Origin of the sequence: Methanoregula sp. (assembly GCF_041663825.1) — an archaeon.
In the GTDB taxonomy this organism is placed as follows: Archaea; Halobacteriota; Methanomicrobia; order Methanomicrobiales; family Methanospirillaceae; genus Methanoregula.
The window spans coordinates 1-52082 of record NZ_JBAYLY010000020.1 but is presented as its reverse complement, the minus strand read 5'-3'; the positions used below and the strand labels follow the sequence as shown (position 1 = coordinate 52082).

At 50.8% G+C, this 52082-nt stretch carries 42 protein-coding genes and 2 pseudogenes; 28 read left to right on the top strand and 16 right to left on the bottom strand.

What is annotated here, in order from left to right:
* Positions 1-149: 149 nt before the first annotated feature.
* Positions 150-1484: pseudogene (locus tag WCX19_RS09835) on the top strand (lectin like domain-containing protein); the annotation flags it as partial.
* A gap of 58 nt (positions 1485-1542) precedes the next feature.
* On the opposite strand, the gene WCX19_RS09830 reads toward WCX19_RS09835, so the two are convergent.
* The 5 genes from WCX19_RS09830 to WCX19_RS09810 form a co-directional block, all read right to left on the bottom strand.
* Positions 1543-2028 carry a Rid family detoxifying hydrolase gene (locus tag WCX19_RS09830; RefSeq protein ID WP_373007609.1) on the bottom strand — a complete coding sequence of 162 codons (486 nt, stop codon included), beginning with the start codon at positions 2026-2028 and terminating at the stop codon, positions 1543-1545.
* A gap of 356 nt (positions 2029-2384) precedes the next feature.
* Positions 2385-3467 carry a sensor histidine kinase gene (locus tag WCX19_RS09825; protein ID WP_373007607.1) on the bottom strand — a complete coding sequence of 361 codons (1083 nt, stop codon included), beginning with the start codon at positions 3465-3467 and terminating at the stop codon, positions 2385-2387.
* A gap of 375 nt (positions 3468-3842) precedes the next feature.
* The gene (locus WCX19_RS09820; protein ID WP_373007605.1) at positions 3843-4190 is read right to left on the bottom strand and encodes a hypothetical protein; all 348 of its coding nucleotides are present in this window, start codon (positions 4188-4190) and stop codon (positions 3843-3845) included.
* 102 nt (positions 4191-4292) lie between these two features.
* Positions 4293-4943 (bottom strand): flavodoxin family protein, encoded by a 651-nt coding sequence (locus WCX19_RS09815; RefSeq protein WP_373007603.1) that lies wholly within the window; start codon positions 4941-4943, stop codon positions 4293-4295.
* A gap of 402 nt (positions 4944-5345) precedes the next feature.
* Positions 5346-5657: a winged helix-turn-helix transcriptional regulator gene (locus WCX19_RS09810; RefSeq protein WP_373007601.1), complete on the bottom strand. Its 312-nt coding sequence runs from the start codon at positions 5655-5657 to the stop codon at positions 5346-5348.
* Positions 5658-5774: 117 nt separating this feature from the next.
* On the opposite strand from WCX19_RS09810, the gene WCX19_RS09805 reads away from it, so the two are divergent.
* Positions 5775-6452 carry a DUF1847 domain-containing protein gene (locus tag WCX19_RS09805; RefSeq protein WP_373007599.1) on the top strand — a complete coding sequence of 226 codons (678 nt, stop codon included), beginning with the start codon at positions 5775-5777 and terminating at the stop codon, positions 6450-6452.
* A gap of 52 nt (positions 6453-6504) precedes the next feature.
* Here the strand turns inward: WCX19_RS09805 and WCX19_RS09800 are convergent, their stop codons facing one another.
* Positions 6505-6927 (bottom strand): flavodoxin family protein, encoded by a 423-nt coding sequence (locus WCX19_RS09800; RefSeq protein ID WP_373007597.1) that lies wholly within the window; start codon positions 6925-6927, stop codon positions 6505-6507.
* A 259-nt stretch (positions 6928-7186) separates the two neighbouring features.
* Between WCX19_RS09800 and WCX19_RS09795 the strand changes: the two genes are divergently transcribed.
* The 5 genes from WCX19_RS09795 to WCX19_RS09775 all read left to right on the top strand — a co-directional run bounded on the left by WCX19_RS09795 (position 7187) and on the right by WCX19_RS09775 (position 12363).
* Positions 7187-8326: a hypothetical protein gene (locus tag WCX19_RS09795; RefSeq protein WP_373007595.1), complete on the top strand. Its 1140-nt coding sequence runs from the start codon at positions 7187-7189 to the stop codon at positions 8324-8326.
* Between the two features lie 224 nt (positions 8327-8550).
* Entirely contained in the window at positions 8551-9804 is a 1254-nt protein-coding gene (locus tag WCX19_RS09790) for a hypothetical protein (RefSeq protein ID WP_373007593.1), read from the top strand.
* A complete protein-coding gene (locus WCX19_RS09785; RefSeq protein ID WP_373007591.1) occupies positions 9801-10379 on the top strand; it encodes a DUF2178 domain-containing protein in 579 nt (192 codons plus the stop codon). The genes WCX19_RS09790 and WCX19_RS09785 overlap by 4 nt, the downstream gene beginning before the upstream one ends.
* 14 nt (positions 10380-10393) lie before the next feature.
* Entirely contained in the window at positions 10394-10618 is a 225-nt protein-coding gene (locus tag WCX19_RS09780; RefSeq protein ID WP_373007589.1) for a helix-turn-helix transcriptional regulator, read from the top strand.
* A gap of 329 nt (positions 10619-10947) precedes the next feature.
* Positions 10948-12363: a DUF1254 domain-containing protein gene (locus WCX19_RS09775; RefSeq protein WP_373007587.1), complete on the top strand. Its 1416-nt coding sequence runs from the start codon at positions 10948-10950 to the stop codon at positions 12361-12363.
* Between the two features lie 688 nt (positions 12364-13051).
* On the opposite strand, the gene WCX19_RS09770 is transcribed toward WCX19_RS09775, so the two are convergent.
* On the bottom strand, positions 13052-16066 hold the full coding sequence (locus WCX19_RS09770; protein WP_373007585.1) for a tetratricopeptide repeat protein: 3015 nt from the start codon (positions 16064-16066) through the stop codon (positions 13052-13054).
* Positions 16067-16563: 497 nt separating this feature from the next.
* Between WCX19_RS09770 and WCX19_RS09765 the strand changes: the two genes are divergently transcribed.
* The 9 genes from WCX19_RS09765 (at position 16564) to WCX19_RS09725 (ending at position 24959) form a co-directional block, all read left to right on the top strand.
* Positions 16564-17355, top strand: coding sequence for a 2-amino-3,7-dideoxy-D-threo-hept-6-ulosonate synthase (locus WCX19_RS09765; protein WP_373007583.1), 792 nt, complete (start codon positions 16564-16566; stop codon positions 17353-17355).
* Between the two features lie 10 nt (positions 17356-17365).
* Positions 17366-18151 carry a 2-amino-3,7-dideoxy-D-threo-hept-6-ulosonate synthase gene (locus WCX19_RS09760; RefSeq protein ID WP_373007581.1) on the top strand — a complete coding sequence of 262 codons (786 nt, stop codon included), beginning with the start codon at positions 17366-17368 and terminating at the stop codon, positions 18149-18151.
* Positions 18148-19140 (top strand): 3-dehydroquinate synthase II, encoded by a 993-nt coding sequence (locus tag WCX19_RS09755; protein ID WP_373007579.1) that lies wholly within the window; start codon positions 18148-18150, stop codon positions 19138-19140. The genes WCX19_RS09760 and WCX19_RS09755 overlap by 4 nt, the downstream gene beginning before the upstream one ends.
* A gap of 2 nt (positions 19141-19142) precedes the next feature.
* Positions 19143-19967, top strand: a complete 825-nt coding sequence (locus tag WCX19_RS09750; protein ID WP_373007577.1) for a prephenate dehydrogenase/arogenate dehydrogenase family protein — start codon at positions 19143-19145, stop codon at positions 19965-19967.
* Positions 19964-20755: a prephenate dehydratase gene (locus WCX19_RS09745; protein ID WP_373007575.1), complete on the top strand. Its 792-nt coding sequence runs from the start codon at positions 19964-19966 to the stop codon at positions 20753-20755. The genes WCX19_RS09750 and WCX19_RS09745 overlap by 4 nt, the downstream gene beginning before the upstream one ends.
* Entirely contained in the window at positions 20752-22017 is a 1266-nt protein-coding gene (gene aroA, locus WCX19_RS09740; protein WP_373007573.1) for a 3-phosphoshikimate 1-carboxyvinyltransferase, read from the top strand. Before WCX19_RS09745 ends, aroA begins: the two co-directional genes overlap by 4 nt.
* Entirely contained in the window at positions 22014-23402 is a 1389-nt protein-coding gene (aroE, locus tag WCX19_RS09735) for a shikimate dehydrogenase (RefSeq protein ID WP_373007571.1), read from the top strand. Before aroA ends, aroE begins: the two co-directional genes overlap by 4 nt.
* Positions 23399-24385: a chorismate synthase gene (aroC, locus tag WCX19_RS09730; protein WP_373007569.1), complete on the top strand. Its 987-nt coding sequence runs from the start codon at positions 23399-23401 to the stop codon at positions 24383-24385. The genes aroE and aroC overlap by 4 nt, the downstream gene beginning before the upstream one ends.
* 76 nt (positions 24386-24461) lie before the next feature.
* Positions 24462-24959: a hypothetical protein gene (locus tag WCX19_RS09725; protein ID WP_373007567.1), complete on the top strand. Its 498-nt coding sequence runs from the start codon at positions 24462-24464 to the stop codon at positions 24957-24959.
* A gap of 116 nt (positions 24960-25075) precedes the next feature.
* Here WCX19_RS09725 and WCX19_RS09720 read toward each other — a convergent pair whose 3' ends face one another.
* Positions 25076-27076: a cation:proton antiporter gene (locus WCX19_RS09720; protein WP_373007565.1), complete on the bottom strand. Its 2001-nt coding sequence runs from the start codon at positions 27074-27076 to the stop codon at positions 25076-25078.
* A gap of 355 nt (positions 27077-27431) precedes the next feature.
* Positions 27432-28115, bottom strand: a complete 684-nt coding sequence (locus WCX19_RS09715) for a type I 3-dehydroquinate dehydratase (RefSeq protein ID WP_373007563.1) — start codon at positions 28113-28115, stop codon at positions 27432-27434.
* Between the two features lie 65 nt (positions 28116-28180).
* Here WCX19_RS09715 and WCX19_RS09710 point away from each other — a divergent pair, with 65 nt between their 5' ends.
* The 3 genes from WCX19_RS09710 (at position 28181) to tpiA (ending at position 32157) form a co-directional block, all read left to right on the top strand.
* Positions 28181-28717 (top strand): small multi-drug export protein, encoded by a 537-nt coding sequence (locus WCX19_RS09710; protein ID WP_373007561.1) that lies wholly within the window; start codon positions 28181-28183, stop codon positions 28715-28717.
* A gap of 18 nt (positions 28718-28735) precedes the next feature.
* The gene (locus WCX19_RS09705) at positions 28736-31402 is read left to right on the top strand and encodes a DUF3656 domain-containing protein (RefSeq protein WP_373007559.1); all 2667 of its coding nucleotides are present in this window, start codon (positions 28736-28738) and stop codon (positions 31400-31402) included.
* Between the two features lie 86 nt (positions 31403-31488).
* On the top strand, positions 31489-32157 hold the full coding sequence (gene tpiA, locus WCX19_RS09700; protein ID WP_373007557.1) for a triose-phosphate isomerase: 669 nt from the start codon (positions 31489-31491) through the stop codon (positions 32155-32157).
* Between the two features lie 304 nt (positions 32158-32461).
* Here tpiA and WCX19_RS09695 read toward each other — a convergent pair whose 3' ends face one another.
* The 4 genes from WCX19_RS09695 to WCX19_RS09680 all read right to left on the bottom strand — a co-directional run bounded on the left by WCX19_RS09695 (position 32462) and on the right by WCX19_RS09680 (position 36055).
* Complete coding sequence (locus tag WCX19_RS09695; RefSeq protein ID WP_373007555.1) at positions 32462-33016, bottom strand: CBS domain-containing protein; 555 nt, start codon at positions 33014-33016, stop codon at positions 32462-32464.
* Between the two features lie 178 nt (positions 33017-33194).
* Positions 33195-33887, bottom strand: a complete 693-nt coding sequence (locus WCX19_RS09690; RefSeq protein WP_373007553.1) for a DUF2202 domain-containing protein — start codon at positions 33885-33887, stop codon at positions 33195-33197.
* Between the two features lie 126 nt (positions 33888-34013).
* The gene (gene ade / locus WCX19_RS09685; protein ID WP_373007551.1) at positions 34014-35702 is read right to left on the bottom strand and encodes an adenine deaminase; all 1689 of its coding nucleotides are present in this window, start codon (positions 35700-35702) and stop codon (positions 34014-34016) included.
* 2 nt (positions 35703-35704) lie between these two features.
* Entirely contained in the window at positions 35705-36055 is a 351-nt protein-coding gene (locus WCX19_RS09680) for a hypothetical protein (RefSeq protein ID WP_373007549.1), read from the bottom strand.
* Between the two features lie 314 nt (positions 36056-36369).
* Between WCX19_RS09680 and WCX19_RS09675 the strand changes: the two genes are divergently transcribed.
* The 4 genes from WCX19_RS09675 (at position 36370) to WCX19_RS09660 (ending at position 41719) form a co-directional block, all read left to right on the top strand.
* Positions 36370-37266, top strand: coding sequence for a ParA family protein (locus WCX19_RS09675; protein WP_373007613.1), 897 nt, complete (start codon positions 36370-36372; stop codon positions 37264-37266).
* Between the two features lie 103 nt (positions 37267-37369).
* Positions 37370-37882 (top strand): chemotaxis protein CheW, encoded by a 513-nt coding sequence (locus WCX19_RS09670; RefSeq protein WP_373007547.1) that lies wholly within the window; start codon positions 37370-37372, stop codon positions 37880-37882.
* A 34-nt stretch (positions 37883-37916) separates the two neighbouring features.
* The gene (locus WCX19_RS09665; protein ID WP_373007545.1) at positions 37917-40817 is read left to right on the top strand and encodes a methyl-accepting chemotaxis protein; all 2901 of its coding nucleotides are present in this window, start codon (positions 37917-37919) and stop codon (positions 40815-40817) included.
* A gap of 92 nt (positions 40818-40909) precedes the next feature.
* Positions 40910-41719: a protein-glutamate O-methyltransferase CheR gene (locus tag WCX19_RS09660; RefSeq protein ID WP_373007543.1), complete on the top strand. Its 810-nt coding sequence runs from the start codon at positions 40910-40912 to the stop codon at positions 41717-41719.
* Between the two features lie 21 nt (positions 41720-41740).
* Here WCX19_RS09660 and WCX19_RS09655 read toward each other — a convergent pair whose 3' ends face one another.
* A complete protein-coding gene (locus WCX19_RS09655) occupies positions 41741-42019 on the bottom strand; it encodes a hypothetical protein (protein ID WP_373007541.1) in 279 nt (92 codons plus the stop codon).
* Positions 42020-42318: 299 nt separating this feature from the next.
* Here WCX19_RS09655 and WCX19_RS09650 point away from each other — a divergent pair, with 299 nt between their 5' ends.
* Positions 42319-42972 (top strand): hypothetical protein, encoded by a 654-nt coding sequence (locus WCX19_RS09650; protein WP_373007539.1) that lies wholly within the window; start codon positions 42319-42321, stop codon positions 42970-42972.
* A gap of 284 nt (positions 42973-43256) precedes the next feature.
* On the opposite strand, the gene WCX19_RS09645 is transcribed toward WCX19_RS09650, so the two are convergent.
* Both WCX19_RS09645 and WCX19_RS09640 read right to left on the bottom strand, forming a co-directional pair.
* Entirely contained in the window at positions 43257-43508 is a 252-nt protein-coding gene (locus WCX19_RS09645) for a hypothetical protein (RefSeq protein ID WP_373007611.1), read from the bottom strand.
* 223 nt (positions 43509-43731) lie between these two features.
* Positions 43732-45573: a DHH family phosphoesterase gene (locus tag WCX19_RS09640; protein WP_373007537.1), complete on the bottom strand. Its 1842-nt coding sequence runs from the start codon at positions 45571-45573 to the stop codon at positions 43732-43734.
* 1795 nt (positions 45574-47368) lie between these two features.
* Here WCX19_RS09640 and WCX19_RS09635 point away from each other — a divergent pair.
* The 4 genes and pseudogenes from WCX19_RS09635 to WCX19_RS09620 form a co-directional block, all read left to right on the top strand.
* Positions 47369-48832: a radical SAM protein gene (locus tag WCX19_RS09635; RefSeq protein ID WP_373007535.1), complete on the top strand. Its 1464-nt coding sequence runs from the start codon at positions 47369-47371 to the stop codon at positions 48830-48832.
* On the top strand, positions 48801-49973 hold the full coding sequence (locus WCX19_RS09630) for an SPASM domain-containing protein (RefSeq protein WP_373007533.1): 1173 nt from the start codon (positions 48801-48803) through the stop codon (positions 49971-49973). Before WCX19_RS09635 ends, WCX19_RS09630 begins: the two co-directional genes overlap by 32 nt.
* Positions 49924-51639 (top strand): ABC transporter ATP-binding protein, encoded by a 1716-nt coding sequence (locus WCX19_RS09625; RefSeq protein ID WP_373007531.1) that lies wholly within the window; start codon positions 49924-49926, stop codon positions 51637-51639. Before WCX19_RS09630 ends, WCX19_RS09625 begins: the two co-directional genes overlap by 50 nt.
* Positions 51640-51869: 230 nt before the next feature.
* Positions 51870-52082: pseudogene (locus WCX19_RS09620) on the top strand (S26 family signal peptidase); the annotation flags it as partial.

Here is a 52082-nt window from a genome sequence, read left to right as displayed (position 1 = left end):
TAGTTTTTTGCGTTCGTCTTCGGAAAGGGTTACGATGTATTTCGTCATATCCAACTTCCTCATGTGGAATATGAAACTAATGCATCAAATATTTTACGACATTACATTATTGACATGACACTACCAATTATGATACGGTATATTCCTACGATAAACTGGGAGAAGTGAACGATTATTACTTTGGGACCGCAAAAACCGGGTCGTTTGCCAACGTCTTTACCGCCAATTCTTCGGAAACCATAAAAGCGGTCGGATTCTATACGACCGATCTGAATGTTCCCTGTACTATCAGCATTTATAAAAATCCGACCTCGGGACCGGTTGGCGGAACCCCAGTAGTCACAGTCAGTAAGACTCTAACCTACATGGGATACAATACGGTCGTAATTCCCTCTGGTCAGCAGGTTCCTGTGACGAAGGGTGACAAATTCTCAGTTGTTGTTACGGTTACCAACCCGACGAATAAATGGTATGTCCCGATTGAACAGAATCTTGCCAATTATACCAGCGGAATTATCTCACAATCCGGTCAGGGGTATGTGCTTGGAACCGATGGATGGACAGACCTTAAAACACAAGTGACAGTGGATCCCCTTCTCCTTAACAGTCACATTTGTGTAAAGGCGTATACAAGTGGAACGACTCCTTCTGTAACTACAGAAATTGGTGTATTCCGTCCCTCGACGGGCACCTGGTATCTGGATACCAATGTCGATGGAAACGTTGACAAAACAGTTAAGTTAGGCCAGACTGGCGACGTACCCGTAGTCGGGGACTGGAAAGGAACCGGGAAATCCGGGATCGGTGTATTCCGTCCCTCGACCGGGTACTGGTACCTCGATTCCACGAACAGTGTTACTCCCGATATAACGGTAAAGTTCGGCAAGAGTGGCGACATACCCCTGGTGGGTGACTGGAACAAGACCGGTCATAAAGTGATCGGCGTATTCCGTCCCTCGACGGGCACCTGGTATCTGGACTATGACCTCGACGGGAAATTCGACAAACAGGTGCAGTTCGGCAAGAGTGGCGACATACCTGTCGTAGGCAACTGGAGCAGCTCCGTTAACACCGAGATCGGCGTATTCCGTCCATCAACGGGCACCTGGTATCTGGACTATAACCTCGATGGGAAATTCGACAAACAGGTAAAGTTCGGTAAGAGTGGCGACACGCCGGTCGTGGGCGACTGGAACAAGGCCGGTCACTCAGAGATTGGTGTGTTCCGGTCATCGACCGGAACCTGGAACATTAACTATAACTTCGACGGGAAAGTCGACAAACAGGTGCAGTTCGGCAAGAGTGGCGACACGCCCGTCGTGAGCGACTGGAACAAGGCCGGTCAATCAGAGATTGGTGTGTTCCGGCCATCGACCGGATACTGGGACCTTAATTATAACTTCGACGGGAAAGTCGACAAACAGGTAAAGTTCGGCATGAATGGCGACACCGCTGTAGTGCCAGACCTGGGAAAATGGGCTTAACGGTGCCCGGTCAGAATCCCTTTTTTTTGTAGTTTTTAAAAAAAGTATACTCGTGCCCTTACCGTTTCTGTGCGATCATCTCAATTTCGACTTTGGCACCGGCAGGTAAGCCGGCAACCTGCACAGCAGACCGGGCCGGGTAAGTGTCGTTAAAGCAGGAGGCATAGATCCTGTTTATCGTTGCCCAGTCGCTCATGTTTGTAAAATATATCCGGGTCTGGACAACGTCCCCAAAGCCGAGGCCGGATGCATCGAGCACAGCCTCGATATTTTTCATCGCCTGTGTGGTCTGCCCATCAACGCTGCTACCCGTGAGGTTCCCGGTTGCGGGATTGATCCCGATCTGCCCTGACAGGAATACGAAGTTACCGGATTGCACGGCCTGATTATACGGCCCTATCGGTGTGGGCGCATTTTTGGTAACTACTGCCTGTTTTGCGGGATGTACCGGTTGGGGCAGGAGAAGTCCGGCAAGTACAGCGCCGGAAACGATCCCGCAGACAAACACCAGCACGATGATTACACTATTCTTATCAACGGTCATTAGGGTGCTTCCTTTGGTTTTAGTAAAAAAAGCACCTTGTGAATCATATAACTGCCGAAACCGGGGGTCTAAAAAAGGGAGCAACCCCTCCTTTTTGTGATTGTGGGTGGTGCCACATCAGGCTTTGAGGGGGGGACAGGTATCCGCATTTCGGGTAATTTCCGATACCGGAATGATTTTAAAAAAGGGCGAAGCGATCAGTATGCCGCATCATGATCTGCATAGTCGGGTAAGGACTATCAACTGCTTTTTTTTTGATCCGGTTTATAGATGAGAACATAAGGCCTGTGTGCAGGTATCGGCTGCCTTTTTCGTTGATTCCAAAGGTTATTTTGGATCCTGATTTTCCCCAGCAGTTATAAAGTTTTGATAAACCTGTACACCCCTTTTGGCACCGTAATTTCAAACCGGGCACCTTTGCCGGGAGCACCGTTCTCCGTAATCATCATGCCGGTAAGGGATAGTAACTCCCGCGAGAGATACAACCCGAGCCCGGTATTTTTCCCAAAACCCCGCGTAAAGAGATGTTTTTTATCTTCATCCGAAATTCCTGCGCCATCGTCTTCACAGACAATGGTGCATGTATTTTCAGATTCATGAAATGAGAATCGGATCGTGACCATACGGTCACCCCCATAGCGGAGTGCGTTATCGATGAGGTTATAGAAAACTTTCTTTAAGAGGGGGTCGGCAAATAGTTCGAGATCGTCGCAGTTGACGATAACATGAATATCACTCCTCGGGTGATCCGCCACCGCATCCCGTATTACCCTGCTCGTGTTTTGCCACAAGGGGGGGTTCAGACCCATATCCTCAAATTCACTGGTGATGGTGATCTGGCTGTTGATGATATCGACGATTTCCTTCTGTTTGCCGATATATTCTGCCAGTTCTTTTGGATTATCAAGAGAGTCTTTGCAGAGTTCGAGATAGGCCATGAGTGCCATAACCTGGTTCTTGATATCGTGCCGGGTAATACTCGAGATGAGTTTTAACTTTTTATTTGCCTCGTAGAGGACCGTTTCAGCCTGTTTGCGCTCGGTAATATCCGTATAGAAGTTCAGGGTCGCAGGAACCCCGTTCCATGAGATTGTTGCCGATTTTATGTCGATCCATCGGATATCGCCGGATTTTGTGGACAGCCTGATAATGTAGGGTACCGGAATTTTCATTCTTTTTAATTGGAGCTGATGGTTCGTACGGACTTTTTTACGGTCCTCCGGGTGGACAAATCCGGTAATCAAACCTGCGGTCAGCTCTTCTGCAGAATATCCGCTGATCTGAGAAAGTCTAGGATTAAAGAATACGAACTTTAAGTCCTGCACGATCGCTATTGCTTCATTGACATTTTCCAATATGAGATGATATATTTCAGCATCTCTTCCTGGAGCTGTCTCGTGTGTCTGCTTTTTAGCACCAGCAGGTTTTTTCTGTCTCACTACACATCAGTCCGATTCTAATCGGTCACTATGCATTATCTGTGGCATTATTTATATTCAATATAAATACTTATCTTATTGTTTTTAAAATGACAGGATTTATCCGGTCAGAATCCTATTTTCGAGCGAGATGTTGACCGGTTCATTCAGGATGCGGACCACGTTACGGTAGATCGCATTAAAAAAATTACGGGACCGGTATATGTAAAATATTTTCACGGGCCAATATTCCCCTGCCGCAAACAGCCGGGTATCTCCACGTAACCGTATCATCTGTCAGTTTGCCGCCGGGATTTCCGGAGTTTCTGGTCCCGTCCGGTTAAAAAAAGTCGCGGGAAAACCTGTTTGCTGTCCCGACGAGATTGGTATTCCGGTTTACTTTTTGAGGTCTGCGGTTTTTCCCGCCTTAACCTGAGACATTTCCATATCCGCCTTTGCCTTATCCACTTCCACCTTTGCCCGGGCGAGGATATCGTCAAAGGACTTCCGGACATTATCTGTTGTCTCTTTTACGGCATTCTCGATATGCTTCCTTCCCTCATCCGTTGCCACGAGATCGCGGGTGACCTTTGCAAGATCGTCCATCGCGGAGATGACCGATTTGGTGGCGGCGGCAAGGCGGGTATCGATCGGGTTCTCTTCTTTTACAGGAGCTGCAGCGGGGGCTATAACCGGGTCTTCCACCCAGATCCCCTTCTCAAAGTGCCCTTTCTTTTCGGTCATGGTTATCACGTAATCTCAATTTTTATTTTTCTGCCCTGATACTACAAAAGGTTTCCATACGGCCGGGATGGCATGTCCCCATGGTGGCACGACCGGGAAATTTCACGCCGCCTTTTGGACCAGTCTTACCCCGAGATCGTAGGCCTTTTTGCAGTCCTTCGGGAACTGCTCGTCCCGGTGTTTCTTCTTCTCTTCCGGGTCAAAGAGCGTGGAGACATATCCTGAATAATCATCGAACTGGAGCGTATCGGTGACGAATATCGATTCGCATGACCCGAAGATCCGGGCCATCGCCATCTCCGTCAGCTGCGTATTCCGGTCAAAGCCCATCTCCCGCACCATCTCCTCCTTTGCACCGGCCGTGTAGATGAAACCGGTCCGGATCTTCGTCCCAAAGAGTGTCGACCGCTCTTTGTCATAGACCGAGTACTGGAACATCAGCCGTTCGAGGAAGCACCGCGTTTCACCGGTCGTTACCGAATAGTAAATCGGGGAGCCGATCAGGATCGCGTCGGCCGCCTCAATTTTTTTAAAAACCGTCATAAGATCGTCTTTCTGTGCACAGTGCCCGTAGCTCTTCCCGCCGATCCGTTTGCAGGAGAAGCAGCTGATGCAGCCCTTGTAATCGAGATCGTACAGGTGGATGAGTTCGGTATCTGCACCTTTAGTCCCGGCACCTTTACAGGCATGTTCGAGCAGCGTCGCGGTGTTCCACTTTTTCCGGGGGCTCCCGTTGAATGCGAGGAGTTTCATAGGTTTCACAGGATTGTGTCGGGGGGCTTGGGATAAATATTGCGTGCGGCAAATCCGTTCATTGCATCGTCTGCGGCACGTCCGATTGTCCTTCTAAAAATTCAGAGGCCATATATCCATCAGTTTTCCAAAATAAGCCAAAATTGAACTTCATATAATATCTTTCAGAGCCCCATGGAAGCCCTGCAACGGTTTTTTTTACCATTAATAAAAAACACATCCGGGCCTCAAAACTGCCCTTAAAACACTTCTATGAGATCGTTGTATCTCGTCCGTTTCAAAAAATACGGCTGGTTTGGGGTTATTTTAAATCGGGGCCCGATTTGGGCTCCATTTGGTATAGTCAGACACCAATCGGAGGCTGCATTGAACCCGGATTAGAGGGGGGGATCACCTCCCAGCCTAGCAGCTCTTCGCCGTTATTCCCTCACATTCCAGGTAATGTAAACCCCATATCCGCATTGCATCAAATAGCGGGAAAAGGTCTTTACCATAATTGGTCAGGGAATACTCAACACGGGGAGGTACCTCAGGAAACACAACCCTTGAAATGATCTTGAGGTTCTCAAGTTCCCGGAGATGCGTCGTTATGGTCTTCGAGTTCACATGGTGCATCTTTTTCTGGAGATCCGAGAACCGGAGCGTACGATCCTTAAGGTTCCAGATGATGAGAATTTTCCACTTGCTTCCCATGACCTCAATAAATAATTCCACAGGACATTTGGATGTTATTTTTGATTCGGACATAATTCCTCCAATAGTTATTTTTTTGTAACAATGTTACTTTTTTCCTTCTGCATAGTATTTGTAACTATACGGGTAAACTGATGGATGTTAGTAAAGAGGCTACCAATGGCAAAGCAATGTCCGCAATGTGTAAAATGTACCATTCTTCGGTGCAGTTCCCATGAAAAGAATAAAAAAGTGCCGCCATCCTGCCCTACGGAAAAGTACCTGGATTTGGTCAGGGAAACAACAGAAAAATACAAGATCCCTGAAAACCATGCCGTAATCCAGGGGTGGCTTGGTCTGATGAAAAAAGTGCTTGATCCGCAAAAACAAAACGAAAAGTACTCCTGGACAAGAATTCATGAAATTATTGAATACGCTAAGATCCGGGGAATGAAACGGCTGGGCATTGCCACGTGTTATGCGCTGATGCCGGAATCGAAGTTGTTGTCTGACATTCTTGAAAACAATGGGTTTGACGTAGTCTCCGTGTCCTGTCTCTGTGGGGAAGTAAACCCTCAGGATCTCGGCATGCCCGGGGATATATTCTGCAACCCGATATTGCAGGCGGAGATACTCAACCATGAAAAAACGGAGCTGAACCTCATGGTGGGACTTTGTGTCGGGCACGACATTCTCTTCCTGCGACATTGTAAAGCAGAGACAACGCCACTCATTGTAAAAGACCGTGCCCTCGGGCATAACCCTGTGGCCGCTTTGTACCAGAGCCAGGGGTTTTTCCGGGACCGGTTCGCGATGAAAATGAGCATGGACCCGTGATGTATCCGGGAACCGATGGGGAGGGGGAAATGTTTTTTTGCGAAGTGCCGGCTCAGCTTACCGTGAGCATCTCCCGTGCAAATTTTTTTGCATTATCCAGATCTTCTTTGCCGGGCCGGTCCCGGTTAAAGAACATGAATTTACCCGGGCAATGATACCTCCCAAGGACCGTGGCACTCTTCTTTGTTACGGCATCCTCCATTACCGCGATCATCTTCTCTGCCCCCTCGGGTTTCATGGACGTGCCGAACAGGGCGACCCTGCGACCGGCAAAATCATTGTCCGCAACGAATTTTGTCATCTCTTTTCCCGGTAAAGCGCCATAGGTCCCGCTCCCGAGGAACAGTATCTTTGCATCGGCCGGGAGGGGTATCTTGAGGTCTCCCACGCCGACGCCCAGCTCTCCTGCTATGGCGTCTGCCACTTTCCTTGTATTCCCACCTTTTGAATCAACGAATACAGCAATTTCGGTCATATTTCCTGATATATGACGATCCGCATAATAAAGGGTCCTGCATCACCGGGCCGGATGCTAAAGGGGAGTGTCAGGATCCGGAGAAAGAAATCCAGACTTAATTTTCCATATTTTTCCTGTATCCACGAGACACTTCTCCATAGGGCGTCGGCTGATAGGGAACGTGTTTATGCCCGATCCGGGTTAAATATGCCAACATATTTTTGCAAAATGCCAAAAAGTTTATACACAATGCACAGTACATTGTGCATGTGGTCTTATGAAACACCAGACCCTTGTCATGGGCAGCATCCTTGCTGTCTGCGTTGTTGCCATCGTCATCTGCGTTGGCATGGTCAGCGGATATTCGGTATTCAAACCGTTTATCTCCGTTAACCCGGTGAGCGATAAGAATGCAGGCGATGTATTTACTGTTTCCGGTAACACGAACCTTCCTGTGGGAACGAACCTCATGGTACAGATCTATGCGACCTCCTTTGAGAACCATGCGAGCGATACCGGTGAGTTCAGTGGTGCTATGGGCACCGCGGACGTCAGGTCTGGTATAGGCGGGCTCAACACATGGTCAATGGAGCTGAATACCTCGGTATTCGTCCCGATGGAATATCTCGTGAATGTATCGGTCATCACCGGGGATATACGCGAAGGAAGTTCTGCCACGGGCGCTCCGTTTGGTACGACCACGTTTACTGTGCACCCCTCTTTGGTATCCGCTGCATCAGGGCAGTACATTCTGGTCGATCCTATTGCCGGAAAGACGACCGGCGATCTCCTGATAGTCACCGGTTCAACCAACCTGGCCGCAGGAACAAGCCTGATGATTGATACAGGGAATTTCGGGGGAAATACGGTTGTCCTTACAGGCACTGGTGGAATTAACCGGTACTCCATGCCGGTTGATACCTCCACATTAAAACCCGGTATACTGACGGTTAACGTCACCGAAATGACCGGTGATCCGGCAAAAGGGAATTATGCGCCAGGTCCTGTCCTGGGATCGACCACCTTCACCCTTGGTGGTACCTACCTGGGATCGGATACGCCGGTACAGGTAACCCCTGCCGCCAGCGATTATATTGCCGTAAACCCGATAGGTGCCCGGTCGACAGGAGACCAGTTCCTGATTACCGGGACCACCAGCCTTCCCGTAGGCACCAGCCTGATCTGGCAGATCATGCCGGATACGGGAACTGCTCCCATAAGTGTCAACAAGACCGCAATGGGTCTCGGGGGAAGTAACATGGTCGCTAAAGGCAGCGGGGCTTTAAACCGGGTTTCGTTTGCCGCAGACATGAACCAGATGCCTGCAGGAAAATGGGTGGTCCTCGTGGGTGTGATGAAAAGTGGCGACTTCGAGGTGGAGAACCCGATTGCAACCGCGTCCTTTACCCTGAATTAAATGAGGGGCATGCACACCCCAAAACCCCTCTCTTTTTGTGGCAGATTGCGATGGCAGTAACCTCTCTCTGTCGCAAAGGTCACAATGATAAAAGCGGATTGCCCTGACTGTAGTATCAGATCAGGGCAATCCACCTTTCAATGAATGTCAGGAATCCGGCTTAAGACCGGATAAAAGATAAAAGTTTTTGTCTTAATGCACAACATACTTTGCATGGAGCCTCTATGAAAAAGAAATATCTCACGTACGCGGGAATCGTCGCCGCCCTGCTCCTCGTGGGAATGTTTATTGCCATCTGCTTGAGTTCATTCCCCTTCCCGTTCCTGCCACCCTCTGCTGCCATAGATCCTGTCACCAACGCCAGCGTGGACGAGAACAACATGCTGGTCCTCTCCGGGACGACAACGCTTCCCTGGTACGCTAATATGTCTGTCACGATCTCCACCTGTCCCTCACCGGGCAACTGCACCGGTGGGACAAATACCTGGAACGAGGCCACGATCATCCCGGCGGCGGACGGGGGGCGGAACCGCTGGAGGAGCGAATTCGACCTCTCCCTCCTTATCCCGGGAGACTACCAGATCACCGTGGCAACGTATTCGTTTGGCAAAAATTATTCCCTGATACAAGGTGCGCCCATTGCAACCGGGCACTTCACGCTCGGGGATGACACTGCCGGCTCCGGTGCGATCCATAAACGGAGTCCTGCCGTGCAGCCGTATATCCGGATTAATCCCTTAAAGCAGGCAGGAAGCATCCTGATAATTACCGGCATCACCAGCCTTGCGCCGGCCACCCCGCTTGCGTGGGATTTGCACGGGGTGACAAACGCAACGGTCGGCAATTCATCGGATTACCGGGGGACCGTCCTTGTCACCGAAGGGACAGAGGGAGTTAACCGGTGGTCTGTACAGATTGAGAACAGTACTCCTGAACCCGGACCGTACCAGGTTACCCTCACCGGAAATGCGGCCGGGAACATCTCGCCTGCCGGCACGGTTTCTGCCAGTACAACATTTGTTCCCTCAGGTTCTGCCACTTCCGGGAATACAACCACGCTCCTGCCGGTTTCCGCGCACTTTATCGCGATCGATACCCTCCCTGACATTCATACGGAAGGGGTCTATGTCATCACCGGGACCACCAGTATTCCTGCCGGGCAGGATCTGACGATGAATGTCTATCCCGCTGCCTTTGAAACAGGCTCGTATAATTTCTCCGTCGATGCCAGGGATGCCGGCCAGAATACTACCTTATCAGATACCGGGACGTTCTCGGGAGCCTCAGGGGGAACAGTCGTAGTGAATGGGGCCGGTGGGGAAAACCTCTGGGCGTTCAAACTCGAAACTTACAAGTTCAGCCCCGGGGAGTACCTGGTTAATATCAGCAATGACAACTTCGACTGGACTACCCGGACAATGAAGTACGGCGATCTGTTCAGTTCGAGGATTTTTCCCGTTACGGTGAATAACTCATGAAACGCTTCACGTACCTTGCCTGCTCCCTTGCAGTCTCCATTCTCGTGGCAGCGATGATCGGGTGGTCGATAGCAGCCGGGAATTTCCTTGTCCCGGTCATTGCCATCCCGCTCGGGATTATTGTCATTGTAGCCTGCCGGAAGAACGTGAAGGAGGTGATGGGTGACGAGCGGATGAACAAGGTCCGTTCGGTGGCTGCCCTGCGGACGCTTGAGCTCATTGTTATTGCAGGGGCCATTGTTGCCGTCATCCTTTCCTCGTTTGTATTCAGCAGTACGCTGAGTCCGAAAATAACGGGAAGCGTCTTTACAAACGAGAACGGGACCACCACGCTCGTAATGCACCTCTATAAACCCGGAAGTCCGGAGACGCCCGATAACCTGATCCGAACCATTACCATTCAGGATATTCACTCCATGAACGAGATTGAGGCCATGGAATACAGCCAGTTCAGGAACCAGGCATACAAAGAGAACGAACAAAAAGGCCTCGTGGGAATGACTATCGGTGGTGTTCTTGCTGCCCTCCTTGTCACGTATGGTGCTTTTTATTTGTATTATAACAGAAAGTACTAACACCTTAAAAGAACATGAAAAACCGAATCAAAGTACTCCGGGCAGAGAAGGATATGACACAGGAGCAGCTTGCCGAGCTGGTCGGTGTCACCCGGAATACGATCATCTCCATGGAGAAAGGGAAGTATTGCCCGTCGATAAAACTGGGGTTCCGTATCGCAAACGTATTCGGGGTCGGGATAGACGACGTGTTCATGTATGAAGAAGAGGTCGATGGCCCCTCGCAGGATGAGGAGTGATTGCAGGAACACTATCTGTTCTTCTGGTGAATATAATTGTTCCATCCCTCTTTACCCTGGCGGGATTCTCTGACTTTTTACCTCCGGTGTCAGAAATTCTCGGTACGACGTTGGTTTTCTTCTGGCTTTCTGCATGTGTCCCGCTGATTGCTAAAAAATTGAATTACGCGGGGAGTATATGATTAACATGGTCCGGTAACGTCTTTGGGAGCTGATTATTATTCTTCGGTGGGAATTATATCCAGACTCCCGCAGACTTTCAACAATCCCAAACCAAAACCTTTAAAGAAAGCAAAATTTCACTGTTGCCTATGACCGGCGGTGTGATTATGCGAAGACATATGCCTGTCGTTATCTGTGCGATACTGCTGGTCGCGGCTGCATTGCTGATAACGGTTTACCTGTCGGCCGTTTCACAAGCCGACTACAATACCGGCTACGAGATTGGACTGGAAGCCTACACCTACGGTTTGCCACTGCTTGTGACCAACACGACGTTTGAAACCATGACCAGCATCAACGTCTCGAACGGTGCGTTTGGTCCGGTCAACCAGTTCAACAACGTACGCTCCTTAAACAACCCGGATAGCACGGTGGTTGTGGCGCCGAGCCCGACCAGCCTCTCATCGATCGCATGGCTCGATCTGAGCAAAGAGCCCCAAGTCCTCCATGTGCCGGAGGTACGAGACCACTTTTTCGTCTTCTCCTTTATCGACCCCTACACCAACAACATTGCAAACCTCGGCAGCGTCAACCAGACCCCGCCGGGCGATTACGTGATTGCCGGCCCCGGCCAGTATACTGTGCCCATCCCTGCGGGGACCCACCGTATCGATGTCGACTACAACCGCATCTGGATCATAGGGATAACCCAGCTGAAGGGCAGTTACGACGTCGCAAATGTTACCCGCATCCAGGATGGCTACACCCTGACGCCATTGAGCCAGTACGGGACGAATTACCAGCAGAACAATCTGACGAATCCCCATGCGACCCCCCGGATCTATCAGATACCCGGCGGGCTTGCATTCTACGATATGCTCGGACAACAGATTGCGCTGTTTCCACCGCCGGGAGCCGACCAGCCCGAGCTCGCCCGGTTCGCGGAGGTTGGGATCGGGCCCGGGATGGAACCCTCGCATAACGCAAGTCTGAGCAAAGATACCCTCAGGGGGCTAAATGACGCCGTAGCCGCCGGTCCGGTGCAGATCAAGAACGACACCATGGCCCTGTACCTTGAAAGTTTCGACCAGCACAACGGTTATCTCTTGGGAGGCTTCGGGCAGTATGGGACGAACTACCCTCTGCGTGCTGTCATAAGTCAGATTGGCCTGGGTGCAGTTACCTCCGGACAGACGATGTATGCCATGAGCTGGGCAGATTCCGGCAAAAACCCACTCAACGGATCGACCAGGTACGTCCTGCACATGGCGTCTGCTCCTCCGGTGAATCAGACCTGGTCGGTTACCGCCTACACCCTGAACGGGACAATGATCCCCAATCCGATCAACCGGTATGAGATCAGCGATGCGTCGCAGATCACATACAACGCCGATGGCTCGGCGGATCTCTACCTGCAGTCCACGTCGCCTTCGGACCCGGCTCAGGTAAACAACTGGCTGCCGACCGCGAAGGGACAGGGATTCGAGGTTATGTGGCGACTTGACGCTCCTGAAACGGCCGGGATCCCCGGCATTCTCAATGGCACGGGCTGGCAGCCGCCGGCAATCACCGCAGTGCCGTGATTGGGGATAGGGGGTACCCCGACTTGGCCCGGCACAAGGGGGGGAGGGCGACCCCCACTTTGATCGAAAGAAGGGGAGGGGGGTGGGGGGGTACCCCCTCCCCCCCCGGGTTTGCGACCGGGACTTTTTCTGCACGGCTCAAGCCATCGTTTTGCGTGGAGTCTCCGGCGGGGAACCGGGTTTTCCGGCATTTTCCCGGACTGTGGCGGTTCTCATGTCCGGGCGCTGGTGGGGGAGGGGGGTGGGGGGTACCCCCTCCCCCCCTAGTCCGCGAACGGGACTTTTTTTGCATGGTTTGAACCGTTGTTTCGCGGGAGGGGGTTTTGCCGGGAGAGTGGGAGGGGGTTTCGCGGCCGGGCCGGTGAAGATAAGGGGGTGCCAAAAATCCGGATGGGTCTAATGGTATCGCGGGGGCTGTCGCCCCCACACCCCCACGAGCGAGGAGCGCCGCCGCCCCCGACGAGGCGCCCCCGCGGCGGATCAATTACCTGTTCTTTCTAAAACAGGTAATCTGGCCAGTGAGGGCCCGAGCGACTCCGAGCCGAAGCGAGGAGGGGGGTGGAATCATATTGTGTAATGCAAGACGTGCAAACCGCCTTATCGGGTTTTGATTAGACTATTAACCTGTTTGCACAAAAAATAAGGGAGGCTATTTAGGGGGGCTTTAATAACAAAGGATAATTATTTTTTATATGTTTGATTTGTTTCGGGATATTTCTTTACGTAGTTGTTTTTTAGATTGATCCATATTTTTTACCATATGCTCCAATTTAAGAGAAGAAAAAATCTTTTCTGCATCATGATAATATTTATTAGCTAGCTTTTCGTCACCATTTTTCATATGGATGAAATACAATCCATGCAGAATACTTGCCTCTAATCTAGTATCTTTAAGCCTTTTTGCTAATACTAACGATTTTTGAGAATATATAAGGGCATTTTTAAAATCTCCTTTTTCTGCTAAAGTCAAGCCAATTAATCGAAGAGACTTGCATTGTGCTATTACATCATTGGTCTTTTTTGCAATTTTATAAGATTTTTGGAAAAATATTAGCGCTTTATCTTCTAATTCCATCGCTGCATATGCTATGCCCATATTTGCTACTATATACCCCTCACCAGAAATATCGCCAATTTGTTTTGTTATTTCCAAAGAATCATAAAGATATGAATATCCCTGCATTAATTCTCCTATTTCCATACTAATCAATCCTAGATTGTTTAATGCATTTGCTTCTCCCTGAAAATCACCCACTTGTCTTGCAACTTCAAGCCGCATTTCATAATATTCTAATGCTTTTTGTTTGTTTCCAAGGTCTGCATATGCATTCCCTAAATTATTGAGTAATGCACCAGATTCATTTACCCAATCTAGTTCTTGGATTATTTCGTATGCTTGTTGATAATAAGAGATAGCATCTGTTAATTTATTCAACCCTGCATAGCATATTCCCAAGTTGCTCATTATTATCATTTCAAGACGCGCATTTTCATTTTTTTTGCAAAGCTCTAAAGATTTATTGAATAACAAAATAGCACTTTCATTTTCCCCTATCTTATGATGAATAATTGCTTGATTTATTAAGACATATATCTGAGCAGGGGCAGGAAGTTCGGGGAGATTATCAATTAAAGGCTTCAACAGGTTAGAGAATTGCGATATTTCGCCAATTTTCTCAATCTGTTCCAAGTTTGATGCACTTAAATAATCTAGTGCCGATAAATAATTATTATCTTTTATTAAATCCCAATAGGGGGTGCTCAAATCTGCAATCATTTTTTGGCATAGTACATTCCCATTTTTCATTTGCTGAGTTAGCAATAATGCTCGCCAAACTCCATCTTTTTCTGCTATAAGATACGCTGGATTCTCATTGAATGCATGGCAATATTCTAAAAAGTAAGTGCAGTAATTTTTGATATATTTTGTTTTTCGACTATTATTCTTGGTTAATCGTTGTTCTGCGATCTGTTTCAGTAGAGGGTGTAAATAATAACTGTTTGAAATTTGATCAAACTCGACTAGACATCTCTCATATAATTTTGACACTAACCTCATAGTATCTATTTTTGTTGTTGATTTAAACTTTACAATTTGAATTAACAAGTTAGAAGTAAATCCGGATTCTGGACAAATACTTGAAGCTTCAAATAATTCAAGTAATTTGTTTCCCTCAGGTAACGTGACTAATTGATCAATACTAATCTCTAAGGACGCACGAACATTTTTCTTCTCTTTTCCATCGATCTTTAAATCTTCAATTTTATTTTGAATTTGACCAATATATTCTGAGAAACTTAAATCTGGAATTTCTCGAATATGTTGTGCAGCAATTTCTATAGCTAGGGGTAAACCACCGAGAATTTCAATAATTTGAATTGCACAATCAATATCCGCGCTCACCCGATCATTTCCGATGATAAGGGAGAGGAGTTCAATTCCGCCTTGATAGTCCAAACCAGATAACCTGAAAATAGAATTTTCATAATCAGACCCGAGGATCATCTGATTTCTAGAAGTAATAAGTGTAAAACAACCCGATTTTATCAGTTCTTTTTCGTCTTTAACATCATCAATTATTAAAAGAGATTTTTTTCGTTCCTCGAAAAATTTTGAAATATACGTAATTGCTTCTGCATCATCAACAAATGTTTTTAAATGTACATTTGGTGAAATTGCCGCGAATATTTTAGAAGCTTCAATTTTCCATGAACTGTCCTGCAATGAAACCCAATAAATTCCATCGGGATAATAACATTTGTACTTTTTTGCATATGCTTTAGCAAGTTCGGTTTTTCCGATCCCTCCAATTCCTATGATTCCTGTACATGAACTTGGACATCTTTGAATTTTTTCATGTAATTTTTCAAGATCCCCCTCCCTCCCAACAAAAGAACAAACGACATTTTTTGACATATCGGGAATGACTCGGAAAATTTGGGGAGATAATACTATAAACCATTCTCCTGCACCGATACTTCTTAAATATTGAATGGATGTATCCAAAAGTTTCAATTTTATTTGAACAAGTTCTTCAAATTTTAAAGAATCATTTTCATTTGTTTGATTCCAGTACCAAATAATTGTATTATCTTGAATTTCAACAAGGGGGATTTCTTTGCGTATCGATTTTGAAGATTTGCTATTTTTCATTCTAATATAGGGGTCATCGGCTTCATCTGCGATTCGTAATAATGCTACAATTTTTCGTAGATTCAATTTTTTGCTCATAAAACAAGAATCAGGAAAAATATCGGGAATATCATCTAGAGGAACCTCGCTTGAATGCCCATAGCAAACAATTCCAACGGCTTCTGCGATCTTTGGAATTATTCCATTGAATGGTGGAAATGACTCAAATAAATATCGAGAGGGTTCCCTGTTAATGTATTCTTGGCTCCTTTTTTGATGCCCCGATGATTCAATCTGCCCATCCTTGTTGTATCCTATATCGTGCAAATAAACCGCATAAAGAAGAATAAAAATTTCATCTGCAGTAATTCCGGATTCGTTACGTAACCTTTTTGTCAAAGAATTTAAGTAAAGTTCCAACCTTTCAGAATGCTCATAACCGTTTTTTCCAAGAGGTTCAAGCCATTTTTTTGCATGCTTTTTTACTCTCTCGATATGATTATAAAGATCAATTTTTCCACAATGGGGATTTATGTTTACATTTTTTAGAGCACTATGAAGATCAGACATGGAAATCGTTGTATTTTATTTAGTATATGTGTAAATCACGTTCATATTATTTCATTTGTATCTCTATGGGTGTCTATTAAATGCTGCTTTCTGAGGCATCCCGTCCAAATTCACCCCCCCTCATCCCCGCCATGCTACACCTTAGCACACACAATTATATACCCCCAGTGTCAAACAAATGATCATGCAGGAAGGATGCGTCCGCACCCGTGAGGGTTTTTTCCCTCGGGAATGTCTTTATCTCTAAAAGCGAGAGCACCGTCCGCAGCATGAGTACTGTTATTTCTGAAAATGTAAACGCGACAAGCCTTGGCTATCGCGTTTTTGGTTATTTTAGCTTCTTTAGCTACTTCGGTTTCGGGTATTATCCCTGGTACCGGTAAGCCCCTTCGCCGCTGATCATTCATTCATTGGTTCGAAGGGGCGCTGTTGATTGTTGTTGATTGAGAGTTACCGATTCACACATTGTTGATTGTTCAAAAAGGAGTTGCAGAATTATGAGAGGAAAGGAAATTCGTCTGGAAAGAATCATGAACCGCAATACGAAGAAAACGATCATCGTGCCGATGGATCACGGGGTTTCGGACGGTCCGATCCCGGGCCTGATCGATATGGGCCAGACCGTGAACCTGATCGCGGACGGCGGGGCAAATGCGGTGATCGGCCACGTGGGCCTTGCGCTGCACGGCCACCGGCAGGGCGGGAGGGACATCGGCCTTATCCTGCACCTGTCGGCAAGCACGAAACTTGCGCCGGACCCGAACGAGAAGGTGCTCGTGAACTCGGTCACAAACGCGCTGAAGATGGGCGCCGACGCGGTCTCGATGCACGTGAACATCGGCGCCGAGTCCGAGGCAAAGATGCTCTCCGATCTCGGGATGGTCGCGGTCGAGTGCATGGAGTGGGGGATGCCGCTCCTCGCGATGATGTACCCACGCGGGAAGAACATCAAGACCAACAACGATCTCGACCAGGTGAAGCTTGCCGCACGGGTGGCAGCAGAGCTTGGCGCCGATATCGTAAAGACCGTGTACACGGGAGACCCCGAGTCCTTCCGCGAAGTGACAAGGGGCTGCCCGGTGCCGGTCGTGGTCGCCGGAGGTTCAAAGACGGATGACCGCACAACATTGGAATTAATAGAGGGCGCGATGGCGGGCGGTGCGGCCGGGATCTCGATCGGCAGGAACGCCTTCCAGCACCGGACCCCGGACAAGTTTGTGCGGGCAGCGGCATGTATCGTGCACCAGAACAAGAGCGTCGAAGAAGCGCTGAAAGTCCTCAACGGGTAAGGTGGAAATCATGATTGGAAAGGAAATACGGATCGAACGGATAATGGACAGGAACACCGGCAGGGCCGTGATCATCCCGATGGACCACGGTTTCTCCATGGGCCAGATCGACGGCCTCCTGGACATGACAAAGGTCATCACCGATGTGAGCGAAGGTGGGGCAAACGCGATTGTCCTCCACAAGGGCATGGTCAAGCGCGGCCACCGGCGGCACGGCCGGGACATCGGGCTTTTTGTGCACCTCTCGGGCAGCACCTCGCTCAACCCGGACCCGAACGACAAGGTGCTCGTCTGCACCGTGGAGGAGGCAATCGCGCTCGGCGCTGACGGTGTCTCCATCCACATCAACCTCGGGGCCCCGAACGAGTCAAAGATGCTTGAGACCGGCGCAAAGATCGTCCGGGACTGCAACCGCTGGGGCATGCCGCTCCTCGTTATGATCTACCCGAGGGGAAAGGGCATCGACCCGGCCTCGCCCCAGACCATCGGCCAGTGCGTGAGGGTCGCTGAAGAGCTCGGCGCTGACATGATCAAGACCAGTTACCCGGGCAACGCCGAAGCCTTTGCCCGGATCACGAAAGCCTGCTCGGTGCCGGTCTTTGTCGCCGGCGGCGAGAAGATCAGCGACCTCGAATCGCTCGAACTGATCCGGGATTCGGTCGCGGCAGGCGGGGCCGGTGTCTGCATGGGAAGGAACGCCTTCCAGAGAAACGACACCCGGGCGTTCGTCCACGCCCTCTGCCGGGTCGTGCACAACAAGGTTGACCCGAAGAAGGCGCTGGAGCAGCCTCAATGAAACAGTTCTGGGTAGACTGCCGCCCGTGGAACAAGGATGTCGCGACGACCGCAATCGAGAGCGGTGCGGACGTGATCGTGGCAGACAGGGCCGATGACGTAAAACGGCTCGGGCGGATCGCGACGGTTGCACCGGACGGCGACCTTAAGCCCGGAACCGATGTCGCCGAGTGCAGCATCACGGATAAGGCAAGCGAGAACGATGCGGCGGTAAAAGGAAAGAACCGGATCGTGGTCGTCACCACCAGCGACTGGACGGTCATCCCGCTCGAAAACCTCGTCGCCCAGTCCGATAAGATTGTCGCGGCGGTAAAGGATGTGCGCGAGGCCGAACTCGCGCTCCACGTCCTTGAGAAAGGCGTGTACGGTATTCTCTTAAAAACCACCGACCCGTCCGTAGTAAAAGCCGTTGCGGCGCTCATCAAGAACGCGACAGGCACAGTCAGCCTCATCCCGTTCACGGTGACGAAGATCCAGCCCGTCGGGATGGGCGACCGGGTCTGCGTGGACACCTGCTCGATGCTTGTCGATGGCGACGGTATGCTGATGGGAAATACCTCGTCTGCCATGCTCCTTGTCCATGCCGAGACACTGGAGAACCCCTATGTCGCGCCCCGACCGTTCCGGGTGAACGCCGGCGCGGTGCACGCGTACATCCTCCTCCCGGACGGGAAGACCGCGTATCTCTCTGACCTCTCCATCGGGGGACAGGTGCTCGTGTCCGACGCAAAAGGTGCGGCCCGGTCCGCGATTGTGGGCAGAACCAAGATCGAGCGCCGGCCCCTGCTGCTCGTGGAAGCGATCGCAGGACAGGGCGGCGCAAAGGCAAGCCTCATCCTCCAGAACGCGGAGACAATACGGCTTGTCACCCCCGACGGGAACGCGATCTCGGTCGTGAACCTCGCGGCGGGAGATACGATTCTCGGTTGTGCGCTCGAAAGCGGCAGGCATTTTGGCATGCCGGTCAAAGAGACGATACGCGAGAAGTGAGCATGAAGGCAGGAATCATCGGCGGAACCGGGAGGATGGGCCAGCTCTTTCGCCCCGTCTTTGAGCGGGCCGGCTACGAGACCCTTGTCTCGGGCCGCTCGACCGCGCTCACGAATGTGCAGCTCGCAGAGACCTGCGACATCGTGGTAGTCTCGGTCCCGATCCGGGACACGGTCCGGGTCATCGGGGAGATCGCGCCCGTTATGCGGGACGACCAGCTCCTCTGCGACTTCACCTCGCTCAAGGTCGCACCGGTCGCTGCCATGCTCCGGTCAAAGGCGCAGGTGATCGGGCTCCACCCGATGTTCGGGCCGACCGTATCGTCGATTGCAGGCCAGACGATCGTGGTCTGCCCCGCCCGCTCGACCGATGCAGCGCTCGATTACCTGGCAGGGATCTTCACCCGTGAAGGCGCGGTCTGCACGCTCGCGACCCCCGAGCAGCACGACCGGATGATGGCCGTCGTCCAGGGGCTCACGCACTTTGTCACGATCTGCATGGCCGATACCCTGCGGAGGATGAACACCGACATCAGGGCGACCGAAGCGTACATGAGCCCGGTCTACCAGATCGAACTGGGCCTTGTCGGCCGCCTCCTCTCGCAGGACCCGGCGCTCTATGCCGACATCCTCGAACAGAACCCGTTTGTCCCCGAAGTCCTTGCCGCCTGCCGGTCAGCGGTCGGCGACCTTGAGACAATCGTAAAAACAGGCGACCCGGATGCATTCGCGGAATTCTTTATGCAGGACACCCGACACCTCGGCGAGTACTGCAAGCGTGGGCAGGACTTAACCGATGCCCTGATCGAGTGCATGGTGAAGAAATGACGGTCATCACGCTCGGCCCCGAAGGGACATTCTCTCATGAACTCGCCCTCAAACTCGGGAACGGCCCGGTCGTCCTCGAACCGACCATCCACAGCATCTTTGCCGCAGTCGCGGCGGGAGAGGGAGACGGGATTGTCCCGATCGAGAACTCCGAGGCCGGGGGAGTGGGCGAGACCCTTGACGGGCTCACCCAGTACTCCCTCTCGATCACCGCGGAGATGTACATGCCGATCCACCACAACCTCGCCTCGCTCGTGCCGCTCGACAAAATCCGGGTGATCTACGCCCACCCGCAGACCCACGAGCAGTGCAGCGGGTGCATCGAGGACTGGAAAGTCCCGGTGATCCACACGAGCAGCAATGCGTCGAGCGCGCTCGAAGCGAGAAAAACCCCGAATGCCGGGGCGATCCTCTCGGTTTCGGCAGCCGCGATCTACCGGCTGCCCATCATCGCAGAACACGTCGAGAACAACCCGGAGAACACGACCCGGTTCGTGAGAATCTCAAAAACCCCGAACCCCACATGCCGGGCCGGCAAGTGCAGCATCCTGATCGACCCGGACACCGACCGGGCCGGGCTGCTCTACGATCTCCTCGGGGTCTTTGCCCGGCGGGGGATCAACCTTTCCCGGATCGAGTCGAGGCCGTCGAAACGGGGCATGGGAAAATACGTATTCTTCCTCGATTATGCTGTCAGCGGGTGCACGGACGAAGCACTCCGCGAACTGGAGGGGATAACAACAATCCGCAAACTGGGATGCTACCCGAAAACAGAGGTGCCCGCATGAAAGTCACCCTCCCCCAGCGGCGCGGCGTCGATCTCACTGTTGCCGCCCCGCCGTCAAAGAGTTACACGCACCGGGCTCTCATCGCCGCCGCGCTTGCCCGGGGTACGAGCATGATCGTCCACCCGCTTATCGCAGACGACACGAACCTCACGATGGCCGCCCTCAGGAAACTCGGTGTCCCTGTTGAGGCTGAGCCCCACAGCGTGACCATCGAAGGCTGCGACGGCGCATTTTCCTGTCCGCCGGGCACGGTGCTCGACCTTGATAATTCCGGCACTTCCCTGCGACTGCTCGCCTCGGCCGCCATGCTTGCCGATCACCCGGTCACCCTTACCGGCAGCGCACGGATGCAGGAGCGGCCCCTCGGGCCCCTTGCCGATGCGCTGGTCGCGCTCGGGGGACGGGTCTCGTTTGAAAAGAAAACGGGGTTCCCCCCTATAACCGTCCGGGGCCCGCTTGCCGGCGGCAGCGCCACGATCGACGGGTCAGCGAGCAGCCAGTTCGCCTCCTCGATCCTGATGGCCGCACCCTGGGCAGAGCACGAGGTTGCGCTCTCGATCACGGGCACGCCCGCATCGCAGTCCTACCTTGACATCACGGCCGGCGTCATGACCGATTTCGGTGCCGTGATCCGGCGTGAAGGGTACCGGAGGTTCGAGGTCAGCAACAAGGATTATTACACCGGCCATACGTATGTCATCGAAGGGGACTACTCGTCGGCCTCGTACTTCTTTGCCCTTGCCGCGATCTGCGGAGGTAACGTGACCGTGACCGGCCTCAACCCGGAATCCATGCAGGGCGACCGGCTCTTCCTTACTGCACTCCGGAAGATGGGCTGCCATGTCACCTCTGGTCATAACGGTGTCACGGTCGAACACGAAGGCCCCCTTACCGGGATCACCATCGACATGTCCTCGGCACCCGACACCGTCCAGACGCTCTGCATGGTAGCGGCAGTCGCAAAGACCCCGACCGTGATCACCGGTATCAGCCACCTGAAGTATAAGGAGAGCGACCGCATCACAGTCACGGCTGAACGCTTAAAGCAGCTCGGCGCAGCCGTAAACACCGATGATGACCGGATCATCATCCGGCCCGCTCCCCTCCACGGGGGCACCATCGACCCGGCAAACGACCACCGGACCGCGATGAGCTTTGCCGTCCTCGGCTTTGGAATCGGAGGGGTCTCGATCACCGGTGCGGAGTGCGTGAACAAGTCCTATCCCGGTTTCTGGGATGCACTCGCGGAAGTGATGGAATGAAGCGAATCGTATTTTTCGGCTATCGCGGGACCGGCAAAACGGCAATCGGCACCATTTTCGCACGCGGCTTAAACGTGCCGTTTCTTGACACCGATGCCCTCATCGAACAGAAAAGCGGCCGCACGATTCCTGTGATCTTCAGGACTGACGGAGAGGAGAAGTTCCGGGCGCTTGAGAGAGACGTAATCGCTGCTCTTCCCCCCCGGGACGTCGTTGTGGGCACCGGGGGAGGTGCGGTGATCGACCCGAAAAACATGGAGCACCTCCGGGCCGGAAGTATCTGCGTTCTCCTGAAATCCGATCTTGCAACGATCGAGCGCCGGCTCGCCCGTGCCCCCCGGCCACCGCTTACAAACCTGCCCCTCAAAGAGGAGATCGCACAGGTGATTGAACGACGAAGACGGCAGTACGCTGCCTCGGCCGATTTCTGGGTGGATACAAGCGGTACATCGCCACAAGAGGCCGCAGACCGTATATCTTTCCTCCTCAAAAACGGTTCGGTTGCACCTTTGGAGAGGGAAGCAGCGTTGCAGTGGTTTGCCGACGGACGTGTCCCGGCTGAGGGGCTAATCCCCCTCAAAAACATCCTTACCGGCCCGGACCGGGACGTGCAGACCCGGATCCTCGGCATCGCCGGCTGGCCGGCAGCCCACAGCCGGAGCCCGTTCCTCTTTAACCGGCTCTTCGTGAAGTACGGCCTCAACTGCCATTACACGTGGTTTGAGGATTCCTCTGTCGAGACCATCATGCAGGTCGCCCGCGACATCGATGCAAAAGGGCTCTCGGTCACCATCCCGTTCAAACGGGACGTGATGGCCTGCCTCGATAATATCGATGACGCGGCGCAGCAGATCGGTGCGGTAAACACGGTGGTCTTTGCCTGCGGGTCGGCATACGGGTACAACACGGACTGGCTGGGCATACAAAAACCTCTTGCCGGCTGCAAGGGCGCCCGTGCGGTGCTGCTTGGTGCAGGAGGAGTCGCGGCGGCAGCAGCCTACGCGCTCACGGACCTGGACATGGAGGTCACGGTCTTAAACCGGACGCAACAGAAAGCACAGGCACTTGCGGAACGGTTCGGCTGCCGGTGGAAAGCGTGGGACGCCTTTGACGGGATCAATCCTGATCTTGTCGTAAACGCGACATCGATTGGCATGCAGCCGGATACCAAAAGCCCGTTGCGGGACGATCAACTCAAAAAGGAGATGACCGTATTTGATCTTGTGTACACACCTCCGGTCACCCCCCTCGTTGCGGCCGCCCAAAAAGCCGGCTGCGCAACTATCAGCGGTACCGGGGTCTTTATCCACCAGGCACGGGAGCAGTTCCGGCTCTTCTTCGGGATCGATGTCCCCGATACGGTAATAAGGGAGATACTGGCATGAACACCTTTGGCAGAAACTTTGCAGTCACCACATTTGGCGAGAGCCATGGCCCGGCTGTCGGCGCTGTTATCGACGGGTGCCCGGCGCGGCTTGAAATATCAGAAGCGGATATCCAGCCGCTGCTCGACCGGCGCCGGCCGGGTGCATCCCCTCTTGCATCAGCACGGAGCGAAACCGACACGGTAGAGATCCTGTCCGGTGTATTTGAGGGAAAGACAACCGGCGCACCTGTTGCGCTGCTCGTAAGAAACCGGGACATGCATTCCGAAGACTATGAGGCACTCAGGGAAAAGTTCCGGCCCGGCCACGCAGATTTCACGTACCAGGAGAAGTACGGGTGCCGGGACCACCGGGGCGGTGGCCGAAGCTCAGGCAGGGAGACGGTCGGCCGGGTCGCAGCCGGGGCCGTGGCGCTGAAGTACCTTGCGACAAAAGGGATTGCCGTCACCGGAAAAATCCTCGAAGTGCACGGCAAAACCTCCCAAAAGGAGATCGAGCAGGAGATCCTCGCAGCAAAAAAAGCGGGAGACTCCGTGGGTGGCATTGCGGAGATCACCGCCACCGGCTGCCCCGCCGGCCTTGGCGACCCGGTCTTCGGGAAACTTGACGCGGCCATCGCCGGCGCCATGATGGGGATTGGTGCGGTCAAGGGAGTGGAGATCGGCGACGGGTTTCTTGTTGCAGGGAAATTCGGGAGCGAGAACAACGACCCGATGACGGCAACCGGGTTCTCTAGCAACCACGCGGGCGGGATCCTCGGCGGGATCTCGAGCGGGCAGGAGATCGTTGTCCGCATCGCGGTAAAACCGACGCCGTCGATTGCAAAAGTCCAGCAGACCCGGGACATTCATGGGAATGGTGTGACAATCACGGTCGGGGGCCGGCATGACCCCTGTATCGTGCCCCGGATCATCCCGGTCGCAGAAGCGATGCTGGCACTCGTGCTCATCGACGCGGTGCTGGAACAGGGGAAATACCGGTAATCTTTTTTTCGTGGTGCTGCCACCCCGGCGTAGTAAAAGAAGAATTAATCTGGTACTGTTCTAAAAAAGTACTGTCATGAAACGGTCGCTCACGGTTATCTTCGTACTCGCCGTCTGTCTGTCAGCCTTCTTCATTGCTACGGGTTGCACCAGCCGATCCAGTTCCGCCACCTCTGTTCAGACTTCACCGGCAACCCAGTCTCCCGCTCTGCAGACACCTTTGGCAACCCTCGCCTATTCCGCCACCCCCGGCCCGGTTCAGACCGTGCCTGACTATGAATCGATCAGCGTGACCGTTCAGCGCAACACGATCACGGAGAATCCGACGATTATCACCACGTTCAATGGCGGCATGGGCCTTGGCATGACCCAGCGTATGGACGTCACGGTCATCCGGTCGGACGGGATAGTTGAGACCGGTTACCGGGACAACCCCGCAGTGGGAGCGAGCGTAACGCTGATGGGCACAACCGCGACTGACCGGGTCATCGTTGTAGTCACGATGACATCAGGAGACCAGTACACGATCATCGACAAGTATTATCCCTTCCCGGGTAGCGGGAACACCGGGTAGGTCGGGAGATATTTTCCGCCCGGCCCCGTCATCACGAGCGAGACCCGGACCTCTCTTCCTGCATGGCATTTTTTTATCGAAAAGAAAGGAAACCCGGCCGGCCATTGCCGGATCCCTCACACCGGTTCTTCATACGGGTGAAAAACCGGCACGATACGGGCTATTTTATCCGGCGCACCGATCACAATTACCTCGTCCCCGGGTTCGAGCAGGCTGTCCCCGTCGGGGTTCGCCATAATCTCACCGTTTCTCCGGATGGCAAGAACCGAGATCCCGTACTCCCTGCGCATGTTCAGGCAGAGGAGGCTCTTTTTTGCGACCGGGGAGTTGGGGAATACCGCAAGACATGCAATATCGCTGTCCGGGAGGTTGACCTTGAGATCCGTGAGTTCCACACCGGATTCTGGCGGGCTCCTGAACATCTGGTACGTCCCGGCCCTGACTTCCCGGACAAACCCGTCAATCGTCGATCTGGGGACAAGGTATTTTTTCAGGACTCTGGTGAAGATCTCGATGGATGTCTCAAACTCCTCCGGGATCACCTCGTTAGCCCCCAACGCCTCCAGTGTTTTTACCTCGGTCATGAACCGGGTACGGACGATAATATACAGGTGCGGGTTCATCTGCCGGGCAAGTTGTGTTATGACCCGGGTGGAAGGCGGGTCGTTTATGACGATCACAAGGATCCGGGCTTTCCCGATCTCAGCGTTAGAGAGGATCGATTCGCTGGTTGCATCGCCAAAGAAGATCGGCTCGCCTTTTTTGCGTTCTTTTGCCACGGTATCGGGGTTGAGATCGATAATCCGGTACGCAATTCCTCCCGCTTTTGCCGCCCGGGCAAGGTTCCTGCCATTGAGCCCGTATCCGATAATAACCAGGTGATCCTGCACAGGTGGCGCTGCGGCACGTTCTCTCTCCTCTGATTTTGTCACGCCATTGAGCCGGGCCATGGAGGGCTGGTTACAACAGAAGTCCGCTACTTTTGGTCCCGCGGAGATCATAATCGGGGTAAGTGACATGGTAATTACCGTCACGGCAAGGAAGATCTGTTCTTCGGTCTGGGAAAAAAGCCCGTAACTGGTCCCGGGAATCGAGATCACAAACGCGAACTCCCCAATGTTGCAAAGTGCAAGACCCGCAAGAATCGAGGTACGCAGAGAGTGGCCGATCGCAAGCGTCGCCCCGCCCGCGATAACCGCCTTGAGCACGAGAACGCCAATCAAAAGCGCTACAATCAGCACCGGATCACGGATGATAAACCAGAGATTGATGAGCATCCCGATCGAGATAAAAAAGAAACTGGTAAAAATTTCCTTAAACGGGAGAATGCTTGCAAAAGCCTGGTGGAAGTACTCGGACTCCGATAACGTAATTCCGGCAAGAAACGCCCCCAGCGCGACCGAGAGACCGATGCTTGAGGTAATGTAGGTTATCACAAAGCAGATCAGGATAATGCTTAAGAGGAATATCTCGGGGTTTCGCGTGCCGGTGATCCGCGTCATGACCCGGGGAATCAGGTACACGGAAACCGCAAATACGAACACAAGAAGGGCTACCAGGGTAACTCCCATGCTCACAAGTGATCCGGTAATATCTGTTGCTTCTCCGGCAAGGAGGGGAAGCGCTATCAGCATCGGGACGGTGATAATATCCTGGTAGAGCGAAATCCCAATGGTCGCCCGGGCCTGGGGGCTGTCCATCTCTGCCCGGTCCTGGTAGATCTTAAGGGTGATGACCGTACTGCTGTGGCAGATAAGGAATCCAAGGAAAATCCCCTGGTTGAGCGGCACACCGAAAAAATACGTGATCGCAAGTGTTGCTGCAATCGTCCCCAGAACCTGGATTGTTCCGCCGACAACAACGATCTTTCTCATATCGTACAAAGTACGAAACGAGAACTGCATGCCGATGGTAAAGAGCAGGAAGATGATCCCGATATCTGCAAGGGCATCGACAATTGCAACGTCCTTGATTAACCCCAGGCCATAGGGACCGATCACGATACCGGTAACAATAAACCCGACAATGCCGGGGATCTTCACCCGGTTGCCTATCGCGATGATGAGGATAGCCGCGGCAAAGATGATGATAATGTCAAGCAGATATCCGGTGATCATGGTGACAGCCTTTTTTTAGAGATCAATTTTTTTTGGTCTGCAGGAGAATGTCGTGTAATACTACTTGGAACACGTTAAGGACCGGTTTTTTGTTATTGGACGCGGGAGTACCTGTAACGCAGGGAAAGTCAGGGGGGATTAACACTCCCGACCCCGATGTGGGGCATTATGCCACAAAGGCGACCTGAACTATTATTACCCTGAAAACCCCGGCAGGAAAAACCTCACACGGTTCGGGTGTGTTTTTTCCAACCCGTGACGAGGTATATCCCCCATTATAACGGACGATGCTCTGCCAGGTCTTATCTTTACTTTTTTTCGAGCCGATTAAAAGTTTTCTAAGGGTTATGCCGTATTATGCCAGCAGTTTTGCGAGAGTCACGAACTCTTCAACCGAGTACTGCCCGGCTGCTGTCGGCACACCGGTGTGGCAGAACACAAACTCCGAGCCAAAGAGCGGGAGGATCGCCCGGGCATACCGGAACCGGGCTCCCATGACCCCGGTGCAGATCGGTTTTTTTGCCGCACGGGTAAATGCGACGAGGTCAATGAGGTCGTCTTCGTTATCGGGAGTGACAATAATTTTTGGGATGTCCCCGTACGCCCGGAGTTCCTGTTCCAGCACAAAAAGGACAGGGAGCGGCATCATCTGCGCAGAATGGTGCGAGGCAATGATCGTTTTTCCCGCTTCTTTTACCGGACCTGCCTGCTTTGCAAACTGCTGCTCGACATCAACGTAGTCCACAAGAGGGATGACCGGTGCGATCTTTTTTGCCCACTCCTCCGGGCTCCCGAAGTACCGACCGCCTTCCTGTGCGGAGCGGAACGTAGCGATGACCGGAAGGGAACTTGACGTTTTGCACTGTTGCACTATCTCCACCGGATCGCCATCCATCAGGTCAAAGCGGAGCTCGATAATACCGGCACCCTGTTCCTGTGCGGGAGCAGCCTGTGCGGGATCGGTCAGCGAAGCAACGATCTGCATGTACCTGACGTTTGGCCGCGAGGCCACAAAAAGATGCGCCCACAGGGAAATCATGTGACCGGGATTTTTTTTTAGAGGATACCGGTTTATCCCCTTCCGGGTAGAAGATATCCCCGGATATGGAACGTGCGGCAGTTCTTGCAGCGCTCTCGCTTGTATGCGGGGCGCTTGGGGTGTGTGTTTTTCTTGCACTCGTCCTGCCGATTGTTTCTGCATACCTGCTCGGTCTGTCCCTTATCTGTGTCTTTGCCCTGATCGCAAGTGCGTTTTTGATTGAGTACGGGGCGGTGCCGGTAGGGATCGGCCTTGGCCTCCCGCCCCTGTATGTTCTCTGTGCGGTCATCTGCATCGAGGCCGGGATCTTCCTTGGGATCTATGGCATTATTGATACCTTTGGGCAGACTTCAAAACGGGTCGCAGGGTTCCTTGAAAAAACAAAAACAATCGCGGGCCGTTCAAAAATGTTTGGCCGGTACGGCATCCTCGGCCTTTTCCCCTGCGAGATCCTTTTAGGTGTGTATGTCTGTGCGCCGGTTTCCCGGCTGTTCGGCTGGCAGAAGGGCAGGTCGTTTGCGATCACCATGGCGGGCTACTGCATCGCTGCCACCATGACGACCCTTGCCACCCTCGGCCTGATCCGGTTCTTCTTTACTTGAAAAAAAAACGGAGTGATTATGTCCAGAAATGCAATGTCCTTTCCGCAAAGAAAAATTCCCGAACTGCTTGCTCCCGCCGGGTCAATGGAATCGTTCAGGGCCGCTGTCGCTGCCGGGGCCGATGCGGTCTACCTGAGCGGGAAACACTTTGGCGCACGGAAGTTCGCGCAGAATTTTTCTGAGGGTGAGATCGCGGAGGCCATCGCTTACGCCCACGCCCGGGGCGTGCGGGTGTATGTGACGGTAAATACCCTGATCCACGACCGGGAACTTCCCGGGGTCGCGGAGTACCTCGTCCGGCTGTACGCGATGGGAGTCGACGCGGTGCTCGTGCAGGACCCCGGCGTGGCGGCAGTTGCACGGGAGATCGTGCCCGGCCTTGTTCTCCACGCTTCGACACAGCTCACGATCCATAACGCGGATGGGGTGCGATGGGCACACACGCTGGGATTCTCCCGGGTGGTGCTCGCCCGTGAACTTCCCTTATCCGAGATCGAGCAGATCGCCCGTGAGACCGGAGAGACAGGAGTCGGTCTTGAAGTTTTTGCGCATGGGGCTCTCTGCTATAGTTACTCGGGCCAGTGCCTGCTGTCGTCCGTGATCGGCGGCCGGAGCGGGAACCGGGGGATGTGCGCCCAGCCGTGCCGGAAAAAATATTCGCTTGTTGCTGCCGATGGGGACAAATACGGCCGGCCAACCGGGCAGCACGATATGGATATACAGGAACAGTATCTCCTTTCGCCAAAAGATCTGTGCACGTACCGCGAGATTCCCCGGCTCGTGAACTCTCCTGTCATATCGTTAAAAATCGAGGGCCGTATGAAATCCCCGGAGTACGTGGCCATTGTCGTCTCCACGTACCGGCGTGCGCTCGATGCAGCAGCGGCAGGCACCTTTGTACCGGACAAAGCCGTGGAGCGTGACCTGATGCTCGCGTTTAACCGGGAATTTACCCGGGGCTACCTTTTCGGTGACAGGAACGAGAAACTCATGGGACGGGACCGGCCGGATAACCGGGGACTGCGCATCGGAACGGTTACCCGGTACGATCGTTCGAATGGTACCGTAACCATAAGCCCCGGCCAGTCGGTTGTCCTGCATCCCGGGGACGGGCTCCTCTTTTTCCTCCAGAATCATCCGGCAGCCGCGTGGGGATATGCCATCAACAGCGAACCCGATGTGCAAACGGAGGGGATAGTAATTGAGGTCCCGCGTCCGGTGCTGGAAGGCGCCCAGGTATTCCTTACTTTTTCACAGGAACTTGCCGGGCGCGCCCGGCAGATCGGGGCACAGGCCCCGTCAGACCTGCGCCATCCGGTGCCGGTCGACATGGTCGTCTCGGTCGCAGATGACGGCCTCCTGACCATTGCGGGTACGATCCATCCCCCGGGGAAAGAACCGGTTGCCGTGGAAAACACCTCCGATCTCCATCTTGTTCCCGCCCGGTCCCGGCCACTCTTAAAAGAACAGCTTGCCGCACAACTCGCAAAGACCGGGGGAACGCCGTTTGTTATCGCGGATCTGGAGATCGCTTATGACGGCACCCAGTTTACCCCGGTAAGCGAGATTAACCGGGTGAGACGGGAATTTTTCGCCCGCGCCGGGGAGATCCTTGTCACCGCATCCCGGCCCCGGCCGGAAGAGGTGAATGCTGCAGAACAGCGTCTCGGCCGGTTCATCGCGAACTACCCGGCACCCGCATCTCACGTAACCCCAACCCCACAAACGATCCCTCTCAGGCACATGAGCATCTGCCTGTTCGCGGACAGTTATGAAGCCGTCGAAGCCGGTATCCGGGCCGGGGCAGAAACAATCTGTTTAGAACCCTGTGGGTTCCCGTACCCGGCAGGAAATGATGCAGAGATGGAAAAGGCCCGGGTGGAGGTCGTGATCCGCTCCGCACTTGAAACCTGCCGGAAGCATAATTCACGTCTCATCTGGAAACTGCCCCGGATCACCCGGCAGGCTGAGATTGATGCGATCCGTTTACTCCTGCCCCGGCTGCACGTGGCAGGCCTCAAGGAGTGTATGGTTGAAAACCCGGGAACCGCCTTTGCTGTGGCGGCGGCTGCACCGGGGCTTGCCCTTGCAGGCTCTTGTGCGCTCAACGTTTTTAATGCAGAGACCGTCCGGGTTTTTACCCGGCTGCCGTTTGGAATGCTCCTCGTCTCCCCGGAATTAACCGGGAGTGAGATTTCAGAACTTGTCCGTGCAGCACGACTGCAGGGAAGCAGGCCGGAACTCGCCGTGTTTGTGCAGGGGAATATTGAGACGATGGTAACCGAGGACTGCCTGCGTGCGGTGATAAACCGGTGCCGGCGCACTTCTGGATCCTGTAAAAATAACCGCTGGCTTGGGATCCGGGACGAGACCGGGCATCTGCTCCCGGTCAGGATTGATAGTGCCTGCCGGAGTCATATTTTCAACGCGGCCGAGACCTGCCTTGTCGATGCGGTGCCGGAACTGGTGCAGAGCGGGGTCGATACGATCATGATCGATGCCCGGGGGCGGCCCGCAGATTATGCCCGTGAGATGGTCAGGGTATACCGCGATGCGATCGCGCTTGCCAAACAAAAACCCGGTGTCCAGGCCCGTGATTTTGAAGGATTAAAAGGACGGGTAAAAGCGATCGCACTGGGAGGCATTACCGCCGGCCACTACTCGCGGGGATTAAAAGAAGAATAGGGTAATCCTGCCGAGAGGCACTCGTATGGAGCGAAAGGTTGAATGGAACAGGCGTGCAACACCACAAGCACGAGGAATGATGTAAGATGCCGTCACCCCTGATCCTGGTAAATCTCAAGACGTACAAAGAAGGCACGGGCAACCGCGCCCACCAGATTGCCACCGCTGCACAACTGGTCGCCCGCGAGAGCGGTGTTACTATTGGTATCGCGCCCGGCTATATCGACATCCACCCTGTCAGCCACCATTTCGCGATTCCGGTCTATGCCCAGCATGTGGACGGATATGAACCCGGCGCTCACACCGGCCATATCACGGCCGATGCACTCAAGGCAGCCGGAGCGGCCGGGTCGCTTGTCAACCACTCGGAGAGGCGCCTGACTCTTGCGGAGATCGAATTATCGGTACGGGCGCTCCAGGCCCATAACCTCTCTGCGGTGATCTGTTCCAATAACGAGGTCACGAGTGCCGGCGCCGCTGCACTTGGCCCGGAGTACGTGGCCATCGAACCACCGGAACTTATCGGGAGCGGTGTCTCGGTCTCAAAGGCAAACCCCGAGATCATAAAGCGGTCGGTCGCAGCGGTCCACGCGGTGAACCCGAAGGTAAAGGTCCTCACCGGAGCAGGCATTCAGTGCGGTGAATGCGTGAAGATTGCGGTCGATCTCGGGACTGACGGGGTGCTCCTTGCCTCAAGCGTGGTAAAAGCTGCAGATCCGGCCGTTGTGCTCCGGGATCTTGTCTCAAAACTTTAAAAAAAACCAAAAAAAAATTTTGTGCCTGATTTACTTCAGGAAGAGGTACCAGATACCGACGACGATAATGAATAGTACCACACCGATTCCGATAACCGTCATACTGCTGATATCTTTTGATTCTGTTTCTTCTGCCATGTAACAAAACCCCTGTGTGGCATCAACCACAACAAGAATTCGTCTTTTTGTTACCTGATAAATACTTCGATTTGACAGGCATTCCGTCAACGGTGCAAAAGGACACGGGCTAAAACCGGGGTCGTGCCCGGACCGCACCCCCGATACCGGATCCGGTCCCGCACCATCAGACGATAAGCGTGATCAAGTCGTGCTTGGTGATCACGCCTTTCACGACCCGCCCCTCGACAACAAGCACCGCGTGGTTCTGCTGGAGGATGTTAATCACGGTCTCGACATCCATATCCGGGGGGACCGTGGGAAAACCGGGCTCCATGAATTCTTTTACCATAAAGAGGTGCGTGTGATGGAGGCGCTGCTGCTCGATCGCTTTGACAATCGCCGATTCGGAGATACACCCGACCGGCGCACCCCTTTCTATCACCGGCAACTGGGAGATGTTGTTCTTTTCAAAAATTTCCACGGCCTGCGAGATGCTTGCCTGGGGCGGGACGGAGAGCACCGGTGTGTGCATGATCTGGCCGGCGGTAATTTTCTTTGGTTCGGCATTATTGAGCACCAGGATGATCTTGTTTAAGGTGCTGACCCGGGGGTCGACGCTGCCTGCCTCGATCCGGGCCACCATGGACTGGCTGATCCCAGCCCTCTTTGCGATCTCGGTTTGCCTGAGCCCCAGCGTTTCGCGACGGGAACGGAGCTCTTCAGGACTTGGTATATGCATATGCCATTACTGATGGTGATATTGCAATATCAACTTTAGGATTGCGGAAAAATAATCCGGGAGTTTCCGGAACAAGGGTGAGGTTACCGGCCCGGGTTTTGCCCGTTCATAACTGGCGACTTTCCGATACCGGCGTCACCATAACTGATTAAAAAAAAGTGCCCGTGAGGCAAAAAAATTATTTCAGCGGGATCTGCTCCAGCGGTGTGCTGATAATCTGGTTGTAGTAATCCTGCGAGATATAGGTGGGAGTGTAGGTCCCGCCGTACGCAGTGATCCACTGGGAGAGGGCCCGGATGTTGTTGCGTGAGGCCGCGAGTTCCTGCTGGTAGATGAATATAAGGTCGTTGTTGTCAGTCCGCTTGATCGCAGCCTCGAGATCTGCAATATGCATATCCTCGAAGGTCGCACTGGTGATAAGCGCTTGTGTGACGGAGATCAGTCCATTGTTGACACCCGTGGTATACATCTTCTGGAGTTTCTGGTTGGTAAACACGCCGGGTTCATTATGTTCAGGATTGGTAATCCCGTACCGGTCGAGGATCACGTTGTCGGCCGTCATGTAAATTTTCGATGCATTGGCGATGTTCCTGAACACCGTTGTATCCGGGTGCTGTGTGGCAAGTGCGGTATTGAGATCATACTCAAGTTTCCCGGCCTCCTGGAGATAGATAATATCTGCGATTTCGGTATCGTTGAGCGGTGCCTTTTCAAGGGAAAGATACGTCTTCTGCGTGGCATTGCTGTCAGGCAGGGCGATCGTTACTGTTGGGGTAACTACGGTCTTAGTGGCCTGTTGGCTCGTACATCCTGCGGCAACAACAAGCAGGCATACGACGAACAGGATCCCGATAACAAGTGATCTGGACATAGCATAGACTTGCCGGAACCACTCATAAACGTTCTCTTATATATCCGGATCGGGTTTGCACGGAACGGACGAGCCCGGCTGACAGGGAACTATAGTGTAGGGCACCGGGAGTTCCTTCCCCCTTGGTCACGAAGATGTTTCCTCTCCCCCAAACACCGGCACGTCCCGGAACGCCACGCCGTCAAAGAGTCCCCGGTCCGTGATCCGCAGCGCCGGGATCACGGTAAGTGCCAGAAACGAGAGATGCATAAACGGCTCTGCGATGCCTCCCATTGTCCCGGTTACTTCCCGCAGAGTATCCAGCCTCGCGATGACCTCGCTTGCGGGCAGCGTGGACATGAGCCCGGCACAGTCGAGCGGAAGCACGGTTATATCAGTCCCGTTTACCGCCGCCATTCCTCCCCGGGCCCGGATCACGGCATCGATGGCGGCAAGGATCTCCTCATCTCCGGCACCGGTCGCGATAATGTTGTGCGCATCGTGGGAGACACTTGTGGCAATCGCCCCTTTCTTAAAACCAAAGCCGTGCACGATCCCGGTACCGATCCCCGGCCTGCCGTACCGGTTGCAGACCACGATCTTGAGGAGATCCCGTTCCCGGTCAGGAAGCCGGGCTGCATCCAGATCGAAGTGCAACGATTCGGTGATGATCTGTCCAGAAACAAGCCCGATGACCCGTGCCGATCCACATCCGTAAAGCCGTATCTGTTCCCGGCTCGGCGTGATACACCGGAGCGTGGCTGGCAGGGAAACGGCGGCAGTCAGCGAGGGATATGCTGCTACCGGTTTTCCCGAGAGAATTGTTTCTTTTACGGTAAACAAAACCGGGTCGTCAACAATACAGAGATCCGCCCGCCGGCCCGGTGCAAGTGCTCCCCGGTCAGAAAGCCCGAACCGTTCCGCAGCCGAAAGGGTCGCCATCCGGATCGCAAGCTCCGGTTCAAGTCCGAGCGCCACAGCAGTCCGGATACACCGGTCAATATGCCCCTCCCGGGCGAGAAGATCGGCATGGCAGTCGTCAGTCGCAAAACAGCACCGGGACACGTTTTCCGGTGTGACCATGGGGATGAGCGCCGCACTATTCTTCTCGGTCGATCCTTCCCGGATAAAAATATACATCCCGCGCCGGAGTTTTTCTTCTGCCTCTCCCCGGGTCGTGCACTCGTGGTCGCTCTCTAAGCCGGCAAGGATGTAGGCGTTCAGGTCCACCCCGGAAAGGAGCGGTGCGTGGCCGTCGCGGACTGAAAAGAGTGCAAGTTTTCGCTGGATTTCCCGGTCTCCTGCGAGTACCCCCGGGACGTTCATCATCTCGCCAAGGCCAAGGATTCCCTCGCGTCCGCAAAATTTGAAAAGCGCCTCCGCATCGAGCGAGGCACCCCCGATATCCAAAGGAGTTGACGGTACGCAGGATGGCAGCATGTAGAGAATATCAACCGGTGACCCGGTGCGGCCGGCAAGCATGTATTCAATTCCTGCCGCCCCGGCAACGTTTGCGATCTCATGGGGGTCGGCAATTACGGTTGTCGTCCCGTGGGAAGCGACCAGCCGGGCATATTCCTGTGGGACCACAAGCGAGCTCTCGATATGGACGTGGGCGTCGATAAGACCCGGGACAATGTATGCTCCGTGGAGGTCCTGTTCACGTATGCCCCGGTACGAGCGGCCGAGCCCGACAATGATGCCGGATTTTATCGCGATATCGTTATGCTCCCAGGTACAGGAAAAAGCGTCGAAAATCTCTGCGTTCCGGTACACCATGTCAGCCGGTTTCGTGCCGCGTGCTGCCGGGATCAGGTCTGGATATAGCGGGGTCATCGTCACACCGTAATGTCACGGATGACCGCCGTCTCGCGCTGCCCGTTTTTAGTGAGGTACACATATATTTTGTACCTGCCAGTGTCGAGGTGAAGCGGGATCTCAATGGTGTTCTCTGTGCCATTCAGCGTAACCGTTGTTCCGGTGGTTAACAGTTCGTGCTGCGTAAACTCGTCCAGTTTATAGACCCGCACCTGGACACCGGTATCGCCCGGGTCACCGTTGTTTGTAATTGTGACGGTCAGGTTACCGGCCCCGTACGAGACGTTCCCGACCGAGAGCGTCGTACAACCGGCTGCCGCGAGAAGAAGGAGAAGGAAAAAACCCAGAAGCAGGCATGAACGTCCGGTCATATCTTTGTTGTCAGATTGAATCCATAAAAACCTATACCCAAAAACAAAATTTCGGCGCAGTCATGGTTTTTTGTTTTGCGATTTTTTACGCGCATTAAAACACATCCGTATTTTGACCGGGCAGGTATGGCGCATCATTCATCTTTCCTGAAGTACACGCCCGGGATAAATTCTACAGTATCTCATGGAACCCCGAAATCTGGAAAAAGGAACCCAGATTGAAGGAAATAAATAAAAAAACCGGTTTCTGCCCGTTGATTCCGGTGAGTAAACCTATTATAGACTCACCCCATAGAATTTAATAAGGTGATAGTATCACAACCATCACATTCTCCCACCATAAAGGCGGTACCGGTAAAACCACATCCTGCCTGAATATCGCCGGGTTTTGTAGTTTAGCGGGAAAAAAAGTGCTGGTGGTTGACTGCGATCCCCAGGCCAATGCAACGGCCGGCCTCGGCGTCAGCCCGGAATCAGCCCAGAAAAATATGTATGACGTCTTCATGAGCCGGGTGGACGGTTTTCCCCAGGTCAAAATGACCGATATCGTCATGTCCACGGAATCCGGGATCGATCTTGCCCCGGCGAGCCTGGACCTGGTCGGGGCAGAACCCTACCTGTACGGGATTGCCTCGCGGGCAGAAGTACTGCGGGACGCACTGCTTCCCTTAAAGGAGAAATACGATTTTATCTTTATCGATACGCCCCCGAGCATGGGGCAGTTTGTGATTAACGGGCTTTTTGCCGCAGATCATATTATTGTCACACTTGATTCCGGGTCATTTGCCCTCAACGGCGTCGGGCCGCTTTTTACGATTTTTGAAGATATAAAACAGGACCTGGGTAAGGATCTCCACGTGGATATGGCGATTATCTCGCGCTGGGGTGAAGGAGGGGATATGGAATGCCCGGTGCCGGACGAGAATAAAAAGAATGATCTGGCAGGCTGGCTCCGGTCGCTCCTTGTCCCGCGACATGTCCCGACAAAGGAAGAAAAGATCGCAGATGAAGAGCGTGCAAAGGAGCACGAACGCCTGGCAGGAATGCTCACTGAGATCGGGAAAAAGTTTCCCGAAGTACATACCGTACCCTACTCCCCCGAGATCTATGAAGCCCAGAAAAAGGGCATGCCGATCTCGCATGTCGCCCCTGGTAGCAGCGCAGGTGGCGTATACAGGACAATTGCTGATGAGGTGATGAAATGGAACTAACAAAAATCGAAAACGTGCATGTGCGTGCAAGCGTTTCTGCTGATATCTCTTTTAGGGCAGAACCTCAGAAACCTGCAACCGACAAATCCACGGGGGGTAACGTATGACTGCAATAATCGAAGTAGTAGAGTTTGAGCTGGGCGGGGAGCGGTATGCACTGGATATTAAACTTGTCCGTGAAATCGTGGAGATGATACCGATTACTCCTATTCCCCGGGCGCCGCCTTTTATATCCGGTGTCATCAATCTCCGGGGAGAGATCACCAACATCATGAACCTTAATACGCTTCTTGGGCTTCCCGACAAGGAAATACGGGATAACCAGAAGATTATCGTCCTTGTTCCCGAGGCAGCAAAAGGAAACAATGTCGGGATTATCGTCGATGATGTCTCCAGTGTCCGCCAGGTTCCCGAGACGGATATTGAGAACATTGGCGCCGGGATATCATCGGAGTTCTCCCAGTTTGTCAAGGGTATCATCAAGATGTCGGGAGATGATGCAGAGAATAAGAGAAAAGATCTCGTCATCTGGCTTGATGTGGAGAAGGTGCTTGTGGATCTGGCTGGCCGGTCAAAAGGCGGCCCGGCAAACGGCCTCATGCACGAGGCAGAATAACAATTTTAAAAGAATAACGGAGCGTGGGATACATATGACGGAACAACGACCGGGACGGAAGGCATTATTTGTCGGAGCAACTACTCCGGCAGGACGGAATTCTCCCGATGAGATTGCGCAGCATGTTCGGCAGTTGAACGAGGAACTTGCCCTTGCCCTCAAAGGGGCCGCTGCAAAAAAAGAGGTGAAACCCCTTGAAGCATCGCATTTCGGGAGCGAGTATGCGACGCTGGTTGACGCTGTGAATTCTGCTCTTGGGCAGATGGAGACTGCGGCGTCCGGTATGACAGGGCCTGCAGGAACTCCTGCAGCAGGACTGGAGGAGTACGTGAAGAAAATTGACGTACTCGAACGGCGGCTTGAGTTCATGGAGAAGAACAACCCGGTACCCATGCTTATTGCCACCCCTTCGTTTGACATTGTTGAAGCCAATGCCTCGTATATTGCGATGAGCGGGATCCCTGAAAGCGAGATCCTTAAGACCAATATCCATAATTTTGCCATCACCGGGCGTTCCGGTGAAGGTGCCAAGGTTGCTCTTGAGACAAAGCGGCGGGCCGTAGGGGAATTAACTATCACATTTCCCTCGGGCGTGCATACCCTGGAGCAGTACTGCATCCCGGTGCTCGACAATGCAGGTATGGTCACCTCCCTTGTTTTCCTCTACGATGATCTTACCGCAAAACGCAAAAAGAACGAGGAGATTGAGCGGCTGAAGGCCAGATCGGAGACGATCGTCCAGCAGAACCCGATGCCGATTGTGCTCGTTGATACCGGTTTTAAAATCCGGGTGGTAAATAATGCGTATATCGCACTGAGCGGAATCGAAAAAAGTCAGTTGCTTTCCATGTCGCTGAGGGATTTCAAGATCCTCGGGCAGACCGGGACCGGGTTAAAGCAGGTCCTCGAAAAAGGCACGCGCTCTACCGGTGAAGTCGTCGTTGAGTTTCCGGGCGGCGTCCGCAGGCTCCGGCAGTATGGGATCCCGATTCCCGGTGCAAGGGGTACGATCGAGAGTATCCTTGTTATTTACAACGATATCACCGAAGAGAAAAAGGAGATGGACGAGATCTCTGCAGCCCGGCGTATGTCCGAGACGGTAGTCCAGCAGAACCCGATGCCGATCCTGATGACGGATCGCTCCTTTACCATCCTCAAGGCAAATGCGGCCTATATACAGATGAGCGGATATGCGCAGGAAAAGGTTGTGGGCATGAGCCTGCGCGATGTAAAAATCCTCGAACAGAAAGGCGAGGGTGCCAAGGTTGCGATCCAGACCAAACGCCGGGCGTTTGGTGAAGTTACGGTGGAGCTTCCGAGCGGCACCCATATTCTCGAACAGTACGTGATGCCGTTACTGGACAATAAAAACGAGATCGAGCACATTCTCCTCGTATATAACGATGTGACGGAACAGCACACCAGCCAGCAGAACCTCGCAAAAAAGATGGAAGAAGCAGCGGCCCTCAAAAAGCGTTCCGATACGATCGTGATGCAGAACCCGATGCCTATCATGCTCATGGATCCCACGTTTAAGATCATCATGGCAAACGAGGCGTATCGAACCCTTACCGGTATTTCGAAGGAAAAACTGCACGGCATGAACGCGAGGGAGTTCAAAATCATTTCACAGGCCGGTGAAGGGCTCAAAAAAGTACTCGCCGAGAAGAGGCGGAGTTACGGGGAGATTACGATCGAGTTCCCGACCGGTGTCCACATTCTCGATCAGTACGGCATTCCCATGATGGACGCACAGCAGAACATCTCTACAATCCTGTGCGTTTATGTGGATGTAACTGCCCGGCGCGAACAGGAGAAAAAGATTAAAGCAATGATGGATGAGGCAAAGGCCGGTGCAGAGTTGTTGTCAGCAAGTGCGGCAGAACTCCAGACCGGCCTTGCAAAAATCGCCGGCGGGGATCTCACCTACCAGATCAGCATCGACGATGCAGATCCTCTTGTCCGGCTCAAGAAAGATTACAATACCTCGGTCCTTGCAATCCGTACCGTTATTGGCGAACTCATGGATGCCATCCTGAAACTGGATGTGACCCTCCAGGACACGATCAAAAGTTCTGGTGAGATTGCAAAGGCGACCGACCAGGTTGCCATGTCCGCCCAGAAAGCAACCGATACTGCAAAAACCCAGCTTAACGGTGTTGAGAAAATATCCGGGGTCATATCAGATTTCTCGGCTTCGATCGAGGAGATCGCAAGCACGTCCCATGATGTTATGACACATGCAGAGACAGCGGCACAGGAGGGTGTCCGCGCTGCCGCTATCGGCAAAACGGCGACTGACAAGATGCAGGCCGTTGAAAAGATCTCACTCCAGAGTGTCAATGAGATTACGGCCTTAAACGAGCAGATGCACCAGATCTCAAAGATTGTCAACCTGATCACCGACATCGCAAACCAGACCAACCTGCTTGCCTTAAACGCAGCGATCGAAGCGGCGCGGGCAGGAGAGCACGGGCGCGGGTTTGCTGTTGTGGCAGGTGAGGTAAAGAACCTTGCCGGCGAGTCCAAGAAGGCCAGCAGCCAGATCGAGACCCTTATAAAATCCATTCAGTCAAAGAGCGAGGTCACGGCCTCATCCATCCAGAGTTCATTTGACGAGATCAAGGGTGGTATCGATAGCGTGAATATGACCGTCGAATCGCTCAACCGGATCATCACCGAGTCAAATGTGGTGTCCCAGGGTGTCACCGAGATCACGAAGGCAACCGAAGGCCAGGCCCAGGATACCGCCGGCCTTGTGTCAGGTATTGAATCGGTGAGGACGGCAACCAAGGATAACCAGCATCATATGGAGGACATGGCAGCACTTGCAGAGGAGACCAGTGCATCAACTGAAGAAATTGCACGAGCCTCTGCGGAACTCTCGTCAAGGGTAGTGCGCTGCCGTGGGATGATGGAGAAGTTCAACATCTGACAAGCCGGGAAAAAGAGCGGGCGTGGACGGGGTAAAAATAATAATTTCCCTTCGTGACCCCCCTGTTCCCCTCCCGGCAACGAGGATATTTTATGACTACAACAAACGATGAAGGTTTTTCCGCTCTGAAGCGGTATATCGAACAGACTATCAAGATCCAGTGTTCCAATTACAAGGAGGACTACATCAAGCGGCGCCTGCTTTCCCGTATGCGTTCAACGGGTACTACAACCTACGAACAATACATCCGGTACCTCCATGAGCACACGCCGGAACTCGAGCTTTTAAGAAATGCCCTCACCATCAACGTGACTGAATTTTTCCGGGATACGGATGTGTATGATCTCTTGAAAAAGGAGGTAATACCCGCACTTTTCCATGGCAGAAAGACGATCCGCATCTGGTGCGCCGGTTGTTCCACGGGCGAGGAACCGTATTCACTTGCCATTATCCTCCACGACATCATAGCGATGGATAAGACCCTCTCCGGTCAGATCTTTGCAACCGATATCGACGAGGTCGTGCTGAAAAAAGCAAAAGAAGGGATCTACCCGGAGAAATCAATGGCCAAACTCTCTGCAGCCCAGATCCACCGGCACTTTACAAAGTTGCCGGACGGGAATTACCAGGTAAAGCCGCACCTGCAGGAACTGATCCGGTTCCGTCCCCACGATCTCATGAGCGGCCAGCCGGTCTCCCGGTTTCTCGATATGATCAGCTGCCGGAATGTGACCATTTACTTTACCGAGAAACAGAAAGACGAACTCGCACGGACGTTTCATGCGGCGCTCGTACCCGATGGCTACTATGTGATGGGTAAAACCGAATACCTCGGCCGCGAGGTGGAAGGTCTCTTTACCCCGGTCAATTCTATCCAGAAAATCTATACAAAAAAAGGCTGAACACTCATTTTTCCGGTATTTTCAGTGCTGCGGGCGGTCATCGGGTTCACTCAGTGAACCTTTCCCGATATTTTTTGTCAGGTCCGACTGGAGTGCTTTCCGTGATGCCTGAAGTTTTATCTGGTTATAGACCGTGACAAAGTTGACACCGATAACGAGGATCACGAGCAGCAGGCTTACCCAGAGCATCGTACCGTTTACCGAAAGGAATGCGGCCCAGAGGAGTACAACAAAGGAGATAAGGTAGAAAATTACCCACGTCCTTAGGCCGGGAATTTCCATATCATCCATATGCTTCATGACGATACTAAAGTTTTCCTGTCTAAAAAAAATCTGGTCCCGCTCATTACAAGGAGAGGAAAATCGGGGAACCTTTCTTTATCTTCATGAATTGGTATGCCGGATTTACCAAAAGAGAATTTTTTTCAAATCCCTTTTTTTGTACGATCTGCGATTAATTTTTCCGTCGTAGAAAGTTCAGCAAATCCTTGTATTTTTTGCCAGGTAATCGAAATCATCAAAAAAATTATCCCGGTGGTGGTACTGCCCGGCAGCACAGAAACATCACGGTTTTTATACGCAAACACGCCAGAATTAGTGTGGACAAAGGGGATCTCTACACACTTATTGGCGGGTTTGTGATCATTCTGGTAATTGCCGTTATCGCAAACCCCGGCGCACTTTCAAAAGTTCCGTCACTGCCGTTTTCCAGCAGTCCCACCGTGCAGGCAACGGTTGTGCCTGTCTCGCAGGTTACCGTGACGATGACGCCGGTACCCACGCAGATCCCCAAAGTAAACCTGACGCCCCGGCTCCCGGATAAACCGTACCGGATCTATTATACGAGCAACCCGTTCACGTACCCGGTCGTCCGCCTGCCTGAGTACATGTCGTCATTTGGTGCCTCAGATATTCCCCTGCGTGAGGAGATCAGTATTCCCTTTGCCTATATTGAGGAATCGCGGGGCGGTCTTACCCAGTCATTTTCTGTGCCCTACGAGGTCTGGGTGTTAAATATAAGTGTTACCTCGGAACAATATCCCCAGTATGCGATGTTCCGCATGGTGCTCTGCGATGCAAAAGGAAATGTCCTTGATGGTGCCGAGATCCAGTACCCCGGTACCCTGTATAGAGTTGTACGGGCACCGGGCACGGGAATGTATATGATCATCAGCACCGATTCGATCGATTCGTTCCGGATCAGCCTGGAGACACCCTTGCGGTTCTATGAAAAAGTCAGTCCCAGTACCTGAAACCGGAAATCCCGTGGATGAAACGGGATAATAAATGGCGGGAGTACCCCGCATATCAGGTTTTTTTCACTCGATCTTTTCCACGATCACTCTGACGCGGTCGCCGGCTTTGAACAGGTGTCCTTTGGGGATGTCGATGTTGAACCAGAGGATCCCGGGATTATCCTGTGTCGGATCCTGTGACATCAGGCAATCTTTTTTCTCGTTGATGTCAGCAACAAAGTCAATGGATCATTCAAACTCTAATTTTGCCATAATAAAAGAAGGAGGTGATGATTAAAAAATTAAAGGGCACGGGGCGTGACCATCCACGTCGTGCTGTTCGAATAACTCCACCTGATAATGGACAACTCCTTGCACATCTCGGCAAGGATCGCCATATTGGTTCCTACTTCCTTGGGGGATAACCCGAGGTCCTGTGCAATGTACTTTGACTTGAAGTAGTGTTTTCCTTTGGTTATCCCTGAGTTAAGATAGGAAACAATTTTGTGCTGGGTTTCGTTGTACTTTTCACGTATTTTCTTGCCTGTTGACATGTTTCGCCTCAGCATTAGGAATTCATATGGGTCAACATCTATATAAATATAGCGGACTGTGTTGGTTAAATTTATGACTTTTTTGTCAACTGTGACAAGATCCTGACCTGAAACTATTTAATCTGGCTAAATTTCGGGCGGAATTTTTTCCGGCCGAAATATTTGTAAATTCCCTGATTCCGGGGTTTTGATTAAGTTTAACCGGAAAAAAAGGAACGATTCCTCACTGCTGTACCGGTGCGTCGCCGATTTTCTTGATGAGGGCCTCGAGAACGACTTCCCGCATGCCCTCAACAAACTTGATGCTGCCGACTACCAGGTGTCCGCCACCGGATATTCCGCCGCCGGGGATCTCGTTGTGCAGGTCACGAACCATGCGGGGGATGTTCATGTGCACGCCTTTGGAGCGCAGCACGGCAAAGTCCGGGCCAAAACCGATCGTAACGACCGGTTTTCCTTCGTTCTGCTTGCAGAGCCGGTCGTGGACCTCGCCGGAGGTCTTCCCGGGTGGCGGGAAAGTGAACTTGTGGGCATGGATCTCCACGTCGATGAGGAAGAGATGCGCAGCGTTAGGCAGCACACGGGAGACGACATGCGGCATGCAGGCGCTCATCTGGTCCTCGATCATCGTATTTGCACCTTCGACAAGGAGGCCGACAAGCTTTGTATGGCGCTCCCTGTTTCCGAGCAGGTTAAGGATATCCTTGACGATCTCCCTGCCATCGTTGAACCGGAGCCAGAACTGCTCGTAATCGAGCGCGAGCGCGATGTCTTTGCAGGCCTGTTCTGAATAATCGTCCCGCACGAGCGCGAGATAGAGGGCCCGCTCGGGCGCCTCGCTCCGGTCGCCGACCCCGGCAATCGCCGGGAGGTGTCTGATGAGGGGCTCGACTCTGGGGTTGATGAGCCGGGCAACTTCGGTGCCGAGCATCCCTGCGGTGACGCCGAAGTCCCCACCTACATGGTAGGGGTTGACGTGCCCGATCAGGTACTTGTCGATGGTCGCATCCGGGTGGTGGTGGTCGATAACGACAAAGGGGATGTCGTAGACACTGGCGATCTTGTAGGCCGCTTCATCCTCTTCGGTAGAACCATTGTCGGTGAGGATAACAAGCGGCATCTTCTGGCCGAACCGTGCGTGGTCCTTGAGGGCAAAGTCCAGGTCCCGGGTGATATCCTCGATCTCGTAGAAGGGAGCTTTTGACGGGGCACGCTTGAAGAGATAGTAGTCAGCGTCAAAGTCCCCGCCGGACTCCTTGATGAGCGCGACAACCGCCTGCTCGATGGCGACTGCCGAGCAGATACCGTCCGCATCAGCGTGGTGCCGGAGGATGATCGGCTGTGCAGTAAAGACCGCCTTCCTGATGATCTTTGCGACCTTGCGCATCTCGGGCATGAGGCTGTCGAGCACGTCGCTTTTTACGAGCGGTTTTATGATCTCGGGCTCGGCGCGTGCATCAAGCGCTGTATCGATCCGCACCCGGACGGTCGCCTCCTCATCACCGGTGAGCGCTGCAACACCATCGGCTTCGATCTGGAGCTGGTTGTTGCGCATCATGACTTCGCCGATGACCCGCACGATCATGTTGAGCTCGACTTCGGGGAAGGCACGGACGCCGGCTTCCACGAATGCGGCGACGTTCTGGGTGCCTGATTCATCGACAATGGTGAAGATGGTGGGGCCGCTGGTCTGCTTGATCTGGGCGACCTCGCCTTCGATGGCCACGGTCTTTCCCTGCTTTGTCGCAAGGTCTGCGATCCTGACGGTCGTTGACGTGCGCTCGACCTGCTGGACCTGGTAGATCTGGATCAGCAGTTCTTCAAGGTCGATGTTCCCGTTGGGGCGAATCTGCCTGACCCGGACAAGGACGCTGTCTTTTTCCTTGTGCTCGGCTTTCATGCTGGTCTTGTGTACCAGCCCCTTGATCCGGTCGTTGAGCTGGACAAACATCCCGAATGTTGCAAAACCCTGGACTTTGCCCAGATAGGTTTTTCCTTCTTCGACATCGGACAGGTCGCATCCCGCGGCCAGCCGGTAGACGATGATATCTGAATCTGTTTCCATTTTTTCTCTCCTCACGCAAGCGAAACGAAACGATATAGTTGGCGGCTTATTTTTGTATATCTGGTATCGTTCAACATTGACAGGCACGCGGCAGTGCTCGCGTGTACCATGAATGGTTACCGGGAGGTTATGTTAGTTGTGATGAGGTCAGCGGTATGAAAATGACCCACTCGAATTTTTTTAATCTTCGCATCCTGAGCCGCTCTTTTATTTTTGGATTTTTTAGTTAGGGACTTGGACGTTTCCGGAAAAAACTCACCAAAGTTACTGAACTTTCTCAAAAAATTTCAGCAAGGTTCCCGGACTTTTTTAAAATTGCCCGGTAAAGTCATCAAACTTTTCAAAAATTGTTCGCCAAAGTTCCCGGACTTTCCGGGAAAAAAGAGCGGTTAAAACACTCCTCTCCACGTCTGATCGTGTCAGGGACTTTACCGGACATTCCGGAAAAAAGCCGGCAAGGTTACCGGACTTTCTAAAAAAAAAATCACCAAAGTTCCCAGACTTTTCAAAAATTATCCGGCAAAGTTATCGGATTTTTTTAAAATAGTTCCCCAAAGTTGTCGAACTTTTCAAAAAAAGTCCGGCAAGGTTATCGATCTTTCCGGAAAATTGCCCGGCAAAGTCATCGGACTTTTCCGGAAATTCCCGGACCGGGTTGTATTATCATGATTGTGTTGAGGGGATATCGTGGGGGCTGTCGCCCCCACACCCCCACGAGCGAGGAGTGCCGCCGCCCCCGACGGGGCGCCCCCGCGGCGGAATCAAGATGGATAAAACCGCACTTCGCCCCGCCGTGCCCCGGGAGGGGCCCTGATGCGGGATTGAGATTTTTTTCAAGTGTTGAAAAATTTGCTCTGTAGAAATCCTAATCCAAAAGAGATTGTACCGACGACCGAAAGATCTAAGGTACAGCGTCTCCTTTTCTTGATGTGAAGTCAAAGAAACAGGAGACAATTAAGAAATCAGCGAGCCGGAATATCCGGTTTATCCAAGCAGCGCTATCAGTTGTAAAGTCAACGAGAATATCTCTCTATTCATGTAAATACTCGAAGAAGATCTATATTTAGTATCAACTCCTTGCTCTGGCTCTCTTCAAAGATTACCATAACCACCACCCTGTCCTGAAAGGAAAGTTCAATGGCGATCTCAAAGCGAGAAATTTCCGGATTCAGATGAGAGAAATTACCACCAAAATGATTGTCTGTAACCTTCACAGGTTCTTACAATTTCTCATTCTTGAGGCTTTCTATAGGCAAAAAATTGTAGCACCATTAAAATTTTCTAACACATTCAAAATATTTCATTGAAATTCCTTTTTTTATAGGATACACTATAACATATCGACATTGAAATATTTTAACAACTCTGAAAAAAAACCCATAAATTAAAATATATTTTAATTTTGCCTTTTTATCTGTTGACAGGAGTGTCCGTTGCATGAACAAGTCATGAGACTTCGGACATGATGATTGTCAATAAACGTAGGACGGGTTCACCAAAGTTTGCACACTAAATGAACCCGAACCTGCCCGAAGGCATAATCCAATTTGTTTTATCAGAAATGAACATTTGGGTTGTTCCTTCCACAACAAATGAATGGAGGAAAAAAATGGATGTTTATACAGTAACCGTTTGGAATGGAAGTTGGTATTGTAACTGTACTTGCTATTGTTCGTGTTTCCCGATTATAAATCCTAGTTACGATCTAGGGTATAATAACTTGGGTATGCGTGATAACAGTATAGATAGAAATTTCCAGATAACAACATAATCAATCATTTTTTTTGGTGAAAATATGGAATTTATAAGTCGATCTGGAAACAAATATTGGTTTGATAATAAAACGGGTCTTTCACTCCCACTCACACCCAGTCTCGAGAAATATTTTCAGGATAAGGCATATGACATTACCAAAGATAAAGAAAAAATTGATGATGATGAGTATGGATATAATTATAAATTAATCAAAAAAATTAACAAACTCCATCAAATGTTAGTTGTAAATCCTCCGGTAAAAATTGAGTCCGACCTTATAAAAAAAATTATTTTAAAAGAAGGTGCTTTACAATTAACGTTGGGCGTAACTGAAGATTGCAATTTAAGATGTAAGTATTGCGTCTATTCTGATGTTTATAAATATTCACGGAAACCCACAAAGAAAAAAATGAGTTTTAATATAGCAAAAAAGGCACTTGATTATTATGTTTCATTAATTAAGGAGGGGAGAAGATATAATCCAAATAGACGTCCAGCAGTTGGATTTTATGGTGGAGAACCCCTTTTAAATTTTAATCTTATTAAAAGATGCGTTGATTATTTAGATTCTTCTTATCCAGAGTATAATTTCTTTTTTACAATGACTACAAATGGCACAATACTTGATGATAAAAAATGGATTTATCTTCAGGAGCATGATTTTTCAATCTCTATCAGTCTCGATGGACCTCAAGAAGAACATGATAGAAATAGGCTTTATAAAAATGGCAAAGGTACTTTTTTTGATATAATGGAAAATATAAAAAAAATGACTGATTCAGGATATGATAAATGTCAACTTTCGACAGTGTTCGATTACAAATCCAATTTATTTGCGTTACAGGATTTTTTTAACAGAGTGGATATTCCCAAGATCTCAGGTGCCACCTTACCAGGTTTAAATGATGGCTGTCAATATTACAACCAATTCTCTGAAGAGGATTATTCTCAATTTCTTAAAAAACTAGATTCGGCTTTTAAATATTATTTGAACAATACTAAAAATAATGCAGAGTATTCATCATTTTTTGATAGAATTTTTGGATTAAATTATAGTAAAATGATAAATATGATCCCTATTCTTATCAATCGTGAAAATTCCATAATTCCATATACGGGTGCCTGTATTCCGGGACGAAAAATCTTTGTGGATGTTGATGGAAATTTTCACATGTGTGAAAAAATCAATCATTACTTCAATATCGGAAATATCCACGAAGGATTAAATTTTAAAAAAATTGCTGATTACATCAAAATCTATAGACAACGGTTAGATAAATGTAAACTCTGTTCTATTTCCAGACTATGTCCTTACTGTTATTGCATGTTCTCAAAGGGTGCCCAGTTCCAGAATGCTTCTCAGTTTTGTAATCAAGAACAAGTTTTTAAAAAACAGATGTCTGATGCATTTTCATTTGCTGAAAAAAATCCAGTATTAATTGAGTCTTTAAGTCAGGACTATTTCACATGGCTTGCAAAAAGGTCTCCAACAATGGGTGATTAGTATGTATTTTCGATTAAATCCAGAATGTTACTATATTAATGGTAAATCAGGCGGAGCAATTTATGATCTTATTGATGAAAAAATTTACCGGCTGAATTCACAAGAATCGGAACTAATTGAGAAGTGTGAGAATAATTTTGAAATTGATGGAAATAACGGCTTATTACTTCAATTAAAACGTGATTGCGTGGGTAATTTTTATGATAAGGATATTTTCATTCAAAAATTACGGGTTGGTTCTCCAATTCATGATAATCAAACAGACCGTCCTTTGTTAATTGCAAAAGCATTTCTTGAGATTAACAATCAATGTGATCAGTCCTGTTGGTTTTGTGGATATTATGGAATTCACAGAAGTCAAGGCTGTATGGGATGTAATAAATGGAATGAATCGGGAGAATGTATGGAAATTAATAAATGGAAACAAATTATTGACGATCTTAAAGATTTAGATTGTCAGACACTCATCTTTACCGGTGGCGATTTATCTTTAATATGGGAAAAAACACGTGAATTGCTGGAATATGCAGGGAATTCATTTAAAAATAAATTTATAATTTTAAACGATAAAAAAATATCAAAAGAATTTCTCAATGAAATTAAAAATATCGCAAATCCGATAATTCAAATAGATAATATTAAGAAGATCACTCGGGATACTCCATATCTTTTAACATTAGAAGCAAATCGAATTGATAAAATTCAAATTCAGAACTATAATAATATTGCAATTGATCTTCTCTCAAAAGATTTTTCCAATATTGATCCAAAAAGTCCTTTACTGTCAAAACCAAAAATCCGAAATATAAATATATTTAGTTTTTTCTATCATGGTAAAATGCACCCTTGTCTTGGAAACAGTATTACAATATCTTGGCGAGGGGATATTCTCCCGTGCCCAATATTCCGAGAACAACGACTCGGGAATATTAAAGAAAATAGCCTCAGTCAATTTTTCCAAAATAATGGCAAGGATTTAGAGAAATTTTGGAAGATGCATTTGGGAACAATTCAAAAATGTGGAAATTGTGAATTTAGATATGCATGCGACGATTGTAGAGCTCTTGAAGAATCACTGACAGGAGAGTTATATGGAAAACAATTATGTGGATACGACCCTTCATCCGGAACATGGATATAATCGGATGTTGAAAGGGTGTATCTTTTCCCATCCATTTCAAATCTTTGGGATAATCCTCGTAAGCGGTTTTGGAATGGTTTTTTCAATAATTTCTCCATTAATATTGCGTTCGATCATTGATGACGTATTAATCGGGAAAAACCACCAAATACTAATTCCATTATTAGCAGCGTTATCGTTATTGTTTATACTATCCTTCCTTGCCAGCTACTTTTCAAACCTAATTACAGGCAAATTTGGAATTATTTTATTCACTGAAATATCAAGTAAAATATTTGAAACAATTCAACAGGCATCATTGAAAAAGATCCAACAATTGAAAATCGGGGATCTACAAACAAGAACTGTTGGAAATATCAGTCCGATTGTTCAAATAGTTAGTTTAACTATACCCCAATTAGTTATTGCAATTATTAGTATTTTTGTGCCTTTTATCATTATGTACTCATTAAACCCAAATCTCACATTTTTTGTGTTATCACCAATTGTATTATTTGTGATCTCTTCATGGTATTTTGGAAATGCGATAAAAAAGATGCAAAAACCTATTCTGGATTCAAATGCCAGCCTATCTTCATTTTTAAAAGAGACGTTTTCAATTCTACCTTTAATTAAAATTTTTAGTTTAGAGGAATGGATAAATCAAAAATATAAGAACAAATTATTGAATTACAATAATGCATCGTTTAATGGAATAAAAATATCTGCTCTGAATTCATCTACAACATTATTGCTTTATAGCATCCCCACAATTTTCGTCCTTACTTTTGGTAGTTATGCTGTAATCGATGGGTCAATGAGTATCGGCACCTTAACAGCATTTATGGCATATGTCGGCCAATTCTTCTCACCAATTAACCAAATATCTTGTTTTTGGTCAAATTATAAAAGTTCACAAGCATCCTATGATAGAATCAGTGAGATTTTTTTATTTAAAAAAGATCGATTTGGCTCCCAGCCATTGTTAATGAAACCGACCAAAATTGAATTTGATAATGTATGGTTTTCATATGATAATAGGACGATTTTAAAGGATTATTGTGCAACTTTTGAAAAAGGTCGTAATTATTTAATGGGAGATAATGGTTCTGGAAAAACGACGATTATTTCACTTATCTGTCAACTTTATTACCCTGAAAAAGGAAAAATCTTAATCAACGGTCAAGATCTAAATTCAATAGATAGGAAATCAATAAAACGATCAGTTTCAATGGTTTTTTCCGATTCTCTGATTTTTGATGGAACAATCTTTGAAAATATTGCTGTAGGAAATATCTCGGCTTCAAAAGAGGATATCGTTTTGGCCGCAAAAAAGGCAGAATTACACGAGTTTATAATGAAATTACCTGACAAATATGAAACATATGTCGGTGAATCGGGATTAAATATGTCGAGTGGAGAAAAACAAAAAATTGCTCTTGCACGAGTAATTTTAAAAGATACACCAATCATTATCTTTGATGAATTTACACGATCAATTGATGCTGTTTCAAAAAAGCAGATTTTTTCAGTAATTAACCAAATGACGGACAAAATTATTATAATTATTACTCATGATTCAAAGGATATCGAAGATAATAGTAATATTGTATATGTAGAGAAATTTAAATCCATTTTAGTTCAAAATTTTCCAATAATATCCTCCGTAGAACGTTCAAAGGTATAAAAAAATTCACATGAAAATTTTCATTTTTTTCTTTTAGACAATCGTTTACTTACTTTCTTTCTTTGTATTGTCCCAAGTCTGATGACCTTCAGCGAGAGGGATTTTCCAAATCCCTCTGCTTCATTCCTTCGGAATGGAGCATTCTCCCACTCAACCCTGATGGGATTCGACATCCCGCATGATTAATGTGCAAAGGAATCAATACTATACCAGCATCACAGGTCGATCCCATGGCTGACACTCCTCCATCCCGCGATACCCCGTCCCTCATCACGCAGTTCCGGACAAGTGATCATTGGGCGGCCTCACTTGCCCGCGACATCATCTGGGTCGTGGCGGTGGTCGGGTGCATTGCGTTTGCACTCTATCTGATCTGCGGTACATGGCCGGCAGTCGTGACAGTGGAATCGGGAAGCATGGAGCCCCACATGAATATCGGGGAT

What these genes read in the sequence shown, in the direction of transcription:
- WCX19_RS09660 (WP_373007543.1), top strand. Translation starts at nt 40,910, where the DNA reads ATGACTACAACAAACGATGAAGGTTTTTCCGCTCTGAAGCGGTATATC.
- WCX19_RS09710 (WP_373007561.1), top strand. Translation starts at nt 28,181, where the DNA reads ATGGAACGTGCGGCAGTTCTTGCAGCGCTCTCGCTTGTATGCGGGGCG.
- ade (WP_373007551.1), bottom strand. Translation starts at nt 35,702, where the DNA reads ATGACCCCGCTATATCCAGACCTGATCCCGGCAGCACGCGGCACGAAA.
- WCX19_RS09755 (WP_373007579.1), top strand. Translation starts at nt 18,148, where the DNA reads ATGAAACAGTTCTGGGTAGACTGCCGCCCGTGGAACAAGGATGTCGCG.
- WCX19_RS09790 (WP_373007593.1), top strand. Translation starts at nt 8,551, where the DNA reads ATGAAAAAGAAATATCTCACGTACGCGGGAATCGTCGCCGCCCTGCTC.
- WCX19_RS09665 (WP_373007545.1), top strand. Translation starts at nt 37,917, where the DNA reads ATGACGGAACAACGACCGGGACGGAAGGCATTATTTGTCGGAGCAACT.
- WCX19_RS09635 (WP_373007535.1), top strand. Translation starts at nt 47,369, where the DNA reads ATGGAATTTATAAGTCGATCTGGAAACAAATATTGGTTTGATAATAAA.
- WCX19_RS09695 (WP_373007555.1), bottom strand. Translation starts at nt 33,016, where the DNA reads ATGCATATACCAAGTCCTGAAGAGCTCCGTTCCCGTCGCGAAACGCTG.
- WCX19_RS09705 (WP_373007559.1), top strand. Translation starts at nt 28,736, where the DNA reads ATGTCCAGAAATGCAATGTCCTTTCCGCAAAGAAAAATTCCCGAACTG.
- WCX19_RS09760 (WP_373007581.1), top strand. Translation starts at nt 17,366, where the DNA reads ATGATTGGAAAGGAAATACGGATCGAACGGATAATGGACAGGAACACC.
- WCX19_RS09625 (WP_373007531.1), top strand. Translation starts at nt 49,924, where the DNA reads ATGGAAAACAATTATGTGGATACGACCCTTCATCCGGAACATGGATAT.
- WCX19_RS09715 (WP_373007563.1), bottom strand. Translation starts at nt 28,115, where the DNA reads ATGATTTCCCTGTGGGCGCATCTTTTTGTGGCCTCGCGGCCAAACGTC.
- WCX19_RS09815 (WP_373007603.1), bottom strand. Translation starts at nt 4,943, where the DNA reads ATGAAACTCCTCGCATTCAACGGGAGCCCCCGGAAAAAGTGGAACACC.
- aroE (WP_373007571.1), top strand. Translation starts at nt 22,014, where the DNA reads ATGAAGCGAATCGTATTTTTCGGCTATCGCGGGACCGGCAAAACGGCA.
- WCX19_RS09770 (WP_373007585.1), bottom strand. Translation starts at nt 16,066, where the DNA reads ATGTCTGATCTTCATAGTGCTCTAAAAAATGTAAACATAAATCCCCAT.
- aroA (WP_373007573.1), top strand. Translation starts at nt 20,752, where the DNA reads ATGAAAGTCACCCTCCCCCAGCGGCGCGGCGTCGATCTCACTGTTGCC.
- WCX19_RS09780 (WP_373007589.1), top strand. Translation starts at nt 10,394, where the DNA reads ATGAAAAACCGAATCAAAGTACTCCGGGCAGAGAAGGATATGACACAG.
- WCX19_RS09800 (WP_373007597.1), bottom strand. Translation starts at nt 6,927, where the DNA reads ATGACCGAAATTGCTGTATTCGTTGATTCAAAAGGTGGGAATACAAGG.
- WCX19_RS09765 (WP_373007583.1), top strand. Translation starts at nt 16,564, where the DNA reads ATGAGAGGAAAGGAAATTCGTCTGGAAAGAATCATGAACCGCAATACG.
- WCX19_RS09655 (WP_373007541.1), bottom strand. Translation starts at nt 42,019, where the DNA reads ATGAAGCATATGGATGATATGGAAATTCCCGGCCTAAGGACGTGGGTA.
- WCX19_RS09805 (WP_373007599.1), top strand. Translation starts at nt 5,775, where the DNA reads ATGTTAGTAAAGAGGCTACCAATGGCAAAGCAATGTCCGCAATGTGTA.
- WCX19_RS09680 (WP_373007549.1), bottom strand. Translation starts at nt 36,055, where the DNA reads ATGACCGGACGTTCATGCCTGCTTCTGGGTTTTTTCCTTCTCCTTCTT.
- WCX19_RS09725 (WP_373007567.1), top strand. Translation starts at nt 24,462, where the DNA reads ATGAAACGGTCGCTCACGGTTATCTTCGTACTCGCCGTCTGTCTGTCA.
- WCX19_RS09745 (WP_373007575.1), top strand. Translation starts at nt 19,964, where the DNA reads ATGACGGTCATCACGCTCGGCCCCGAAGGGACATTCTCTCATGAACTC.
- WCX19_RS09750 (WP_373007577.1), top strand. Translation starts at nt 19,143, where the DNA reads ATGAAGGCAGGAATCATCGGCGGAACCGGGAGGATGGGCCAGCTCTTT.
- tpiA (WP_373007557.1), top strand. Translation starts at nt 31,489, where the DNA reads ATGCCGTCACCCCTGATCCTGGTAAATCTCAAGACGTACAAAGAAGGC.
- WCX19_RS09645 (WP_373007611.1), bottom strand. Translation starts at nt 43,508, where the DNA reads ATGTCAACAGGCAAGAAAATACGTGAAAAGTACAACGAAACCCAGCAC.
- aroC (WP_373007569.1), top strand. Translation starts at nt 23,399, where the DNA reads ATGAACACCTTTGGCAGAAACTTTGCAGTCACCACATTTGGCGAGAGC.
- WCX19_RS09775 (WP_373007587.1), top strand. Translation starts at nt 10,948, where the DNA reads ATGCGAAGACATATGCCTGTCGTTATCTGTGCGATACTGCTGGTCGCG.
- WCX19_RS09720 (WP_373007565.1), bottom strand. Translation starts at nt 27,076, where the DNA reads ATGATCACCGGATATCTGCTTGACATTATCATCATCTTTGCCGCGGCT.
- WCX19_RS09795 (WP_373007595.1), top strand. Translation starts at nt 7,187, where the DNA reads ATGAAACACCAGACCCTTGTCATGGGCAGCATCCTTGCTGTCTGCGTT.
- WCX19_RS09690 (WP_373007553.1), bottom strand. Translation starts at nt 33,887, where the DNA reads ATGTCCAGATCACTTGTTATCGGGATCCTGTTCGTCGTATGCCTGCTT.
- WCX19_RS09785 (WP_373007591.1), top strand. Translation starts at nt 9,801, where the DNA reads ATGAAACGCTTCACGTACCTTGCCTGCTCCCTTGCAGTCTCCATTCTC.
- WCX19_RS09670 (WP_373007547.1), top strand. Translation starts at nt 37,370, where the DNA reads ATGACTGCAATAATCGAAGTAGTAGAGTTTGAGCTGGGCGGGGAGCGG.
- WCX19_RS09830 (WP_373007609.1), bottom strand. Translation starts at nt 2,028, where the DNA reads ATGACCGTTGATAAGAATAGTGTAATCATCGTGCTGGTGTTTGTCTGC.
- WCX19_RS09640 (WP_373007537.1), bottom strand. Translation starts at nt 45,573, where the DNA reads ATGGAAACAGATTCAGATATCATCGTCTACCGGCTGGCCGCGGGATGC.
- WCX19_RS09820 (WP_373007605.1), bottom strand. Translation starts at nt 4,190, where the DNA reads ATGACCGAAAAGAAAGGGCACTTTGAGAAGGGGATCTGGGTGGAAGAC.